Genomic DNA, 57,671 nt, shown 5'->3' with positions numbered 1-57,671 from the left:
GGCGGGAGATGCCGCCGCCGATCCCGAGGGCGCCGCCGGTGACGACCGCGATCTGGTCCTCGAGCCTGCGGGTGGCGCTCATCTGCCGGCCTCTTCCTCGTCGGCCCTGATCGCGGAGACGCGGTGGCGCTCGATCCAGTTGACGGTCACGGCGCGACGTGTGAAGGCCCATCCGTCGTCGGTGCGCGCGTACTCGTCGTCGTAGTGCAGGAACCAGACGAGGTCCGAGGGCCCTTCGCGACCGGGCAGCAGGTGGTGGGCCATGCCGCGGACCCGGCCACGGGCCCCGGTCGGCGTCGGCAGGTAGCGTGCCCCGGCCACGACGTGGGTCGTCGCCAGGGTGCCGGCGAGTGCCCCGAGCGCGGCCACGACAGCGGGACGACCGACGTGGGACGAGCGGGCGCCGAGGTGAGCCGGCGGCTCGGGGACGACGAGGACGCCGTCCGGGACGAAGAGCGCGCCGACCGCGGCTGCGTCACGGTCGTCGGCGGCCGCCGCGTACGTCTCGGAGAGCACGCGCAGCGCGGTGAGGTCGGCCGCGTCGAGGCCGGTCACGACGCGGGAGCGGTCGCCGCGCGCACGACCTCGACGAGTTCGGAGGCGGCACGCTCGCAGTCACCGCGGGTGTAGCCGAGCAGTGCGGTCTCGGCCGGATCCGGTTCGTAGGCGAGGACGGTCCCGCGGCCCTGGACGATCATCGAGTCGGGCATGAAGGGGTGCGGCTCGTCGAGCTCGGCGATGGTGCGGTTGCCCCCGGCCGCGTCGACGAGCAGCTGGAAGAACTGCGCGAACGTGAGGTTGGCGTCACCGATGAGGTACGCCGCGCCCGCCGTGCCGCGGTCGAGCGCGCCGCCGATCGCCTCGGCCAGGGACCGGGCCGACATGTAGTTCGTGCCGCCGGCCGGTGCGTGGTCGGGGATCTGCGGCTCGTTGCCGGCTGCCCAGGACACCATGCGGCGGTAGCGCTTGGCCGTGATGCCGGGGATGGCACCGATGATCGAGGGCGGGTTGAGGGTGCAGACCGTGAAGGAGGCGTCAGCCAGCGCCCGGGCTCCCTCGTCGGCGTGGCGGCGGGCGGCGACGTAGGCGTTCGAGTCGGCCAGGGCGGGTCGCAGGTGGTGGTAGTAGCTGCCGACCTGGACGAAGCGCGAGACACCCGCGCTCTTGGCGAGCGCGGCGAAGGCCGGCACCCCCGCGCTCTGGGTCTCCTTCCAGAACTGGGTTTCGTCCACGTCGCGGGGCAGATGGCGCACGTCCTGCCCCGCGGCGAAGACGACCGCGTCGAAGGGGGCCAGGTCCTTGCGGGTGAAGGTCTGGCGGGTGTAGTCCCCGCGGAGGACGGGCAGATCGGCGACGGGCGAGCCCGCATCGACCGCCCCCCGGGCGGCGACGGTGACGTCGTCTCCCCGGTCCCGCAGGTGGAGGGCAGTGTGGGCCCCGATCATGCCGGTTCCACCGACCACGAGCACCTTCATCGTGAGGTCTCCTTGCGTAGTGAGGCGACTCCCCCGCGCGGATCCGGGAGCCAGCAGGCTGCCGAGCCTACCAATCAAGCGATAGGTTGTTTAGTGCGAGAGTGCGCTTCGGCCTGGCGTCACATCAGGGCAACCTCCGACGCCGCAGTGCGGGCGCCCACGCGACAGCCCACCCGGGCCGCCCACTTCAGCACGGCGTTCCGATCGGCGTACGGGGTCTCGCCCCGGCGGCACCGGAGTGTGCGCGCTGACGCAACAGGTGTGCACTCGCCCGTAAGGACAGCCCCTTGCCGCGGCGAGCATGCTCGTTCCACAACGTCCGCAACAGACGGAGGAACCCATGCGAGATCTACGGAAAATCCGGGTCCTGGCGACGGCCGCCGCGGTCGTCGCGCTGCTCACCGCCGCCGCGTCCCCGGCGCGGGCGGACACCACGCTGGAGGTGAGACCGGGTCTCAGCCCGTTCTTCTCCGACGGCAAGAACGGCAGCGGACCCCGGGAGTACGTGACCCGCAACCTGAGCACGGAGGCCCGCAACCAGTACCTGCGCAGCTGCAGGTTGGGCTACTCCTGCTACGCCGTGGGAGAGGGCGACGGTCAGCACACCTTCTTCGAGCTCTACTACTGCGACGATCGGAACCTCACGAACTTCCTGGGCCGCGGCGCCGCCGTCAACCACCAGAGGGACGGCGCGGTCGCGCACCTCAGCGACAGAGAAAGCGTGACGCAACAGGCGATCAACCCGGACAACATCCCGGTCTCCGTCGACTGGGACCCGATCTGGTACATCCACCCATGCTGATCCGGTGAGCGGGCCTGCGCCGTCGTGATCCGGGGGCGACGGCGCGGGCCCGCGGTCGTACGCGCACCTCTCCCCCCGGGGTGCGCCCACCGGCCGCCGGCCGGCGACTCACCCCGGCACCCCGAGCACGTGCGTGCTGCCGGTGCGCGCCGGCCACGGCAGCGCCGCGCGGTCGAGCTTGCCGTTGCCGGTGGCGGGAAAGCCGTCCACGAACACCACCGCGGCTGGCACCATGTAGTCCGGCAGCGCGGCGGCCACGTGCCGGCGCAGCTCCCGTACGGTCGGGCGGCAGCCGGGTGCCGGCACGACGTAGGCCACCAGCGCGCGGTCGCCGTCGGGGGCCGGCCGGGCCAGCGCCACCACGTCCTTCACGCCGGCGTGCCCGCGCAGGCGGTGCTCGACCTCGGCCAGCTCCACCCGGGCGCCGCGGATCTTGACCTGCCCGTCGACCCGGCCGAGGAAGGTCAGCACCCCGTCAGGGCCGAAGCTCGCCCGGTCGCCGGTGCGGTAGAGCCGGCCCCGCGGGTCGGGCCCGAGCGTGTCCGGGACGAACCGCTGCCGGGTCAGCTCCGGCTGACGGTGGTAGCCGAGGGCGAGGACGTCGCCGCCGATGAGCAGGTCGCCCGGCACGCCCGCCGGGCACGGCCGCAGGTCCTCGTCGACCACCCAGTACTGCGCGTTGTCGATCGGCCGCCCGTACGGGATGCTGCGCCAGGCCGGGTCGACCACGCCGACCTCGAACCAGTTCGACCAGACGGTCGCCTCGGTGGCGCCGCCGAGGCTGACGATCGTCGCCCCGGTGAAGACCGACCGCACCTCGTCGGGCAGCGTCAACGGCGTGTAGTCGCCGCTGAGGTAGACCAGCCGCAGGTCGCCGGTGCCGGCGGCACCCCGGTGCCCGCCGAGCAGCGGCGCGAGGTGGGCCAGCGTGGTCGGCGCGGAGTTCCAGTACGTCACCGGCTCACGCAGCAGCACGTCGAGCAGCAGTTCCGGGTCGCGCCGCTGCGCGTCGTCGGCGAGGTAGACGCCCGCCCCGTACGCGGGCAGGCCGAGCAGGTCGAAGACGGACAGGTCGAAGCCGAGCGAGGTGACCGACAGCCCCAGGTCGTGCGGGCCGAAGCCGTGCGTGCGGCGACACCAGGCGAGGAGGTTGTGCAGCGACCGGTGCGCCACGGCGACGCCGTTGGGCCGGCCGGTGCTGCCGGAGGTGAAGACCACGTAGGCGGTGGAGTCCACGCCGGTGCCGGGTTCCGGAGGGTGCTCCTCGCGGGGGTCCGCGACCGGGGCGTCGGCGCCCACCGGGCGCACCCCCGGCGGCAGCGGCCAGCCGTCCTCGCCCTCGGCGACGACGAGCAGCCCCACACCGGCCTCGGCCAGCAGGGTGTGCGCCCGCTCGGCGGGCAGCGTCGGCTCGACCGGCACGTAGCAGCCGCCCGCCTTCAGCACCCCGTACACGGCGACCGCCAGCAGCGGCCCGCGCGGCACCCGGATGCCCACCGGCGTCTCGGGTCCCACCCCGTGGTCGCGCAGCGCCCACGCCAGCCGGTTGGCGCGCCGGTCCAGCTCGGCGAAGGTCAGCGCGCCGCCGGCCCAGCGCACCGCCACGGCGTCCGGGCGAAGCCGGGCCTGCGCCTCGAACAGCCGGTGCACCGGGCCGTCCGCGGCGTACGCGCGGGCGGTGGCGTTCCACGCCCGCTGCTGCGCGGCCGGGTCGGGCGTCGCCCGCCCGGGTGCGGCCGGATCGGCCGACGGGCGGCGCGGCGCGGTGGTCATCGGGTGCCGGCCAGCACGGCGCTGATCACGTCGGTCAGGTGCACCAGGAGCGGCGGCTTCATGATCCCGATGTGGTCCCCGGGCACCCGGTGCAGCTCGATCCCCCCGCCGATCAGCTCCTCCCACCGTTCGAGGTAGTCGGCGAACGTCTGGCCGCTGGACACCACGTGCTGGCCGTTGGCGAGCGCGTCGCTGGCGATGAGGTGCAGCCTGCCGGCGTAGCGGGGGTTCGGGTATTCGATGAGCGCCTGCAACGACTCCCGCCAGACCCGGACCATCCGCGGCCAGGCGGCGCCGACGCCGCGCTCGGGCAGCGCCATGCCCTCCTTCTCGTCGATGTCGTTGGCCACCCGCTCGTAGAGGTCCATGATCTCGGCGCGCCGCTCGGGTGTGTCCGCCTCCGGCCCGCCCCGGTCGATCTCCAGCACCAGCTTCTCCAGCCGGCGCACGAAGCCCATCTGCTCGTAGAACTTCGGCCGGGTCTGCGCGTCCAGCACCGGGTCGAGGAGCATGAAGGTCACCTCCTCACCGGCGTCCAGCAGCAGGGTGGCCAGCTCCGCCGCGATCGTGCTGCCGCCGCACCAGCTGAACAGCCGGTACGGCCCGTGCGGCTGGGCGGCCCGCAGCTCGTCGAGGTGCCGGCGGGCCATCTCGGCGGCGGTGGGGATCGTGGCGTGGTCGCCGTGCGGCTTCGGCCACTCGAACGCGGCCAGCGGTAGCTGCGGGTCCAGGTACGGCAGGAAGCGCTGGAACCAGTGGGCACTGCCGCCGCCGGGGTGGATGCAGAACAGCGGCGTGGCGCTGCCGCGCCGCAGCCACAGCAGCGCCCGGTTGCGGCTGCCGGGCGCGGCCGGCGCCTCGGGGCCGCCGACCGCGCCGTCGGTGATCGCGGCGGCCAGCCGCGCGACGGTCTGGTGCTCCAGGAAGGCCCGGAACGTCAGCTCCACGCCGTGCGACTCCCGCAGCAGCGAGATGATCCGCATCATCGCCATCGAGTGCCCGCCGAGGTCGAAGAAGTCGTCGTCGATGCCGACCCGGTCCAGCCGCAGCACCTGCGCCCAGGCGTCGGCGATGGTCCGCTCCAGCGGCGTGCGCGGCGCCACCGGCGTGACCTGCGCGGCGGCGGGCTTCGGCTCGGCCGCGATCAGCGCGCGGCGGTCGACCTTGCCCGAGGCGGTGACCGGGAACTGCCCGACGACGTGGCAGCGGGTCGGCACCATGTGCGCCGGCAGCCGGCGGCGTACGTGCTCGCGCAGCTCGGCCGGGGACGGGGCGGCGCCGCAACTGCCGGCGGTGGGCCGGACGAACGCCACGAGCGTCGCCTCCTCGGTGCCCGCCGCGGCGACCGCGACGGCCGCGGCCTCGACGGCCGGGTGCGCCTGCAGCGCGTGCTCGACCTCGCCGAGCTCGATGCGGAAGCCGCGGACGCTGACCTGCTGGTCGCCGCGCCCGTGGAAGCGCAGCGAGCCGTCGTCGGCGCGGGAGACCACGTCGCCGGTGCGGTACATCCGGCTGCCGGGCGGTCCGAACGGGTCCGGGACGAACCGGTCCGCGGTCAGCGCCGGACGGCCGAGGTAGCCGCGGGCCAGGCCCGCCCCGGCGACGTACAGCTCGCCGCGCACCCCGGCGGGCAGCGGTCGCCCGTTGACGTCGAGGACGTGGCACCGCACGTTCGCCAGCGGGGTGCCGATCGACGGCATCCGGTCCGGCGCGCCGGCGGCCACCGGTGCGTACGTGGCGGCGACGCACGCCTCGGTGGGGCCGTAGAGGTTGACGAACGCGGCGTGCCGCGCCCACCGGTCGGCCTGTACGGCGGGGCACGCCTCGCCGCCGACCAGGGTGATCCGCAGCTGCGGGAAGTCCGCCGGATCCAGCCGGCTCAGCATCGACGGCGGCAGGAAGAGGTGGGTCAGGGTGGCCGCCTCGCCGCGCAGGTCGCCCGGGTCGCGGTCGGGCGCGGGCAGCACCAGCTCGGCGCCGGCGGTGAGCGCGGCGACCAGCTCGGACACCGACGCGTCGAAGCCCACCGAGAAGAACTGGAGCATCCGGTCGCCCGGTCGGACGTCGAAGACCTCCTGCTGGGCGTGCCGGAGGTTGAGCAGCGCCCGGTGCGGTACGGCGACCCCCTTGGGCCGCCCGGTCGAGCCGGACGTGAAGGTGACGTACGCCAGGTCCTCCGGCGCCACCGCCACCTCCGGCGCGGTGACCGGCATGTCGAGCTGGGCGGACTCGTCGGTCACGTCGACCGTCGGCACGCCCGCCGGACCGGCCTGGACGAGGCCGGCCGGCAGCCGCCCGGCGGCGAGCAGCACCGCGGCGCCCGTGTCGTCGAGCATGAACCGCAGCCGCTCGACCGGGTACGCCGGATCCAGCGGCAGGAACGCGCCGCCCGCCTTCAGCACGGCCAGCACGCTGACGGCGAGGTCGGGCGTCCGCGGCAGGCAGATGCCGACGACCGTGCCCGGGCCGACGCCGAGCGTGCGCAGCCGGTGCGCCAGCCGGTTCGCGCGTAGCTCCAGCTCGGCGTAGTAGACCTTGACGACGCCCTGCCGCAGCGCGACGGCGGTCAGCGCGGACCGGGCCTGCCGCTCGATCAGCCGGTGCACCGGAAGATCGGTGGGGAAGGCCCGGTCGGTGCGGTTCGCCTCGACGAGGACCCGGTCGCGGTCGGCCGGCGCCAGCGTGACGGTCCGCGGCGACGACGTCGCGGCCAGGGTCAGGTCGGGACTGGCGCCGGGGTCGCGGGCGGCACCGGGGTCGGCCGTGCTGGCGGCCATCGACGCCAGCACCTGCCGGTAGGTCCGGCCGACCAGCTCCAGGTACGGCCGCCCGATCCTGCTGGGCCGACCGAGCAGGCGCAGGTACCCGGGGAACGACACCGCGGAGACCGGCTGCTCGCTCGGGCTGAAGTCGGCCTCCAGGTCGATGCCGGAGCTCCAGTCGAGCATGTGGAAATCCAGGTACGTGAAGCTGACGTCGACCAGCGCCGAGGCGTGCCGGCCGTCGCGCCGCATCGCGGCCATCGGGTAGCGCCGGTGCGGCCACATCCGCGCCTCCCGCGCGAAGACCGCCCGCACCAGTTCCGGCCAGCTCGCGGCGGTCAGGTCGGCGGGGAACGGCACCGTGTTCAGGTACATGCCGATCACCTCGTCGCCGCGCAGCCGCTCCGGCCGGCCGTTGCCGACCAGCCCGGTGAAGAAGCGCTGCCGCCCGGTGACCACGCCCCAGGCCGCGAGGTGGGCGGCGTGCAGCACGCTCTTGAGCGACGCCCCCGCGTCGGCCGCGAGCCGGCGCAGCGCCGGCTCCAGGTCGGCGTACCCGACGACGACCTGGCCCGGCGCGTCGTCGGTGCCGTCCGGCCCCTCGGCCCCGTCCATCCGGCCGCCCCACTCGGCCGGGATCTCCAGCTTGTCGGCGGCCGTGATGGTGGCGGTCCAGAAGTCCCGGTCGGCCGCCGAGCGCAGCGACGCCTGCTCGGCGGCGACGAAGTCGGCGAACCGGACGGCGGGCAGCGGCGCCGGCCGGGGCACGCCACCACGGCGCAGCGTCCGGTAGTGCGCGAGCAGCTCGGCGATCACCGACGTGTGGCTCCAGCCGTCGAGGATCGCGTGACACTCGACGTGGGTGAGCCACCACTCGCGCTCGCCGGTCCGGTGCACCGTGTAGCGCAGCAGCGGCGGCACGGCCAGGTCGAACGGCACGGCGCGCTGGGCGAGCAGGAACTCGTCGAGGACCTGGCGCTGCGCGGCCGGCGGCAAATCCCGCAGGTCGTCCAGGTCCACCGGCAGCTCGGCGGTGCGGTGCACCAACTGCAACGGCCGCGTGTAGCCGGCGAGCGCGAACGAGGTACGCAGGATCTCGTGCCGCCGCACCAGCAGTGCCGCCGCCGCGCGCAGGTCGGCCAGGTCGAACGGCGTCTCGTCCTCGATCCGGTAGCAGCTGACGTTCACGTAGACCGGCCGCTGCGCGGCCAGCATCTCGTACACCATCCCGGCCTGGATCTCGCCCATCGGGTACGCGTCGACCAGGCCCGGCGGCAGCAGCGCGCGGTCGGCGTCGGACAGCAGCGCGAACGGCGCCACGACCGGCTGCTCGGCGGGCCGCTCCCCCACGTCGGCCGGCCCCTCCGGCGCCCGGGTGCCGACCAGTTCGGCCAGCTCGGCCACCGTGGCGTGACCGAACAGGTCGTGCACCGACACCGGCAGACCGGCCGCCCGTAGCGCACCGACGGCACGGATCGCCCGGATCGAGTCGCCGCCGTGCGCGAAGAACGCGTCGTGCCGGCCCACCGCGTCGACGCCGAGCGCGTCGGCCACGGCCCGCGCGATCGTCCGCTCCACCGGGCTCTGCGGCGCTTCCGCCACCGGCCCGGCGCTGCTGGGCGGCGCGGGCAGCGCGCGATGGTCGACCTTGCCGGCGGCGGTCAGCGGCAGCGCGTCGAGCACCACCCAGCGTGCGGGCACCAGCTGCCGGGGCAGCCGGGCCCGGGCGTGCGCCGCGACCCCGTCCCGGTCGAGCGCCGGACCGGCCTGCCCGGCTCCCGAGCCGACGAGGTACGCGACGAGCCGGTCGTCGTGCACGGTGACCACGGCGGCGGCGACGTCCGGATGCGCGGTGAGCACCGCCTCGACCTCGCCCGGCTCGATCCGGTGGCCGTGCAGCTTCACCTGCCGGTCCAGCCGGCCCAGGTACTCGATCGTGCCGTCGGCGCGGTGCCGGGCCAGGTCGCCGGTGCGGTAGAGCCGGCCTCCCGGCTGCGTGCCGAACGGGTCCGGCACGAACCGGTCGGCCGTGTGCGCGGGGCGGCCGAGGTAGCCGCGGGCGAGCTGGACGCCGGCCACCACCAGCTCGCCGGGCACGCCGGCCGGCAGCAGCCGCAGGTCCGGGTCGACGACGTGGGCGCGGGTGTTGGCGACCGGCCGGCCGATCGTGACCGGCGCCCCGGGCAGGCACCGCGCGGCGGTCACGTCGATCGTCGCCTCGGTCGGGCCGTAGAGGTTGTGCAGCTCGCCGCCGAACCGCTCGTGCACGGCCGCCGCCAGCTCGGCCGCCAGCGGCTCGCCGCTGGCGAAGATCCGGCGTACCGAGGGCAGCTCGCCGGTCGGCGTGTCGAGGAAGGCGCGCAGCATCGACGGCACGAAGTGCAGGGTGGTGACGCCGTGCTCGACGATCGTCGCGGCCAGGTACGCCGGGTCGCGGTGCCCGCCGGGGCGGGCGACGACGAGCGTCGCGCCGGTGACCAGCGGCCAGAACAGCTCCCAGACCGAGACGTCGAAGCCGTACGGCGTCTTGTGCAGCACCCGGTCGGTGGCGTCGAGCGGGTACTCGCGCTGCATCCAGGCCAGCCGGTTGACCAACGCGCGGTGGGTGATCACGACGCCCTTGGGCCGGCCGGTCGAGCCGGAGGTGTGCAGCACGTACGCCGGGTGGTCCGGGTCGGGGTCGTCGGGCAGCGGCCCGTGCGGGGCGGCGCCGTCCGCGTCGGGCCGGACCACCGTGCGCGCGGCGGTGCCGACGGCGTCCCGGTCGGTCACCACGACCCGTACCGCGGCGTCGGTGAGCAGCTGCTCCAGCCGCTGCGGCGGGCTCTCGGTGTCCAGCGGCAGGTAGGCGCCGCCGGCGGTGAGCACGGCCAGCAGCGCGGTCACCAGGTCCGGGCCGCGCTCCAGGCACACCCCGACCACCGACTCGGGGCCGACCCCGGCCGCGCGCAGCCGGAGCGCCAGCGCGGTCACGCGGGCGTCGAGTTCGGCGTACGACAGGCTGCGGTCCGCCGCCCGCACGGCCACCGCGTCCGGGGTGGCCGCCGCCTGGGCGCGGAACAGGGCCGGCAGCGTGGTGGCCGGCACGTCGGTCGCGGTGTCGTTCCAGCCGTCGAGCAGCTGCTCGCGCTCGTCCGGCGGGAGCATGTCGATGTCGGCCAGCGGGGCGTCCGGGGCCGCCGCCACGCCGGCCAGCAGCTGCCCGACGTGTGCGGCGAACCGCTCGATCGTGCCGCGGTCGAACAGGCTGGTGGCGTAGACCACGGCGCCGGCGAGCGAACCGTCCGGGCACGGGGACACCGACAGGGTCAGGTCGAACTTGGCGTCGGCGAACGGGATCGGCACCGACAGGACGTCCGACCCGGGCACCTGGAAGCCCTCCGGCCCGGCCTCCTGCCAGACGAACATCGTCGAGAACAGCGCGGTCCGCGCGGGGTCGCGGACCGGCGCCAGCTCCTCTACCAGCTGCTCGAACGGCAGCTCCTGGTGGTCGAAGGCGTCCAACGAGGTACGGCGGACCCGCTCGACCAGCTCGCCGAACGTCGGATCGTCGGCCAGGTCGGCCCGCACCACGACGGTGTCCACGAAGAGCCCGATGAGGCCCTGCACGTCGTCGTGCCCACGCCCGGCGACCGGCGTGCCGACCGTGACGTCGGTCCGGCCGCTCCACCGCCCGAGCACGACCGCGTACGCCGCCAGCAGGACCATGAACGGCGTGGCGTGGTGGCGGCGGGCCAGCTGCCCCAGGGCCGCCGCCACCATGGCCGGCACGGTGAACGGCAAGACGTCGCCGGCGGAGTCCCGTACCGCCGGCCGCGGCCGGTCGGTCGGCAGGTCCACCGGCGTGGCGCCGGCGAGCTGGCGGCGCCAGTACGGCAGGTGGCTCTCGCGCAGCTCGGCGGTCCGCTGCCGCTGCCAGGCCGCCACGTCGGCGTACTGCACCCGCAGCGGGGGAAGGTCGGCCGGGCGGCCGTCGAGCGCGGCGGTGTAGCGGTGGCGCAGCTCGTCCAGCAGCAGGCCCTCCGACCAGAGGTCCATGGCGATGTGGTGGGTGGTGAGCAGCAGCAGGTGCTGGTCGGGCTCCCGCCGCACGAGCAGGGCGCGGAACACCGGCCCGGCGGCCAGGTCGATCGGTTCGCGGTCGACCGAGACGAGCCGGTTCAGCAACCGGCACTGGGTCTCGCTGTCCAGGTGGGTGAGGTCGCGGACCGGCAGCGGGACCGGGGCGGGCGGGTCGATCAGCTGCACCGGCTCGCCGTCGGGGCCGGCCGGGTAGCGGGTGCGCAGCACCTCGTGCCGGGCCACCAGCCCGTCGAGCGCGGCCCGCAGCGCGGGGACGGCCAACCGGCTGCCGGGCCGGTCGGTGATGTGCAGCGCGATCTGCACCAGGTACTCGACGCCGCCGGGGCGCAGCCGGTCGAGGATCCACAGCCGGCGCTGGGCGTGCGACAGCGGTGGCGGGTCCACCCGGGGCACCGGGGGGATGCCCGGCTCGGGGAGCGGTTCGAGGCCGAGCAGCCGGCGCTCCAGCAGCTTCTCGTGCGGGGTGGGCGACTCCAGCATCTCGGTCATCGGGTTCCTTCCCGGGCGGCTCGGGACAGCAGGTCCTGCACCTGGCTGTCGGAGAGTCGACTGACGTCGGCGCGGACCGCGGCGGTGACCACGGCCGCGAGTCCGGCCACCGAGGTGGCCTCGAACAGGACCTGCAGGGGGAGATCGACGGCGAACGCCTGCCGCAGCGCGGTACGCACCCGGGCGACCAGCAGCGAGTGGCCGCCGAGGTCGAAGAAGTCGTCGTCGGCGGCGATGTCGTCGACACCGAGCAGCCTCGACCAGATCCCGGCGACGGCCTGCTCGACCGGGTCGGCCGGCGGCGCCGGGTCGGCCGGCGGCGCCGGGGCTGGTGGCGGCGGATCCGCCGCAGCCGCCGGCACGGCCGGCGCGCCCGGCGCCGGGGCCAGCCGGACCGCCGGGGCCTCCGGTTCGCGGGCCAACCGCTCCAGCAGCGCCACGTAGTCCTCGGCGAGCCGCCGCATCGTCGTCCGGTCGAACAGGCCGCCGGCGTACTCGAGAACGCACCGCAGGTCGCCGGCCGCGGTGCGGCAGACCGTGAACACCAGGTCGAACTTGGCGTCGGTGGCGTTCATGGGCAGCGGTTCCACCGTGGCGCCGCCGAGCGTGCCGGGCGTCTCCGCCGTGTGCAGGACCTGGAACATGATCTCGAACAGCGGGTTGCGGGCGGGGTCGCGGCGGGGCCGGACCGCCGCGACGACGTCCTCGAACGGGACGTCGTTGTGCATGAGCGCGGCCAGTACCGTCGTGCGCACCCGGTCCAGCACCTCGGCGAACGACGGCCGGCCCGCCAGGTCGGTCCGCAGCACCAGGGTGTTGACGAAGAAGCCGATCAGGTCCTCGGTCTCCGGCGCGTCCCGCCCGGCGGCGGGCATCCCGACGGCGATGTCGGTGCGGCCGGTCCGGTGCGCCAGCAGCACCTGGAAGGCGGCCAGCAGGGTCATGAAGGCGCTCGTGCCGTACCGCTCGCCGGCGGCGGCGACCGACCGGGCGACGCGCCGCGGCACGTCCACGGCGAGCATGTCGCCGACGGGGTCGCGGCGGGCGCCGCGCGGGCGGTCGGTGGGCAGCAGGACCGGTTCGAGCCCGGCGAGCTGGTCCCGCCAGTAGCCGATGCCGGCCGCGCCGACGGCCTCGCGCCGGGCCCGCTGCCAGGCCGCGACGTCGGCGTACTGCATAGGTGGTGGCGCCGGCACGGGCCGGCCGGCCGCCAACGCGCGGTACGCGTGGTCCAGGTCGCGCAGCAGCACGTCGCACGACCAGGCGTCGGCGGCGATGTGGTGCAGGGTGAGGCCGACCAGGTGCTCCGTCGGCGCGAGCCGTACCACCACGACCCGCAGCGGGTGCTCCCGGCGCAGGTCGAACGGCCGACCCGCCGTCGTGTCGAGCAGCGCCGCCGCCCGGGTTCCGGCGTCCGGCCCGCCGGTCAGGTCCACGACCGTGACGTCGGCCGGACCGGGCGGGTCGACGACCTGCACCGGCTCGCCGTCGCTGTCCCGGTACCGGGTGCGCAGCACCTCGTGCCGGCCGACGACCGCGGTCACGGCGCCGGCGAACACGGCGGGATCCCACGGCCCGCGCAGGCGCAGCCGCAGCCAGACGAGGTATTCGGTGCCGTCGCCGTGCAGCCCGTCGAGAAACCACAGCCGCTCCTGCCCCGGCGACAGCCGCAGCGCGCCGGTGCGCGGCACCGGCCGGATCCGGGTGCCGCTCGGCGGCGGGGCGTTGGTCTGGGTGGGCATCCGGCTCGGCATCGGCGGTCTCCCCTTCACCGGCGGTCGGCGTCGGATCGAGACTGGTGGACGCAGGCAGGCCGGAACCAGAGAAGGACCGGCAACGCCTCTGCCGGTCCTTCTCTGTCCCGGCCCGAGCCGCGATCGGCACAGTGGCATCGAGTCGGCGGGCGGGACACCGCACGGAGGACCGGGTCCGGACGCCCGGGACGGGACACCGACGACGGCCTCTGCTACGAAAGGTGCGGCGACATGCCCGGGACGATCGCGGTACGGACGATGGCGTCGTTCCTGCCGGAACGGTCGGTCGCGGTGGCGGAGCTGCCGGAGCTGGCGTACCTGGGGCCGGCCGAGCGGGAACTCTGCGCCGGCCTCGGGATCGACCGGGTCCGTACCGACCCGGAGCTGGACGCGTTCGACCTGGCCGCGGGCGCCGCCACCCGGGCGCTGACCGCCGCCGGGCTGGCCCCGGCCCGGATCGGGGCGCTGGTCGTGGTGGAGTCCCGCGCGCCGGCCACGCTGATGAGTTCCGCCGAGACCCGGCTACAGGCGTACCTCGGCGCCGAGCGGGCCCTGACCTTCTCCGTCGGCGGGCTGGGCTGCGTGTCGAGCACGCCGGCGCTGCTGGTGGCGCGCGGCCTGCTGGCCGCCGACCCGGACCTGACGGACGTCCTCGTCGTGCACGGCAGTACGCCGGCCACGCCGCGACGCTACCGGCACCCCGTTACGGTCAGCGGCGACGGGGGCATGGCCGTGGTCGTCTCGCGGGACGGGCCGCTGCGGGTGCGCGACGTGCTTCAGGAGACCGACGGCCGCTACTGGGACCTGTTCCGGGTGGACTACCGCGACCGCCCGTCGGCCCGCTGGACCGAGCAGTGCCGCGACCCTCGGGAGTACTCCTTCCAGCTGGCGCTGGAGAGCCGCAACCGGCTGCGTGCGATGTACCGGCGCCTGCTGGACCGCAACGGGCTGACGCCGTCGGACGTCGCCCGGCACGTGAGCCACAACCTGTCGGCGGGCGCGTTCCGGTTCGTCGAGGAGACGCTCGGGGTGGCGGTCGCCTCGACCTGCCGCGACAACCTGCGCGACCTGGGCCACCTCGGCGCGAACGACGTGCTGCTCAACCTGGCGACCGAGATCGGCACCGGGCGGCTGCGGGGCGGCGAGCGGGCCGTGCTGGTCAGCTCCAGCCCCGTGGCCGCCTGGAGCATGGTGCTGGTCGAGTTCGACGGCGATCCCGCGGCCGTCGCGGGTGACTGAGATGGGAGTGGGGATGGGAGCACCGGACCGGTCCGCGGTGGCGCGGGTGCTGCACGACTTCATCGCCCCGGCGGTGTCCGGACCGATCGGCCCGGACGAGGACTACTTCGCGCTCGGCCTGCTCAACTCGCTGTTCGCGATCGAGCTGGTGGTGTTCGTGGAGCGGCGCTTCGACATCGAGGTCGAGGTGGCCGACCTCGACCTCGACCACTTCCGCACGATCTCCCGACTGACCGACTTCGTGCTGGCCAAGACCGCCGGCCGAGCCGGGATCCCGGCGTGACCGCCACGGTCGCGCCGCCGGCGCTCGACGAGCTCGGGGACGACCTCGCCGCGGCCGCGCGCGACGAGGCGTCCCGCTGGGACCGGGACGGCGCGCTGCCCGCCGGGGTACGCCGCGCCGCGGCCGCCGCCGGGCTGCTCACCGCGGACCTGCCGGTCGACCACGGCGGCCTCGGCGCCACGCCGGCGCAGGTCGGTGAGCTGTGCGCCCGGCTCGGCGGCGTGTGCGGCGCGCTGCGCGCGCTGGTCACCGTGCAGGGCATGGTCGCCGCGGCCGTACTGCGCTGGGGCACCGCCGAGCAGCGGACGCGCTGGCTGCCCGCGTTCGCCCGCGGTGAGCTGCTCGCCGGCTTCGCCGCCACCGAGGCCGGCGCGGGCAGCGACCTGACCGCCGTCGACACCCGCATCCGTGCCGTCGCCGGTGGCCGGCAGCCGACCCTGGAGCTGACCGGCGCCAAGCGCTGGGTGACCTTCGGCCAGGTCGCCGACGTGCTGCTGGTGCTCGGGGTGCTGGACGGCCGGCACACCACCGTGCTCGTCGAGACCGACCGGGCCGGCGTGACGCGGCAGCCGGTCGAGGGCCAGCTCGGCCTGCGGGCCGCCCAGCTGGCCCACATCCAGCTCGACGGCGTACGGGTCCCGGCGGCGAACCGCGTCGCACCGCCCGGGTTCGGCCTGTCGCACGTCGCGGCCACCGCACTCGACCACGGCCGGTTCACGGTCGGCTGGGGCTGCGTGGGTATGGCCGAGGCGTGCCTGCGGGACATGGCCGACCACGTCCTCACCCGCCGGCAGGGCGGCACCCCGCTCGCCGAGCACCAGACCGTGCGGGGGCTGCTGGGCCGGGCCGCGGTGGACACCGCCGCCGCCCGGGAGCTCGCCGCCCGGGCCGCCCGGTGGCGGGCCGCTGGTGCTCCCGACGCGATCGCCGGCACGGTCGCGGCGAAGTACGCGGCGGCGCGCACCGCCGCCCTGGTCGCCGGTGCGGCCGTGCAGGTCCTCGGGGCGGCCGGCTGCGCCCCGGACAGCCGGGCCGGCCGGTTCTACCGGGACGCCAAGGTCATGGAGATCATCGAGGGCTCCGCCCAGGTGGCCGAACTGCACATCGCCGACCACCTGCTGCGGCGCGCCCGAGCGACGCGACCGGGAGGGCGGCCGTGACCAGCATGGTGAAGTGCCTGGTCTGGGACCTCGACGACACGCTGTGGGACGGCGTCGTGCTGGAGGGCGACGAGCCGGTGCCGTTCCCCGCCGCCGTACGCACGCTGCACGCCCTGGACCGGCGCGGCGTCCTGCACGCCGTGGCCAGCCGGGGCGAGCGCGCCGCCGCCACCGCCCACCTGGCCGCGCACGGCCTGCTCGACCTGTTCACCCGGGTCGAGGTGGGCTGGGGCGCCAAGTCCCTCGCGGTCGCCCGGATCGCCGCCGACCTGGGCATCGGCCTGGACACCGTCGCGTTCGTCGACAACGACCCGGTGGAGCGCGCCGAGGTGGCCGCCGCGCTGCCGGTCGTGCGCTGTCACCCGGCCGACGCCGTCGCCGGGCTGCCGGCGCTGCCCGAGTTCACCCCTGACGTCGTCACCGAGGAGTCCCGGCAGCGCCGCCAGCTCTACCGCACCGACGAGCGACGCCGGGCCGCCGAGGCCACGCATGCCGGGCCGCCCGCGGACTTCCTCGCCTCGCTCGGCCTGGTGCTCCAGGTGCGTCGGGCCGGCCCGGCCGACCTCGCCCGGGCACACGAGCTGACCGTACGCACCCACCAGCTGAACACCACCGGCGTCACGTTCAGCCCGGCCGAGCTGCGCGCGCTGTGCGCGTCCCCCCGGCACGAGGTGCTGGTGGCGCGGCTGCGGGACAGGTTCGGCTCCTACGGCACGGTCGGGCTGGCCGTCACCGAGTTGCAGCCGGCCGCGACCGTACTGCGGCTGCTGCTGATGTCGTGCCGGGTGCTGTCCCGCGGTGCCGGCGCGGCCCTGCTGGACCACCTCGTGCACACCGCGCTCGCCGCGGGCCGGCGCCCGGTGGCGGAGTTCGTGCCCACCGCGGTCAACCGGCAGATGCTGGTCACCCTGCGGTTCGCCGGCTTCGCCGTCGAGGACGACGCGGGCGACCGGTGGACGCTCGCGATCGACCCGGCCCGGCCGCCGGCCGCGCGGGCGCACCCGGTGCGGGTGGTGGCGGCGTGAACGAGCGGATCATCGGACGCGGCGCGGCGGAGCCTCAGGCGTGCGCCGAGCGGAACGAGGGGGGCGCATGAGCGGCACCGTCGGGGTCATCGGCGCCGGCACGATGGGCCTCGGCATCGCCCAGTGCCTGGCCGAGGGCGGGTACGACGTGGTCGTGGTCGACCCGGCGGTCGGAACGGCGGCCGGGGCGGCGGCGGCGGTGGGCCGGCTGCGTACCGGACTGCGGCAGGCCCGGCTGCTGGCCCCGCACCGCGCGGGCGACCCGGCGGCCCGGGTGATCGAGCGGATCAGCTGGACCGACCGGACCGCCGGGCTCGACCGGGCCGGGTACGTGATCGAGTGCGCGCCGGAACGCATCCCCCTGAAGGAACGGATCTTCGGCGAGCTGGACGCCGTCTGTCCACCGACGACGGTGCTCGCGTCGGTCACCTCCGCCATCCCGATCGACCGGCTCGCCGCCAGCACCCGCCGGCCGGAGCGGGTGGTCGGGACGCACTTCATGAACCCCGCGCCGCTCAGGGAGAGCGTCGAGGTGGTGCGGGCGCCGCGGACCAGCGCGGACACCCTCCAGCGCACCCTCGACCTGCTCGCCGCGATCGGCAAGACCGGCATCGTGGTCGCCGACGGACCGGGCTTCGTGATCAACCGCGTGCTGATGCTCACCGTGAACGAGGCCGCCGAGGTCGTCGGCCGGGGAACCGCCGACGCCGCGACCGTCGACCGGGTCTTCCAGGACTGCCTCGGCCACTCGACGGGCCCGCTGCGTACCGCCGACCTGATCGGCCTGGACACCGTCGTCGACACGCTCCTGGTGCTGCTCGAATGCACCGGCGACCCCCGCTTCCGGCCCGGACGCACGCTGCGGGACCTGGTCGCCGCGGGCAGGTACGGGCGCAAGAGCGGCAGCGGTTTCCACCAGTACCCGCAGCCGGTCGCGACCGCCGCCACCTGACCACCGCCGAGTCCGCGTCCAGGCACCGCGCCGCTAGACGCCGGCCGGCAGGTCGCCGCAGGTCGTCCCACCTCGCCGACGGGTGCGGATCGACCGTCAGCGCTTCCCCTGCCAGGGTGCGGACGAGGCGAGCCGCTCGCGCATCACGTCGACCGGCAGGGCCGGGTTCCGCGCTGCGGACTCGGCCAGCTCGACGTCGTCGAGCAGGTCGACGATCCGGTCCACCGGCAGTCGGGGGCATGCCGCCATCGCCCGCCGCACCGCGGCGTCGGGGTCGCGGGTGAGCCGGTCGACGAGCGCCGGATCCGCCCACGGGTCGCGGGCGACGAGCCGCCGGACCGCGGGATCCTGGTCGTCGGCGTACCGGGCCAGCGCCGCCGTCGGGAAGTTCGGCAGGGCCGGCAGCCGCCCGCGGTCGCATCGACGGTACTCGTACCCACGTAACACCCGCAGGAGCAGTTCGGGCGGCGCGGCCGGATGGTGATGGGCGAGGAGGGCTCGCACGCCGGGATCGGCATCGTCCGAGAGCGCGGTGACGGTCCCGGCCGGCAACCGCGGGTCGAGCGCGGCCCGCCGGCGCAGCAGCGGGTTGACCGACGTGGCGAGCCGTACCGACGCCGCCAGTGGCGGCAGCGGGTCACGCGACACCGTCCCCCGCACGTGCCAGCACAGGTCGATCCGGCGGTCCCACGGCGCCGTGGTCACGTCGATGTCGATCGCCGCACGCTCCTCCTCGGTGAGCGCGGGATGCACGGAGACGGCGGTCCGTACCGACGCGTCGGGGTCGGCGGCGAGCCGCGCCAACTGGGCGCCGGTCAGGTCGTCACGCTCGGCGAGGCTGCGCCGCACGTCCGGCGACGGGTGGTCGAACAACGCCTCGACCACCTCCGGCGGCAGGGTCGGGTTGGTCGCCATCGCCTCGACGCCCTCCCTCCCGTCCTCCGCGGCGAGCACGTACTCGATCAGTGCGGGCGAGAGCCGCAGCTCGCTCAGCAGCCCTCGGTACGCGTACCCGTTGACGGGTAGGTCCGCCGGCTCCCGCACCCGTTCCCGCTCGGCGTGGAAGTGGGCGGTCGCCGCCCGCACCTCCGGGACGTCGTCGTGTAGCAGGACTTGGCGTAGTTCGTCGCGGGCCGCTTCGTCCAGGCCGCCGAGCAGTCCGACCGCGGCGGCACGTACGAGCGGCTCCGGATGGGTGGCCACGACACGCACCGCACGCCGGTCGCGCCACGCCAGCTCGATCACCTCGCCGCGCAGCTCGGCCGGCGTCAAGATGCCCCGCCGGAACTGCTCGACGAGCCGGTCCAGGCTCGGCACGAACGCGCGATCCGGCAAGGCCACGTCCGGATCCGCACGGACGAGCTCGACCACGCGACGCTCGGGGTCGTCCAGCAGGCCGAGCCGGAGCGCCGGATCGATGTGCGGGTTGGCGGCGAGCGCGCCCCGTACCCGGGCCAGGGGGTGACGCAGCGCCGCTGCGACGACTGCGGGCGGCAGGTCGGCGCGCCGGCGGATCGCTGCGGGAACGGCCTCGGCGTGGTCGTCGAGCAGACGCAGCAGCACATCGAGCGGTGCCGCCGGATTGCCCGCGAGGCCCCGCGCCACCGGATCTCCGGCAGGACCGTCCAACCAGAGGTCGCCTCGGAGGTGGACCACCCTGAAGGTGCCTGTCTGGCCGTCGGTCGTCGCGGTGCCGTCGGTCGTCCGGAGAGTCGTCCAAGGGTCGTCGTCAGTCACAAGCAGCGAGGGTATAGCGGCGAAATCGCAGCTCAACAGGGCTTATCACCCGAATGGCAGCGGTACGGGCCCGACGTAGGCTGTGGACGGTGCCATTCCGCGCACGCCGCCGGCACCACGGCTCCGGCTGCTGTCAGGCCGAGGCCGTCAAGGCCGCTTATGCGACAAGCGCGGCGGTCGTAGCACCCCGTCCCGGCAGAGTCGGCCGTCCGCACAGTTTGATGAGGGCGTACGAGTCCGAGGTACAGAGGTGGATACGTCGCGAGACCTCGGGGCTGAGCGGCAGCAACTCCAGCGGCATCCACTCGGTCCGGGGTGTCCGGGGACCGGCCTCGCCGGGTAGGTTGCAGGCTCCGACATCCGTTCTCGGGCGGGGTGGCTGGTACGTGTCGAGCATCGAAGAGATCACCGGCGAGCTGCACGCTCTGGCAGCGGGCGTCGAGCGGGCCCAGCACCTCGCGGCTGCGGCCGACAGTCAGGCGCAGGAGATCACCGTGCGGGCCGCCGGCGCCGGGTTCACTGCGGTCGCTGCCGGAATCGCCCGAGTACGCACCGCCCTCTCCACCATCCAGGGCGGGTTGGGCAGTCTCGCTACTGCGGTCGGCGAGGCCGTCAAGGCCGCCGCGAGCGTGCCGCGGCAGGCGACTCCGCAGGAGACCATCGCCGGGCTGACGCCGGTCCAGCAGGGCATCGCCAGCGCCCGCGAGATCACCACCGCGACAATGACGCAGGTCGACAACGCACGACAACTCGTCAGCGCGGCCCTGCACGGTGGGCAACCGGGGCCGCTCCTGCAGTCCCTCGACAGCATCAAGCAAGTGTTGGTACTCCTCGTACAGCGCAGCGGCACCGCCCAGCGGGCTGTCGAAGCGGCGACCAACCAGGCTCGGCAGTTGGGATCGTCGGGAAACTGATCGGGGCTGGCGGTCGCCCACCGGCCAGCCCCGCGCCGTTCCCCAACGAATCGTCGCGCGTCGCGCCTGGTCGAGGGCAGGAAAGCCACGACGTGTTCCCACCGTGGAGCAGGCAACCCACAGGGGTCCGGAACAACGCACCGACTGGGCCGCGTACCGGCATCGGGCCCAAAGTGGATGCCAGCACCCGACGAGCGCTGGAGTTGGAGAACGAGTGTGCCGACACCGTGGCCGGCAGGGGCTACCGGATTCACCAGAATCCCACGGCGCAGGAAGCCAGTGGTGCTCGCGTCCACACCGGCGACAGCGGCAACCCAGACAAAGATCCGGACTACCTCCTCGAAGGTTACGTCTTCGACTGCTACTCGCCGGCGGTTCGCACGTCGGTGCGCAACATCTGGAGCCAGGTCCGGGAGAAGGTCGATGACGAGCAGACCCAGCGCGTGATCGTGAACCTCAAAGACTGGAAAGGTGACATGACGGCTCTACGGCGCCAGTTCGACGACTGGCCCATCGACGGGCTGAAGGAACTGGTTGTGGTGAAACCCGACGGTACGATCCGACAGATCATCCGGCGAGATTGAGGAGGGGCAGACATGGCCGTCGAGTTCCGTCTGATCCTGGCCGGTGATCCTTCCGTGCACGCGATCGCCGCCCTGACTGCCACGGACCCCAGCGAGAAACCACAGCCGACGTCCAATCCGCGCCTGTTCACCGCCCGTCTGTACGACCAACGCGGCTACGCCGTCACCATTCGCTCCGGCACGCACGGCTACTACGAGGCCGAGACGGACGGCGACTCCTGCTGGGAGTGGGAGCCGGAGACGTACGTCAACGTCACCTTCTCCATGGGTGCCGACGATCTGGCCGACAAGGGAATCCCCAACATGGTGGCGGCGGTAGCCAGGGTGCTGGCCGGTCGGGACGAGGACGCGGCCCTGATCCAGGACGGCAACTACCTCCTCCTGACCCGCACCGACGGCGTCATCCGGACACACCGCACGAGCTGGTGGGACCACTACCATCTGGAGCACCTCGTCACCGGCTGAGCTCGCGTCGTCGATGATCAACGCGGTGGCCGTCCTCATGCTCGTTCCACCTCCGACACCGAAAACAGGTGGCGCCGCGTGATTCTTGGGACTGCCGCGTCGAGAGCAGGTGGCGCTGGAGTACCAGGGCGCGTCGCAAGGTCCGGGCTGGTAGCCGCGGTGGGCGGCAGACGAGGTTCGGGTCAGGCTGGGGTGAGGAGGCAGAACTCGTTGCCTTCCGGGTCGGCGAGGACGGTCCACGGGACATCGTCTTCCAGGTCGACGGCGGTGGCGCCGAGGGTCCGCAGTCTGGCCGCCTCGGCCGCCAGGTCGTCACCCGGGTACGGGCGGACGTCGAGATGGACGCGGTTCCACACGGTCTTGACGTCGGGTGTGCGAATGAACCGCAGATATGGGCCGACGCCCTTGGCGGAGCGCAGTACCGCCTGGTGGTCGGTCACCTCGTGCAGGTCCCAGTCCATGGCCTCGTCCCAGAAGCGGGCCATGGCTCGCGGATCCGCACAGTCGACCACCACCGCGGCGATCGGTCCGGTGTCCCGGTAGAGCGGTCGGGGGTCCAGCACGCAGAACTCGTTGCCCTCCGGGTCGGCCATGACCGTCCACGGCACGTCGCCCTGGCCCACGTCGGCAGGTGTTGCGCCGAGGTCCCGCAGGCGCGTGACCACCTCCGCCTGATGGGCCGCCGAGGTGGTGGCGAATCTGAACGAGCCGCGTTGCCACACCGGCAATGCTAGTGCCCGTCGAGTCGGCGGCCATCAACGAGTCGCGGTGGCCGACTTCGACCAGACACCAGTCGGACAGCGGCGCGGCCCGGGCACTGAGCCCTCGGCTGCTCACGGTCACCGTCCTCGCACGCTCGGCTGCGGGCAGGCCGTGAGTGCTGACGCACATCTCCCAAGGCGTCCTAGGACATTGGTTCCACAGCGGCCGGTCAGCCGCCGGCCGCCCGCCTGCCTTCCCGGTCCGGTGCGCGCGCTCGCCCCGTGCGGTCGGCCTGTCCGGGTGCCGGGCGCTGCCGCCACTGCTCCATGACCTGCCGGAAGGCCGCACTGACGAGGAGGAGCAGTTCGGCGGACGACTCGAAGCGGGCGCCGGCCGGGGTCGCCACCCCGAGGATCTCGGCTCCGCGCCGCGATGCGGCCGTCAGGGCGTCGTTCATCCGCAGAGACGCGAGGAGCGACCGGAGCCAGATCTCGTCGTCGATGACGTAGCGTTCGCGCCGCGCGCCGGGAGCCCGTTCCCGCCTGAGCATGCCCTGCTGTTCGAGGAAGGCGACGGCGTGCGACACCGACGCCGGGCTGACGCAAAGCCGCTGGACCAGGTCGGCGGCGGTGAGCGCGCCGGAGTCGGTGACGTAGAGGCAGGCCAGCACCCTGGCCTCCATCCGGGGCAGCCCCTGCTGCACGAGGAGAGCGGTGAAGGATTCGGTGAAGTCCTGGACCGCCCGGGGGTCGCGCCCGTGGCCGCTGTCGGGGACCGGCGGCGCCGGAGGCTGAGCCTGCTTGCGCCGGCGCGCACGGTGCCGGGTGGTCTCGTGGGCCCGGTCCGCCCCGTAACCGTCGGGTCCGCCGTTGCGGGTGACCTCCCGCATGACGGTCGAGGCGGGCCGCCCCAGCCGCCGGCCGATCTCTGCGTAGCCGAGTCCCTCGGCCAGCCCCGCGGCGATGTGCTGGCGGTCCTCGTTGGTGAGTCTTCCCCCGGGCATCGGTGTTCGCCTCCTCTCCGCCGACACTCGCGCCTGTCGACGCGTGCGGCGTCCAGGTGCATGCACACCTGGCTGCACAGTATGCATTCACCCGGAGTTCATTGCAATGCGGGCCTCGACCGCTTCATTGCGTTCGATGTCATGCTCATTGCAAGCAGGGTGCCGATATGGCTGATGGCAGGGCATGGCTCGCCGCAGCATTCGTTGACACTCTTCTAAACGCAACGTAGCGTCGCAGACGTTCGGTGATCTCCGAACGCTGACGAGGGTCGGCCGGGCATGCGACACCGGCTCCGGCCACCCGACGGATCCGACGTGCGGCAACTGCCCACGGAACGAAGGAGCACCCATGTCCGCCCCGAACCCGACCACCTCGACCTGGACCGGCATGGTGCCGGTCGACGACACCGCGCTGGCCGTCACCGACACCGGCGGCCCCGGCCGTCCCGTCGTCTATCTGAACGGCGCCTACGCCTCCCAGCGGCACTGGCGGCCCGTGATCGCCGAGCTCGGCGCCGGCTGGCGGCACATCACCTACGACGAGCGGGCCCGCGGCCGGTCGAAGCGGTCGGCGGACTACTCCTTCGAGGCGTGCGTCCGTGACCTCGACGCCGTCCTCGACGCGACCGGGGCGCAGCGGCCGCTGCTGGTGGGCTGGTCCTACGGCGCGGCAGTCGCGGTGCACTGGGCCGACCGGAATCCGGACCGCGTCCGGGGGGTGGTGTGCGCGGACGGCGCCATCCCCTACGGCCTGACCGGCGAGGAGGGCCGCGAGCGGATCCGCGGCCTGTTCCGCCGGATGCGGTTGCTGCTGCCGCTGGCGCGCCCGCTGGGCCTGGCCGCGCGGATGACCGCTGATCAGCACGCCGACGTCAACATCGAGGCCAACGAGATCGTCGCCGCCATCGCGCCGGTCCTGGACCGGGTGACCTGCCCGGTGCGGTACGTCCTGGCCACCGGCGGCAATCTCGGTGCGGGCGAGGAGGAGATGGAACAGGTGCGGACCGCCCTCGATCCGGTGCTCGCCGGCAACCCGAACATCCAGGTCAGCGCGAAGGTCGCGAGCAACCACTCCCACATCCTGCGCAAGGACTTCCGAGCCGTCGCCCAGGCCGTACGCGAGACCGCGGCCGCCCGCGACCAGGAGGTCCGCTGAGCCGATGGACGTACGCCTCAGGAACGGTGGTGGGCGTTGAGCCGGGCGGCCTGGCGCGTCAGGTGGTCGCGTTCGGCGAGGTTGGGCGCCTTCCGGGCCGCCTCGGCGTACAACCGTGCCGCCGTCGCCAGGTCGCCGTCGCGCTCGTGCAGGTACGCCGCCGCCGCCGCGTGGCGGGGCAGCGAGTCGTCCAGCGCCGCGAGCGCCGCCAGGCCGGCGCGCGGTCCGTCGGCCTCGCCGACGGCCACCGCGCGGTTGAGCCGGACGACCGGGCTGCCGGTCAGGCGCGCGAGCTCGTCGTACCATTCGACGATCTGCACCCAGTCGGTCTCCCCGGCGGTGGGCGCGTCGGCGTGGAGCGCCGCGATGGCGGCCTGGGCCTGGAACTCGCCCAGCCGGTCGCGGGCGAGGGCCGCCTGGAGGATCTCGACGCCCTCGGCGATCGACGTGGTGTCCCACCGGCCACGGTCCTGCTCGGCGAGCGGCACCAGACTGCCGTCGGGCGCGGTCCGGGCGGCGCGCCGGGCGTGGTGCAGCAGCATGAGGGCGAGCAGCCCCGCCACCTCGGGGTGGTCGATCGCTGCCGCGAGCTGCCGGGTGAGCCGGATGGCCTCGGCGGCGAGGTCGACATCGCCGGAGTAGCCCTCGTTGAAGACCAGGTAGAGGACGCGCAGTACGGTCGCGACATCGCCGGGCTGGTTGAACCGCACGCCGGAGACGGCGCGCTTGGCCCGGCTGATGCGTTGCGCCATGGTCGCCTCGGGCACCAGGTATGCCTGGGCGATCTGGCGGGTGGTCAGCCCGCCGACGGCACGCAGCGTCAGCGCGACCGCCGACGACGGCGTCAGCGACGGGTGGGCGCACAGGAAGTAGAGCTGGAGCGTGTCGTCCACCGCGGGCGCGGGCCCGGGCGCCGGCTCCTCGTCGACGAGGTCCTCGCGCCGACGCCGGGCGACGTCCGCGCGGGTCGCGTCGAGGAACCGGCGCCAGGCCACGGTGACCAGCCAGCCCTTCGGGTCCCGCGGCGGGTCGGCCGGCCAGGTGCGGACCGCCTCGACCAGCGCGTCCTGTACGGCGTCCTCGGCCGCCGCGAAGTCGGCTCCGCGGCGGACGAGGACCCCGAGCACGCGGGGTGTGAGGCTCCGGAGCAGGGCCTCCTCCATCAGGTCACTCCGTGATGGTGGGCGGCGCGGTCAGGAACGGGCGCAGCTCCAGCCACTCGTGGATCGGCTTCCCGCCCGCCCCGGGGGCGGCCGACAGCTCCCCGGCCAACTCCACGGCGCGCTCGTAGCTGTCGACGTCGATCACCATCCAGCCGGCGATGAGGTCCTTGGTCTCGGCGAACGGGCCGTCGGTGACCGGTGGGCGTCCCTCACCGTCGTACCGGACGAACGTCCCCTCGGGGGCGAGCGCCTGACCGTCGACGAACTCGCCGGTCCCCTCGAGCCGGGTCGCAAAGTCCTGCATGTACTGCATGTGCGCCGAGATCTCCTCCGGCGTCCACTGCTCCATGGGTACGTCGTTGACCGCAGCCGGGGCGCCCCGGTAGTGCTTGAGCAGCAGGTACTTGGCCATCGTGTTTCCTCTCGGTGCTGGTGCGAACCCATTCTGGTCGCGTTCACCACGGGGACGGAGCCGGTCGCGGATTCTCGACATCGCCGTCCGAGTCTTCCTGGGTCTCGCACCCGAGCCGGGGTGAGCCGTCTCTCGGTGTCCGCGTCACAGGTTCGGACATCCCCAGGATCCGGTGTGCGCCGACTCCCGCCCTCCGGGCTGTGCGCATCGACCGAACGGACCGGCATTCCACGCCTGGCAGTTTTCCGTGCCCGCCACGCCGCTGGCACCGGCCATGCCGCCGGGGACACCGGGGCAGGCCATGAGCAATTCGCACATTGTCGCAAGCCAGCGCACCGCGATCCGGTATCCGCTATGACGGGCGTCAACGGCTGATGAGCCCTCCACGAGGCGGTCGACGTCGATAGACATTGACGTCGATATGGCGAATGTCACAGCGTGTTCCGGGTCTCGTCGCCCCTGAGCTAGATTCCGGGGAATTCGCAGCCCCGCACTGCGAGAAACTGCTCGACGCGCCACGGGGAGGTGTCGCCGGTGCGCCGTGTCCCGACTCGGGATCGCTCAGGTACGCACGCTCACCGGTGCGCGATGACGACGCCGGCCGACCAGCGCGAACCGCATTCCCGTCGGTGTCCCCGCCGCCCGCACCGCGCCGGCAGCGTGATTTCCTGCGCCCCGCTTTCCGACCTGCGGGTCGGTGCTCGACCCGGCGAACCGGCCCGGGCGTCGATCCTGTTCACCCGTGGGCAGGCGGCGGCCGAGCCGGAAGACGCGGAATCACCCTGGAGAGGTACCGACCGACATGGCTGGAACCGAGAGCCCGCACCGGACCGACGTGGCGATCATCGGCATGGCCTGCCGATTCCCCGGCGCCGCCGACATCGAGGAGTTCGCCCGGCTCGCCTTCGCGGGCGAGATCGCGACCACCACGCTCGACACGGCGGGCCAGGCCGAACGCGGTGTCGCCGAGTCGCTGCGTAGGCATCCCGAGTACGTGCCGACCGCCGGTCTGCTGGACGGGATCGATCAATTCGACGCCGCGTACTTCGGCATCGCCCCCGCCGACGCGGCGTCCATGGATCCGCAACACCGGGTGTTTCTGCAAGAAGCGGTACGGGCGTTGGACGATGCCGGGTGGTCCGGCGCCGACACCCGGTCCGTCGGGGTCTTCGCCGGGGCGGGCGAGAACCGCTACGCCGCCCGGCGCCCCGTGGGCGCCGCCGAGCCCCGGCTGCCCTGGGACCTGCCCGCCGCGCTGCCCCTGCTCGTCTCCTACCACCTCGACCTACACGGTCCCAGCGTCTACGTCAGCTCCATGTGCTCCACCTCGCTGGCCGCGGTGCACGTGGCCCGGCGCGCCCTGCAGGCCGGCGACTGCGACCTGGCCGTCGCCGGCGCCGTCTCCATCACCTTGCCGGACAGCCACGGCTACCTTCGCCGCAACGGGGGTGTCATGTCCCCCTCCGGGCGGTGCCGGCCCTTCGACGCGGCCGCCGACGGCACGGTGCCCGGCAGCGGGGCCGGCGTGGTCGTCCTCAAGCGCCTCGCCGACGCCCGGCGTGACGGCGACAGGGTCTACGCCGTGATCCGCGGTTCAGCGCTCAACAACGACGGTGGCGACCGGCTCAGCTTCGCCGCGCCCAGCGTGCGGGGGCAGCGTGACGTCATCCTCGCCGCGCTGGCTGACGCGGCGGTCGACGCCGCGTCGGTCTCCTACGTGGAGGCCCACGGCACCGGCACCCCGCTGGGCGATCCGGTGGAAATGGCGGCGCTGGCCGAGGCACGGGCCAGCCTCGGCGCAACGGGTCCGTGCGCTGTCGGAGGCGTGAAGTCGGCCATCGGGCATCTCGACGAGGCGGCCGGCGCCGCCGGGCTCATCCGGGCCGTCCTCGCGGTGCGCGACGGGATCGTCCCCCCGACTCCCGGCCACCGCGACCTCAACCCGGCCATCCGGCTCGAAGACACCGGGCTGTACGTGACTGGCAGCGCCCATCCCTGGCCCGCTGTGCCCGGCCCGCGCCGGGCGGCGGTCACCTCGCTCGGCGTCGGCGGCACCAACGCACATGTCGTCATCGAGGAGGCACCGGAGTTCGGCGAACAGACGCGCGTCGACGAGGACGGCGTCTGGGTACTGCCCGTGTCGGCGCACACCGAGGCCGCCTTCACCGCGCTTCGGACCGCCGTCGCCACGTCGGACGCCACCCCTGCGGCGTTGGCGGTCACCCTCGCCCGCCGCAGGACGTTCCCGCAGTTCCGGCAGGCGGCCGTGCTGGCCACCAGGGACGAGGTCGCGGCCGCCTTCGGCGCGGCTCAGCCCGCGCCGCCCGCCAAGGGCATCGTGTTCGCCCTGCCCGACACGCTGGACCCGGCCGACACGGTGCTCGAGCGTCTCGGGGCCGCCCCGTCGGCTGCTCCCGCTGCGCTGCGGCTGATCGAGGCGCTCGCCCGCCTCGGTGTGCGGGCGGACACCCTGACCGGGGCCGGCGCGGGAGCGTTCCACGCCCTCGCCGCGGCCGGCTCGGTGTCCCCGGCGGTGGCGGCCGAGTGCACTCGCCTGCACGTCGACGGCATGCGCGTGGTCGCCGAGGGCGGCGACCTCACCCGCTGCGACGACATCGCCGAGGCGATCGCGGCAGCTCTCGCCGCCGCCGCGCCGGGCCCGCTGCGCTGCGACGTCGTGCTGCGTCACAGCGGGATCGTGCTCCATGCGGGGAGCACGCCGTCACCCGACGACCTGGCCGAGGAGGCCCGCTGCGGGTTCATGGGGCTGCTCGACGAACCCGACGGTCCGGCGGCGCTGCCGCTGGCCGACGCGCTTGCCAGCTGGGAGTGCCTGCTGCGGATGCTCGCGTCCTGTTGGGAAGCCGGCGCCGACGTCGACTGGGCCGCACTGCGGCCGCGGCCGGAGGGGCCGCGTGCCCACCTGCCGGTGGCGTTCGATCCGCGCAGGCACTGGCTGCTCGACCGGAGCGCCCCGGCGCCGGCGGAGCCCGTGCCCGGGACGACCGACGCGGCGCAGGTGGACCTGGCCGGTGTCGACGTCGCCGCCGAACTGGCGGAGATCTGGTGCGAGGTGCTCGGCGTCGACCGGGTCTCGCCCGATGACCGGTTCTTCGAGCTCGGCGGCCACTCGATCCTCGCCGCCCGGATGCTCGCCCGCATCCTGGACCGCCTCCACGTCCGGTGCACCCTGGTAGACCTGCTCGAGCCCGAGACCCTGGCCGAGATGACCGAGCGGGTGGCCGCCCGGGTGCGGCTGTCGTCGCTGTACAGCCAGATGCGCTCCGACCACGCCCAGGACGACGCCGAGACGGTCGAGCTGTGACGGCGGACCACGCCGACCTCTCGACCGAGGAGGAGGACCTGTCGGCGGTCGCCGTGGTCGGCATGGCCTGCCGCGTACCCGGTGCCGACTCGGTCGAGGAGTTCTGGCGTCTTCTCCGCGACGGTGTCGACCCGGTCGAGGACGTCCCCGCCGACGAGGTCACGGGCGGCGGTCCCGGCCATGTGGCGCGTCGCAAGCGGTTCGCCGATCCGGCGCTGTTCGACGGCGAGTACTTCGGGATGACACCGGCCGAGTGCGCGGCCACCGACCCGCAGCAGCGCTTCCTGCTGGAGACCTCGGTACGCGCGCTCGAGGATGCCGCGATCGACCCCGCACGCTTCAGGGGCGACATCGGCGTCTTCGTCGGCATGAACCACTCCGACTACCTGCTGCACCACGTGTGGCCGGAGGGCTCTTCGGTACGGCGTCTGGGCTGGCACCGGGTCCTCATGGGCAACGACCGGGGGTTCGCCGCGACGCAGGTGTCCTACCGGCTGGGCCTGACCGGGCCGAGCATCGCCGTCGACTGCGCGTGCTCGTCCGGCCTGGCGGCCATCCATCAGGCATGCCGGGCGCTGGTCGACTACGAGGCCGACGCCGCGATCGCGGGCGGGGTGAGCATCAGGCCCACCGACTCCGGCTACACGTACGTCGAGGGCGGCATCGCCTCGCCCGACGGGGTGTGCCGGCCGTTCTCCGCCGACGCGAACGGCACCGTCTTCGGCAGCGGCGTCGTGCTGTTCGTACTCAGGCGGCTCGAGGATGCGCTGTCGGAGGGCGACCGGGTGCTCGCCGTGATCCGCGGCAGTGGGATCAACAACGACGGTGGCGCCAAGACCGGTTACACCGCGCCCAGCGTCGCCGGGCAGGCGGCACTGATCCGCCGGGTGCACCGGCTCGCCGGGATCGACGCGGGCGAGATCGGTTACGTGGAGGCGCACGGCACCGGCACGGCCCTGGGCGACCCGATCGAGATCGCCGGCCTGACCGAGGCGTTCCGCGGCAGCACCGCCGGCACCGGGACCTGCCTGGTCGGTTCGGTGAAGTCGAACATCGGCCACCTCGACTCCGCCTCGGGGGCGGCCGGCCTGGCCAAGGCGCTCCTGGCCGTCCGTCACGGGTTCATCCCGGCATCGCTGCACGCGAAGCGGACCAACCCGCACATCGACTTCGCCACCACCCCGTTCCGCGTCTGCGCGGTCGGCACCCCGTGGCCCGCCGCGCGCCGCATCGCGGCGGTGAGCTCGTTCGGGGTCGGAGGCACCAACGTCCACCTGCTGGTGGAGTCCCCACCGGCCCAGGCCGCGGTGCCACCGGCCACCGCCGCGCCGATCGTGCTGCCCTTCACCGCGCGCCGGAGCGAGGATCTGGACGCGGTCGAGGCGCAGCTGCGTGCCACGCTCGCCGGGGCCGACGCCGAGGCGGCTCGCGACATCGCCCACACCCTGCGGCGCGGCCACCTGCGGCACGGTCTGCGCCGCGTGCTCGTCCGGTACCCGGGCGGCGAGCTGGAGTCCTTCGATGCCGCGACGGGGACGCGCGGAGCGGCGGCGCGGGTGCGCAGCGCTCGCGCGGACGGTGCGGCGTCGGACGCTCTGCTCGAGCGGCTGTCCGTGGCGGCACAGGTGCGTGACCTGGCCGCACTCGGCACGCCCGCCGCGGTCGCCCTGGCGTTCGCACACGTCTGGCGGCAGCACGACCTCGCGATCAGCGCCGTCGTGTCCGACCGGGACACCACGGCGGCTGCGGCGGTGCTGGCCGGGGTGCTGTCGTACCCGGACGGCATCGAGGCCGTCAGCCGCCTGGCCCGCGGTGCCACACCTGCCGCCGCCGCAGCGGGCCTGACCGTCCGCCCCTGCGCCGTCGCCTGGTACGACGCCGACGGCAACCAGTTCCACGCCGAGGGCCAGACGCCCGACCTCGTCGCACTGCTGGCCGGTGCCCCGCCGGCCCCCGGGCGTCGCACCCTGCCGCCACGGGTGGACGCGGTGGTCGATCTCGTGCCCGGCCCCGGTGCCGACCCGCTACCGGAAGCGCTCTTTCCGTACGCCGCATCCGTGCGCGCGGCCGAGCCGGATCCCGACGGCCTGCGGGTCGCCATGGCCGCCGCCTGGGTGGCCGGTGTCCTCGACGAACCCGGCCCGGCCGAGCCCGGCGCGGTCGTCACCGTGCCCGGACATCCGTTCCGCCGCGAGCGGCACTGGATCTCGGCGCCCGGGGCCGGCGGCGCGGTGCCCGCGGCCGAGGCGCCGGCGCCCGACACCGGTGGCCCGGTCCAGCCGGCGGCAGCCGCCGATCCACTCGACATCGCCCTGACGGTCTTCGCCGATGTGCTCGGCCGGCCCGACACCGGAGCCGACGACTCCCTGTTCGCCATCGGCGGTGACTCCCTCGCCGCGCTGCGGGTGGTCGCGCGCACCCGATCGCTCGCGGGCGTGGACGTCCGCGTCGGCTCGTTCATGGCCGCTCCCACGCCCCGTACGCTGGCAGCGCTCGTCCAGACCGCCGCCTCCGTGTCCGACGCGGCCGAGGCGGACACGCCCGCCGCCCCGGGACCGGTTCCGCTGACCGCCCTGCAGCGGCGGTTCCACTTCCTGTCCCAGCTGCCCGGCGCCGCCGAGGCCTACCACGTGCCGGTCCTGGCCGACCTGCGCGGTCCACTGGACGTCGAGGCCCTGCGCGCCGCCGTCGGCGACGTGGTTCGTCGGCACGAGAGCCTGCGCCTGTCCGTGACGGACACTCCGGACGGGCCCGTGCAGCAGGTGGCACCCGCCGGCCCGGTACCGGTGCCGGTGGTCGACTGCGGCAGCGAGCAGGAGTTGCAGGCCGAGATCAGGGCACTGCTCGACGCGCCCATCGCGCTGGACGGGTCGCCCCTGACCGCCCGCGTCCTGCGGATGGCCCCGCAGCGGCACGTACTGGCCGTGGCCGTGCACCACATGTTCGCCGACGCCCGCTCCACCGGCATCTTCCTGCACGACCTGTACGCGTACTACCAGCAGCGCACCGGTGGCGCGCCGGCCGGTCTGGCGCCGATCGACGGGGTCTTCCTCGAGTACGTGCGGGCCGAGAACCGCTGGCTCGGCTCGGCCGAGGCCGCCCGCCAGCTCGCCTACTGGACCGGGGAGCTGCGCGGCGCGCCCGAGGCGCTGGAGTTGCCCGCGGACCGCCCTCGCAGCGCCGAACCGTCGTTCCGGGGCGGCCGGCGCGGGTTCGCGCTCGCCGGTGCCGACGACGGACTGCGCCGGCTGGCCGGCGAGGAGGGCGCCACCCCCTTCGCGGTCATGTTGGCCGCGTTCGGGTTGTTCCTCAGCCGGGTCGGCGCGGTGCGCGAGGTCGTGGTGGGGGTGCCCGTCTCGGGCCGGCACCGGCCACGCACCGAGCACCTCATCGGCAACTTCGTCAACACCCTGCCGCTGCGGCTGCGAGTGGAGCCGGACGACGACTTCCGCTCGCTGGTACGTCGCACGGCGCGCGCCCAGCGCGACGGTCTGAACAACCAGGACATCCCGTTCGAGGTGCTGGTCAGGTCGGTGCGGGGCGCCCGCGAGATGTCCGCCGCGCCGTTGTGCCAGGTGCTGTTCAACATGCTCGACACCGCCTCGTCGCGGCCCGACGGTCCCGCCGGGCTCATCGTGGAAGCGGTGCCGTTCGACACCGGCGGCAGCCCGATGGAGCTCCAGCTGGACTGGTGGCTGACGGACGACGGCGTCAACGCCCGCCTGCTGCACTCCGACATCTTCGCGGAGCAGACCGTCGCCCGCTGGGTGCAGATGCTGCGCACCATCGTCCGGGAGGCACTGGCCAAGCCCGACACCCGGTTGCGCGACCTGCCCGTCGAGCCGCCGTCCGCGCGCGCCTGGTCAGCCGCGGCCCTCACCGGGCCCCGCACCGAGGTGCCTGCGGGGCCCGTTCACGCATGGTTCCTCGACGCCGCGGCGCGACACCCCGACAGCCTGGCAGTGACCGACGGGGCGAGGTCGTTGACCTATCGCGACCTGGCCGAGATCTCCGGCGGCATCGCCCAGGAGCTGCACCGGCGCGGGGTCGACGGGGGCGACGTGGTCGCGATCGCGATGCGCCGCGAGGTGTCGGCGGTCTGCGCCCTGCTCGGTGTGCTGCGCGCAGGTGCGACCCCGGCACCGGTCGACCTCAACCACCCGCCCCGGCGGACCGCGGCGATCCTGGCCGACTGCGGTGCGAGGGTGGTGTGCGTCGACTCCGGCGACACCCTCGACGTCACGGCGAGCCTGAACCGGTACGACCTGTCCGAACCGGCCGCGGTCGGCCGCTGGGCCGGACGCCTGCCCGGTGACGACGTGTCGGGCGACGTCGGCGCCTACCTGACCTACACGAGTGGCACCACCGGACGGCCGAAGGGAATCCACTTCCCGCACGCGGCGCTGGCCAACCTGATCAACTGGGAGACCGGCGGCCTGACCCGGCCCGTGCGTTTTCTCCAACTGGCGTCCTTCGGTTTCGACGCGGCCTTCCACGAGACCTTCGCCGCGCTCTGCGCCGGAGGCTCCCTGCACATCGCGACCGACGAGGTCAAGCACGACCATGACCTGCTGCTGCGCTTCGTCGCCGAACAGCGGGTGAGCAAGGCGATCCTGCCGGTGTCGCTGCTGCACGCGCTGGCGGCCCGCCCCGCGGCCGACCACGCCCTGCTGGCATCACTGCGCGAGATCGCCTCGACCGGGGAGCAGTTGCGCGTCGGCGAGTCCCTCGTCGCGTTCTTCACGGGGCTGCCCGGCTGCGCGCTGATCAACAACTACGGTCCGGCCGAGACCCACGTGGTCACGTCGTACCGTTTCGGCGCGACGCCCGAGGACTGGCCGCGGTACGCGCCGATCGGCCGCCCGATCGACAACGTGGTGCTGCGCGTCGTCGACGAGAACGGCGTGGACGTGCCGCGCGGCAGCGTCGGCGACCTGGTCATCGCCGGGCCGTGTGTGGCTACCGGCTACACCGACGACGCCGGCCCGGCCGGGCACCGGTTCGGCCACGAGGGGCCGGGCGGGGCGCGCAGCTACCGCAGCGGCGACCGGGCCCGACTACTTCCCTCCGGAGACCTGCTGTTCCTGGGCCGGGCCGACCAGCAGGTCAAGATCCGCGGTTTCCGGGTGGAGCTGGGTGAGCTGGAGGTGGTGCTCCGGCGGTCGCCGGAGGTGGCGGACGTCGCCATCGTCGCGCACGGCGACGAGGGCGACCGTGCGCTGCACGCGTACCTGGTCCTCGACGGCCCCACCGAACCGACTGTCGCCCGCCTGCGCGAGCGGCTACGCGAGGAACTGCCGTCGTACATGGTTCCGGCGTCGTTCACGGTCGTGCCCGCGCTGCCGGTCAACGCCAACGGCAAGGTGGACGTGGCCCGGCTGCCCCGACCGGCCGCACGGGTCGGCGTGCCGGCCGATCCCGCTGGCACCGGTCCCGGGCAGCGCGTCCTCGCGCTGTTCCGCGAGGTCCTGGAGCAGCCGGGGCTCGGTGGCGACGACGACTTCTTCGAGGCCGGCGGGCATTCGCTGCTGGCGACCACGCTGGTCCACCGCGTACGCACGGAGTTCCGCATCGCCCTGAGCGTGCCGGAGTTCTTCCGCGCCAGCACCCCGGCCGCCGTCGCGAAGCTGGTCGAGGCGCGCAGCGGTGGCGAGCGGACCCCGCCGACCGGGGTCGAGCTGCCCGCTCCCGTACTGCCGCAGGCGCCCCCGCCCGGACTGGCGTGGCTGCTGACGACGCCGCACCCGACGCACCAGAAGACCTTCGTCTACCAGGCGGACGGCCCGGTGGACCCGGTGCGCCTGCAACGGGCGCTCGACGCCGTGGTGCGCCGGCAGGCGGCGCTGCGACTGCGCCGGGTGGGTCAGCGGCTCGTGCTCGCCACCGATCCGGTCGAACTGCGCCAGGTGGACGGTCTCGACGACCCTCGTGCCCTCCACGACCTGCTCCAGGCCGACCCGCTGGACCTGAGCAGCAGCCACCCGGTCCGGCTGGTGCTGGCGAGGGCGTCGCAGGAGCGCAGCCTGCTCGGGCTCACCCTGCACAAGGCCGTGCTGGACGGGCGTGGCCTGGGCGTGTTCCTGGACGAGCTGGTCATGGCGTACGACGCCCCGGCCGCGCTGGGCCCCGAGGACGACGGTTTCCTGCGTCATCTGACCTGGCGCAACGGGCCGCAGGCGCCGATCGCCCGGGCTCGGGAGGTGCTGGTCCGGGGCGGCTGGACGTCGTCGCCGGGCGGATCGCTCCCGGCAGCCGCGACGGCGGCGGTCACGCGGTCCCGATGGGCGCCCAGCGCGGCGCTGCAGTCGGCGATCCGCCATGTCTGCGGCGAGCTGCGGACCACGCCGTTCACCGTCCACCTGGCCGCGTTCGCCGCCGCGCAGGCCCGCCTGGACGGTGGCGAGGCCGTGCTCGCCGTGCCCATGGACGGCAGGACGGGTCCTGAACTCGACGCCACCGTCGGCGGCTTCGCCAGCATCGTCCCGCTGCGCGTCGCGCTGCGGTCGCAGGTGCCCGCCGGCGAGCTGTTGGTCGACGTTCGCACCCGCGTCGAGGAGTTGTTCGAACTGCGGGCGCTGCCGTTGGCCGACGCGGCCGGTGCCACGACGCCGGGCGGCCACCTCGGACCGCCGGTGGTGTTCAACTACGCCCGCGCCGGGCGTGGTCCTGCCCGCCTCGGCGCGGCCACCCTGGTCCCGGTCGGTCCGGATCTGCTCGAACCCGAACTGCGCCTGCACTTCGCGGTGTACGACTCGGCGGAGTCGTTCCAGGTCGTCGCCCGGCAGGCCGGCGGCCCCGCCGTGCTCGACGCCTACCGCGAGGCGCTGTACGCGATCGTGTTCGACCCCCGCACCCCACTGCCGCAAGGAACCCCCTCATGAAGTTCAGCCTCTTCTTCTTCGCCAGCGGTGACGACGCCGCCGAGCAGCTCCGCCTGCTGCTGGAGGCGGCGAGGTTCGCCGACTCGCACGGATTCGAGGCGGTCTGGACGCCGGAGCGGCACTTCCACGAGTTCGGCGCGCCGTTCGCCAACCCGGCGGTCACCGGCGCCGCGGTCGCTGCGGCCACCCGGTCCGTTCACGTCCGCGCGGGCAGCGTGGTCCTGCCGCTGCACGACCCGCTCCGGGTGGCCGAGGAATGGTCCATGGTGGACCAGCTCTCCGGGGGTCGGGCCGGGCTCGCCTTCGCGTCCGGCTGGAACCCGCGCGACTTCGTGCTCGCGCCGCAGCGCTTCGCGGACCGCCGGGAGAACATGCGCGCCGCCATCGCCGAGTTCACCCGGCTGTGGGCCGGCGGGTCGGTCCCGCGTACCGACCCGGCCGGGCAGGTCGTCGAGGTCCGCAGCTACCCGCGGCCGGTGCAGCCGCTGCCGCCGTTGTGGCTGACCGCCGCCGGATCGCCGTCGACCTTCTCGCTCGCCGGCGAGTTCGGCGTCGGCGTGCTGACCCACCTGCTGGGCCAGTCGTTCGACCGCCTGGAGGCCAACCTCGCCGAGTACGGCGACGCGATGGAGCAGCACGGTCACGACGCCGGCAACGAGCGGGTGGCACTCATGGTGCACACCTTCCTGGCGCCATCGGTCGAGGAGGCGGTCGCCGTGTCACGGTCGCCCATGACGGCGTACATGCGCACCTCGATGGACCTGTTCGCGGTCAACCGGCCGGGGTCGCCCGCTGTCGACGAGTTGTCCCCGGCCGAACTCGACGAACTGCTGGAGCACGCCTTTCAGCAGTTCGTCGGCGAGCGCTGCCTGATCGGCTCGGTCGACAGCTGCGTGCCGCTGGTCGAGCGAGCCGCCGACCTGGGTGTGGACGAGCTCGCGTGCCTCATCGACTTCGGCGTCGGCGCGGATGAGGTGCTGCGTGCTCTGCACCACCTGGCCGAGCTCAAGAACCGCTGCGCCGAGCTGTGACCGGTCGCCTAGGCCGGGGCGCGGAGGTGGACCGTCGCCGCGTCGAGCTGCGCGCTGGTGCCCGCGGGCACCGTAGGGATGCCCGGGGCGATCGCGCGGCCGAGGTTGGTCAGCACACGGCCCGCGCCGACCTCGACGAACGTGCTGACCTCCTGCTCGGCGAGCGCGCGGACGACCTCGTGCCAGCGCACGGGCGCGCAGAGCTGACGTTGCAGTGCCGCGACGGCCGCCCGCCCGTCCATCAACGGCTGTGCGGTGACCGTGGAGACGACCGGAATCCTCGGCGTGGCGAAGGCGACCTCGGCCAGGGCCGACGCGAACTCCTGCTCGATGTCACGCATGAGGCTGCAGTGGAACGGTGCCGAGACCTTGAGCGCGACCACGTCGGCACCAAGTTCACGGGCGGCGGCGCTCGCCGCCGCGACCCCGGTCGTGGTGCCGGAGACGACCGTCTGGCGTTCGGAGTTGTAGTTGGCCACCTCGACGGTGCCGTCGCCCGTCCGCGTCACCCGGGCGCAGATCTCCTCGACGCGGGCGGCGTCGATGCCGAGCACCGCGGCCATCCCGCCGGGGGCCGCCTGCCCGACCCTGGACATCATCTGCCCGCGGCGGTGCACCAGCCGCAGCGCGTCGGTCCATTCCAGCACTCCTGCGGCGACCAGCGCGGTGAACTCGCCGAGGCTGTGTCCGGCCGTGACGGACGGCTCCAGGCCACGCTCGCGCAGCAGTTCGAGGGCGATCAGGCTGGTGAGCAGGATGGCCGGCTGGGCCACCGCCGTGTCGCGCAACTCGTCGGCCGAACCCTGCAGGCACAGTCGGCGCAGCGGCATGCCCAGCAGATCGTCGGCGATGTCGAGGTATGGCGTGCGCGATCGCGCGTCAGCAGCGGCGAGTTGGGCGGCCATCGCGGGCCTCTGCGAACCCTGGCCAGGAAATAGCGCGGCGAACCGATATGCGAGCATGTCTCCAGCTTGGGTCGCCGGCCGGACTGTAGTCAATTGATCAGCGACAATAGCCGAAGACCGGAGGACTCCGTGACCGAGCATGAACCGGCAGACCAGCGCGGCGACACGAGAAAGATCGTCGCAGTGGCCGCGCCGCTGTACCTTTCGATGATCGCGGCGTCCGTCAGCGCGCTGGTGAACACTGCCGCACTGGGCCGGTTCGGCACGGTGGCCCTCGCGGCGTTCGCGCTGACCGGCGCCGTCTACTTCCCGGCGACCGCCGCGGTCACCGGAGCGGTGCGCGGCGTCATGCCGTTCGTGTCGGCGTCGGCCGACGACCGTGACAGCGTGATCAGGGTGGTCCGTGACGGTACCTGGCTCGCCGTCACGATCGGCCTGCTCGGCGCGGCCGCCGTGTCCGGAGCGGGCCTGCTGGCGCGTTCCAGTGGCGTACCGGACGAGACGATCGCCGAGTTGGGCTACTTCCCGCTGCTGATGGCCGGGTCCGTGCTGCTGGGCTCGATCGCCGCGATGGCCTCCTCGAGCCTCGTCGGCCTGGGTCACAGCAAGATCGTGATGCGGGCCGGTCTGGTCGCGGCCGCGTGCACGGCCGTGCTGTCGTTGCTGCTGGTCAACGGAATCGGGCCGCTGCCGGCTCTCGGCCTGGTGGGTTCGGGCCTGGCCATGCTGGTGGCGAACCTGGCCACCTGTGTGATGACCATGCTCGGCCTGTGCGCCAAGCTCGACATCCCGTTGTCGGGCCTCGCCGTGGCCCGGCTGCACCCTGGCCGGGTGCTCGAGTTGGCCAAGGTCGGCATCCCCATGGCCGGCACCGTGCTGGTCAAGTTCGGCGTCCTCGGCGTGCTCGCGTTCGCCGCCGCCCGGATCAGCACGACCGCCGCCGCCGCGCACAGCATCGCCACGGCGCTGGTCGGTCTGACCTTCACTGCTGCCGTCGCGGTCGGTCAGGCGGGCATCCCGCTCGTCAGCAGCCGGGCCGCGACCGCCGACATCCCGGGGGTTCGCCGCAGCGTGCGGGCCGGACTGCTGGTCGCCGCCACCGTGGTCGGGACGCTGTGCGCACTGCTGGTCGTCCTGCGCCCCGTATTCCTCCCGCTGTTCACCGCGGATCCCGACGTCCGCGAGGTGATGGTCGTTCTGCTGCCGGTCGTGGCCCTGGCCATCCTCGGTGACGGTCTCCAGGCCGTCCTCGGCTTCGGCCTCACCGGCCTCAAGCGCACCGTGCCGAGCTTCCTCGTGTTCTCCGTCCTCTACGGCGTGCTCGCCGTGATCGCCCTGCCGGTCGCCTCCGCCACGGGCATCATCGGGCTCTGGACCGCGCTCGTGGTGATCAACGTGCTGGTCGGGATCGGCCAGGGCACCGCATTCCTGCGCGTCAGCGGCGGGCTGCGGAAGCCGGCGCCCGTGTGACGGGCCCGTCGCGCTCCACCGTGTCCGCAGCGGCCCGCTTCGGACACGGATGAGGCACCCGATCGCCTCGGCGGACGGCGACGGGTGCGTCGTCCGCCGATTCGCGCGGCGGCGGGCCCGGCATGCTGCCGGGCCCGCCAAGGCCCGGCGGCCCCGGGTCAGGCCGCGGGAAGCCGGCCCGGTTCGACGGCGGCCGGCGGCTTCAGGCGCTCGCCGCGACGAGGGTGAGGCGGTCGTCCGGGCCCGCGGTGATCGGCGTGGTGTCCCGCGACACCAGGAACTCCGGCCGCGTCGGGGCCGCCGGCGCGTTGTCGACCCTGTTGTACGTGATGAGCAGCAACGCGCGTCGGTCGGGCGAGTCGTTGTTGGACGACGAGTGCAGGATGCTGGGGTGGAACGCGTTGATCGTCCCGGCGGGACCGGTCATGCGCAGGCCGCCCTTGGCCGCCATCAGCTCGGCCGCGCGCTCGTCGCTCACCGTGTAGGTCAGCGTCGTCGACACGTGCTCACGCCAGTGCGTGCCCCGTTGCCCCTCCGCCCGGGGCAGTTCGTAGATGCCGTCGTTGTGCGACCCCGGCACGACCAGCAGCGGCCCGTTGCCGTCGTGCACGTCGTCCAGCGAGATGGCGATGTTCACGGCAGCGGGCCGGGGCATGCCGTCCTCGAGGTGCCAGAACGAGAAGTCCTGGTGCCACGGCCAGGCCGCCCCCTCTTCCGCCTGCTTGAGGTTGACCTTGAACTGGTAGACGTACACCTCGCCGCCGACCAGCGTCTCGGCCAGGCGCACCAACTCCGGCGTCCGCACCAGAGCCGCGCACAGGTCGTCGAATGCGTGGCACCCGTGGACCGCGCGCACCGTGGCGCCGTCGTCCTCGTGCACGACCTCGGGTCGCGCCGAGGCGCACAGCTCGTCGATGCGTTCGCGGACAGCCGAGACGGAGGCGGCGCTCAGCCGCGCTGCCGGCGAGCACCAGCCATGCTCCTCGTAGCGGGAGCGCAGTGCGGCAAGGTCGGTCGGGGAGAACATCATCTCTTTGCGACTCCGCTGGACGTGGGGGACGGTCATCGGTGGGACGGGGAGGCCGGTCGACCGCCGTGCTCGCGCACGAGCGCCAGCCGGTCGACCTTCCCGCTCGGCGTACGGGGGAACTCCGCCGGGAGGTGGACGAACCGCGACGGCAGCATGTAGTCGGGCACCCGGGCCGTGATCGCCCGGCGGAGCGTGTCGAGGTCGAGCTGCTCGCCCGAGGCGGTGCGGTAGAAGGCGGTGAGGCGGGTGTCGCCCACCCCGAGGGTCTCTGCGGTCACCACCGCCCCGACGACGCCGGGCGCCTGGCGCACCACGGCTTCGACCTCGCCCAGCTCGACGCGGTAACCGCGTATCTTCACCATCCCGTCGCGCCGGCCCAGGAACTCGATCCGCCCGTCGTGGAGGAACCGGGCGACGTCGCCGGTCCGGTACAGCCGCCCGATTCCGGGCAGCGGGCTGTCGACGAAGCGCTCCCGGGTCAGCTCGGGCTTGCGCCAGTAGCCGTCGGCCAGCGGCAGCCCGGAGACGCACAGCTCGCCGGCGACACCGACCGGCTGGGGTCGCAGCCGGTCGTCGAGGATGGTGACGCGGGCGCTGTTGATCGGATAGCCGATCGCCGGCAGCAGTGGCCACGTGGCCGGATCACCGTCGATCCGCAGCGATGTCACGCTGTGCGTCTCGCTCGGGCCGTACTGGTTGAACAGTGTCGCGTCGTCGAGTGCGGCGAAGAACTGCCGAATCGCCGGCGTGACGTGGATCTGCTCGCCCGCGCAGACGAACTCCCGAAGGGGCGGCGGCTCCAGCCCGAGTGCGGTCACGTACTGGGCGATGCTCTGCAACGCCGCGAACGGCAGGAACATCCGCCGTACGGCGTGCTTCCCGATCACCGCCAGCAGCAGGTCGTAGTCGGCCCGTTCCTCGGCGTCGACGAGCACCAACGTGCCGCCCGTCGACCAGGTGCTGAAGATCTCCAGGAACGACGCGTCGAAGCTGAGCGCCGAGTACTGCAGGGTCCGGTCACCGGGGCCACAGGCGGAGTCACCGCACTGCCAGGCGACCAGTCCGGCCAGCGGGCCGTGCGGCATCGCCACGCCCTTGGGCAGGCCGGTGGAGCCGGAGGTGTAGATCAGGTAGGCGAGGTCGGCCTCGGTCGCGACGGGCAGCGCGGACCCGGCTCCGTCCGGCAGGTCGTACCATCGATCCGGTTCGAGGACGGTGACGCCGTCGGGCATCGGCACCGCGTCGACCAGCCACGGCTGGGCGAGCAGGCACGCCACGTCGCTGTCGCCCAACATGTACGCCAGGCGCTCGCCTGGGTAGGTCGGGTCCAGCGGCACGTAGGCGGCGCCCGACTTGAGCACCGCCAGCACCGCGACGACCATGTCGACGGACCGCTCCAGGAGGATCCCGATCGGTCGCACCGGTCCCCCGTCGCGCTGCCGGTGCAGCACCTGGGCCAGCCGGTCGGCGGCGGCACCCACCTCGGCGTAGGTGACCTGCCGGTCCCGCCAGATGGCCGCGATCGCGTCGGGGGTGCGTTGCCGCTGCGCCTCGAACGCCTCGTGTGCCAGCGCTGGCCGGGTGGTGGGCGCCGGGGCCTGCGCGAAGACCCGCGTGACGAGGTCGAACTCGTCAGGGGCCAGCAGGTCGAGGTCGCCGATCGACCGACCCGGCTCGGAGAGCGCGCTCGCCAGCAGCGTCCGGAACCGGTCGACCAGGCGCCGCGCGGTCGCCGGGTGGTAGAGCTCGGTGGAGTAGTCGAGCATGCCCAGCACCGGGCCGTCGGATCCACTCAGCCGTAGCAGCAGGTCGAACTTGCTCGTGCCGGTGTGCACCTCCAGCGGCTCGACCCGCAGACCGGGCAGCCGCAGCTGGGTCGACTCGCCGTCGTCGATCCCGATGACCGCCTGGAACAGTGGGAAGCGATCCGGTTCGCCGGCGGTGACGGTCTGGCGGACGATCGTCGTGAGCGGTACGCCGCAATGCCGCTGCGCCGCCAGGCTCTCCTGCTTGACCGCCGCCACCAGGTCGGCGAACGACATCTCCGGCGTCACCGTGAGCCGCAGCGGCAGCAGATCCGCCAGGCACCCCACGACCCGGTCCAGTTCGGCGGCACCGCGGCGGGCCACCGGTGTGCCGACGACGAGGTCCTGCTGCCCGCCGTGGCGGTGCAGCAGGGCGGCGTACGCGGCCGTCAGCACGGTGAACGCGGTGGTGCGCCCGGCGCGCGCGACGGCCCGCACGGCCTGCGCGGTCGCGCCGTCGAGTACGAACTCGACCCGGTCCCCTGCGTGTCCGATCTCGGCCGGGCGCCGCCAGTCGGCCGGGACCGTCGTGAACTGTGGCGGCGACTGCAACCGGTCACGCCAGTAGGCCACGGCTGCGGCGTCGGCTTCCTGCGCCCGCTGCCGCCGCGCGTACTCACCCATGGTCAGCGCGGGCACCGGCGGCAGCGTCGGGTCGGCGTACCAGCGGGCGATGTCGTCGGCCATGACCTGGAGCGACCAACCGTCCATGGCGATGTGGTGCAGCAGGAGGGCGAGCACGTGGTCCTCGCGCCCGAGCCGGAGCAGGAAGGCCCGCATCGGGGCCTGGTCCAGGTCGAGATCGAGTTCGGCCAGCTCACGCAGCCGCCGCTCGACCGCCTCCGGCGGACAGTCTTCGCTCTCGAGCGCCGCTCCCGTGTCCTCGACGATCTGAGCCGGCTGCCCCTCGTGCAGCCCGTACCGGGTGCGCAACCCGGGGTGTGCGGATGTCAGGCGGTCGATCGCCAGGGCGAGCGCGCCGGTGTCGAGCGGGCCGTGGATGCGGTGCGTCCACAGCACGGTGTAGCGGGACCTGCTCTCCGCGAAGGCGTCGCTGAGCCAGATCGCCTCCTGCTCGTGGGTCATGGGGTGGACGGTCAACGCGTGCTCCGGGTTCGGGTCGTCGGGGTACGGGCCGCGTTCGCCAGCGCATCGCGGTCGAGCTTGCCGTTGGGGGTCAGTGGGAACCGGTCCAGGGCCCGCACGATCGTCGGGACGAGCGGCCGGGGCAGCCGGTTCAGCAGGTCGCGGCGCAGCGCCGCGGGTCCGCCCGGATCGTCGCCGGGCACGTAGAACAGCGCCAGGGCCTGGTCGACGACGGTCACCGTGCAGTCCCGTACGCCGGGTGACTGTCGGGCCGCCGCCTCGACCTCCGCGGGTTCGATGCGATGGCCGCCGACCTTCAACTGGCGGTCGCGCCGGCCCCGGAAGCGCAGGAGCCCGGCCGGATCGATCAGGCCGTAGTCGCCGGTGCGGTATGCCCGCACCGTCTCGCCGCCGATCTCCACCGGCACGAACGCGCCGGCGGTCAGCTCCGGCTCGCCCAGGTAGCAGGTGGCCAGGCCGTCGCCTGCGACACAGATCTCGCCGGTTTTCCCGGGCGGGCAGATCCGGCCCTGCCCGTCGAGCACCAGTACGGTCGTCGCCGGCACGGGTGAGCCCAGAGGGATGTCCGCACCGTCGGCGCAGTCTTCGAGCCGCACTCGGTGGGTGGTGGCGTGCATGCAGCTCTCGGTGGGGCCGTACCCGTTGAGCAGCTCGGTGCGCGGGTGGCGGCGCAGGAACCGGGCCGCGTGCGGCGCGGGCAGGCGTTCCCCGCCCACCAGCACCGTTCCCAGCCCGGCGAAGCTGTCGAGGTCCTCGTCGACGAAGAGCGCGAACAGCGAGGTCGTCAGGCGCAGCGTGGTCGCGCCGTGCTGCTCGACCATCCGGCGCAGTTCTCCGGGGGTGAGGTAGTCGCCGTCGACGAGCAGCGACGTGCCGCCGGTCATCAGCTGGCCGAACAGCTCGTAGCTGTACATGTCCCACCACGGCGGCGCCCCCTGGGGCATCGCGTGGCCGGGACCGAAACCTGGCGGCGGGGTGGCACGGAACATCCGCGTCAACGCCCGGTGCGGCAGCACCACGCCCTTGGGCCGGCCAGTGGTGCCCGAGGTGAAGACGACCGTCGCCGCCGCCTCCCCGTCGATCGCCGTCCCGGGCGCGGTGGGCGGGTGGGCCGTGCCGCCCGGTCCAGGGGCCGGGTCGGTGGCCGTCAGCGGCAGGACCGTGCGGCCGCCCCAGTCCTGACCCGGATCGGTGGTGAGCACCAGGGCGGCCCCGACAAGGTCGGTGATGGCGAGCCGGCGCGGCGTCGGCCACCGCGGGTCGATGGTCGTGTACGCCGCGCCGCACCACAGCACGCCGAGTTGGGCGGCGACCAGCTCCGGGCAGCGGTGTGCGCAGAGCGGGACGATCGCACCCGCACCGATCCCGTGTGCACCGAGGCGTGCGGCCACGGCGAGCGCGCGCCGGTGCAGCTCGGCGTACTCGACCGGTGACCCCTGGTGCACGAGGGCGGTGGCGTGCGGAAACTGCTCGGCCGACCGGGCAACCGCCTGGTGGACCAGTGCCTGCCCCGCACCGTCAGCCGGCGTCACCGGCGGACCTCGCCGACACGAGGGCGATGAAGTCGCCGAACACGTCGTTGTCCAGCAGGTCGACCGGGGTCAGCGCGACTCCGGTCGCACTCTCGATCCGCGCGCAGATCCGCAGCGCCTGCAGCGACGTGCCGTCGTGGTCGTAGAAGCTGTCGGCGGGATCGACCTCGTCCAGGCCGAGGACGTCGGCGATGACGTCCGCGACGACCTGCGCGGTGGACCGCGTCACCGGGCGGCCTCCGCACCGATCGCAGCGGCGAGCGCGACGACCGTACGGTTGCGCAGGATCAGCCGCATCGGCAGGCGGTTGCCGACGCGGTCGGTGAGTTCGACCATCACCTGCACGGCGGTCAGCGAGTTGCCTCCGGCGACCTCGAAGAAGGGGTCCTCGTCGCCGAAGTCGGCGTGGCCCAGCACCTTCTCCCACACCGCACGCACCTCGTCGACGAGGTGCTGCGGCGGATTCTGGGTGGCATTGGACATCGTCACTCCGTTCTCCACAGGCCGATGGTCAGTCGCGGCGGGCGGCGCGGTCGAGGCGCTCCGTCAGCGCGGCGGCGAGCGCCGCGACGGTCGGGTACTTGAACAGGTCGGTGACCGGCACCTCGACCGCGAACTCCCGGCGGATCTCGCGGTGCACCTGGATGAGCGTCATCGAGCTGGCGCCCAGCGCGAACAGGGGCACGTCGCGCGGCAGGCGCTCGGGCGCGGCGCCGAGCGCTCGGGCCCAGAGGTCGGCGAGTTTCCGCTCGACCACGCCGCGCGGCTGTGCGTCGGCGCCGACCGGGAGACCCACCTCCGGCACGGGCAGGCGGCGGGGATCGGCCTTGCCGGTGTTCCCGGTCGGGATCCGGTCGATCGCGACCAGGTAGGCGGGGACCAGTTCGGCGGGCAACTCCCCGGCGAGGTGCGCGCGCAGCCGCGCCGCGTCGAGACCGTCGAGGGTGACCGCGTACGCCACGAGCGCGTCGGGCCGTCGGGGATGGACCGCGACGAGGGCGTCGACGATCCCGGGAAAGCGCAGCACGACGCGCCGGACGCCCTCCAGCTCGACGCGCAGTCCGCGGACCTTGACCTGGCCGTCCTCGCGGCCCAGGAAGGCGATGTCGCCGTCGCCGCACCACCGGGCCAGGTCGCCCGTGCGGTACAGGCGGCCGCCGCCCTGGCGGCTGACGGTGTCGGGCACGAACACCTTCGCGGTCAGCTCGTCGCGGTTGACGTAGCCCAGCGCCAGTCCGACGCCCCCGACGTGGAGTTCGCCGGGGAACCCCGGCGGCAGCAGCTGTCCGCCCTGGCCGAGGACGTAGGCCCGCATCCCGGCCACGGGCCGACCGATGGGCGGGTCCGCGTCGGGCTCCAGCGGCCCGTCGGCGAGGACATGGAATGTCGCGTCGATGGTGGTTTCGCTCGGCCCGTAGAGGTTCACCACGCGGGCGCGGGTGGCGGCGGCCGCCGCGGCGGCCGTCTCACGGGTCAGCCGCTCCCCGCCGCAGAAGAGCCAGCGCAGGCGCGGACAGTCCCAGTCGGAGCGTTCCGCGAGCATCGCGCCGAGCAGGGTCGGCACGAACTGCGCCACGCTCACCTCGTGGGTGCGCAGTTCGGTGTGCATCAGGGCCGGGTCGCGGTGGGCGTGGGCGGGAGCGACGACGACAGCGGCGCCGATGACCAGCGGAGTCAGGTACTCCCAGACGGAGGCGTCGAACACCGGTGAGGTCTTGAAGTAGAACCGGTCGGTGCGGTCGAGGCCGAACTCGTGCTGCTTGAAACGCAGGTGGTTGAGGATGGCGCGGTGCGGGACGACCGCCGTCTTCGGCAGTCCCGTGGTGCCCGAGGTGGTGATCAGGTACGCCGGAGCGGCGGGGTCGGCGGCGACGTGCGTGAGCGGCGCCGCCGACCCGGCCGGCGGAGGCGCCTGTGCTGCGACGACCACCGGCAGCCCGGCCGGGGCGTCGGCGGTCGCCGTGACGACGGCGGCGCCGGCCGCGGCGTCGCTCAGCAGGAAGGAGCGTCGGTTGGCCGGTTGTTCCATGTCCACGGGCAGGAAGGCGTGGCCGCACCGCAGGACCGCGAGCACGGCCGCGACGAACGCCGCGGAGCGCGTCATGCACAGCGCCACCACCGAACCGGGCGGTAGGGACAGCGCGCCGATCTCCGCGGCCAGGAGGTTGGACCACCGGTCCAGCTCGGCGTAGCTCACGGTGCGATCGCCGGCGACGAGCGCGAGCGCGTCGGGCCGGTCGGCGGCGCACGCACGGAACGCCTCGACGATGCCGGGGCCGGTGTGGGCCGGCGGCCCCACGGACCAGTCGGTGAGGATGCGCTCCTCGGTCTCGGGGTCCGCCAGCCGCACCGTGAGCGGGGCGCCGGCGTCGGCATCGGCGAGGAGTTGGGCCAGCACTGTCTCGAATCCGCGGGCGATGGCGTCGGCCTCGGTGGCCTGGAACAGGTTCGTGCAGTAGTCGAGCCGCCCGGTGAGCACTCCCCCGCGCAGGTTGATGGACAGCAACAGCTCGGCCTTGCTGCCCCGGGTGGCGAACTCGACCGGCTCGCTGACGACGCCGGGCAGGGCGAGGAGGGGGAAGGACGCGTCGTTGAAGGAGAGCACCGCCGGCAGCGGAGGACGGCCCGGCTGGATCATGCGTCCGCCCGACCCTGCCGCGGCCAGTGCGACGCCCTGGTGCTCCACCCCGTCCATGACCCGGTCCTGCACCAGGCGCACGTACTCTGCGAGGCTGGGGGTGGCCAGGCAGGGCGCGCGAAGTCGAAGCATGTCGGAGAACAGGCCGACGACGTGCCGGTACCGTGGCCGTCGCCAGTCGACGCCGGGAAAGGCGACCACGACGTCATCGCTGCGGGTGTAGTGCTGCAACACCAACGTGTACGCGGCCATGCAGGCGGAGAACGGCGTCACCTCGATGCGGGCGGCCCGGGCGTCCAGGTCGGCGGGCAGCCGCACCGCGATCGACGCGACGCGGGGCTCGACGGCGGCCGACCCGACGGTGCTCGGGGCGATGCCGCAGCCCGGGTCGACCCCGTCCAGGGACTCCTGCCAGAACCGCTGCGCGGCCCGGCCGGCCGGGGAGGCGGCGAAGTCCTGCTGCCACCGCACGTAGGAGAAGTAGTCGGGGCCGTCGGTCTCCGGTTCGGCGACGCCCGCGTACGCACGCGACAACTGGTCCAGGAACACGGGCAGCGACGGCGCGTCCACCGCGAGGTGGTCGAAGACGATCAGCAGCAGTGCCGCCGCCTCGTGCTGACGCAGCAGGTGGGCCCGCAGCCGTACGGAGTCCTCGGCCACGAACGGCACCGCGCACAGTGCCGTCAGGTGCGCGTCGAGGTCGTCCGCCACCACGTCGGTGGTCCGCAGCAGCGACGCGGGTGCCGGCTGGAGCACCTGATAGGTGACGGACTGCTCCTCCTGAAGTTGGACGCGCAGTTGTGGCTGACGCCGGACCACCTCCGTGAGGGCCCGGTCCAGGCGCCCCTCGTCCAGGGCACCCGTCAGCCGGTACGCCACGGCGACGTTGTAACCCGCGCCGTCCGAGACGAACTGCTGTGCGACATGCACGGCGCGCTGCTGGACGCTGAGCGGCACGCGGGCGTGGTCCGGCCGCGATGGCTTCACATGCTCCCCCCGTCATGAGCGGCTCGGATGCGCCCCTCGCCAGCGGTCGTACGGCCCTACCGTCCCATCCATGCCGAAGTGAGCGGCCCGCCCGACCGGCGGTCGTGCGAAGTATTGGGCGATTGAAGCACGTCTTTCAATACAGTGTGAGTTGTTTCACACCGGTTGATCGTCCACGATTCCACCGATAGCTTGGCCGGAAGCGATTCACGTCAAAGTCGCATGCTGAATGACGGAATCGCCGACTGCCCCGGGCGGCAAATCCGCAGCGGCATCGCGCTCTGCCGGAGGGGCGTGCGTCGAATTTTGCGAAGTCAATTGAATAGCAAGCGTATTACCGGTGACGCCTGCGCTACCACGGCCGGTCTTGTTGCGCGCACAACAGGCAAAGGAGACCGAACCTGATGGCACTTATCGACCTGCTGTCCGAACTCGCGGGCCTGGGCATGCGCCTTTCCGCACAGGGTGACAAGCTGCGGATAACCGGCCCGCGCGAGCGGCTCACCGAGCCGCTGCGAGCCCGCCTCGCCGCGCACCGCGACGAGGTGCTGCAGTTCGTTCGCGAGCAGGAGCACGAAGAGCGGCGCCGCAGTGTCCGCATCGTCCCGGTCGACCGCACCCGACCGCTGCCGGCCTCCTACGCGCAGCGGCGCCTCTGGCTGATCGAGCAACTCGCGACCGACGTGCCGATCTACAACATGTACATGGCGCGCACCATCACCGGTCCGCTCGACACCGACGCGATGCGGCTTGCCGTCGAGACCATCACGGCCCGGCACGAGATCCTGCGCAGCGCGCTCGTGGAGGACGGCGACGACCTGTTCCAGGTGCCGGACCCGGCGGGACGCCCCGCGTACACCGAGCACGACCTGCGGGAAGCCGCCGACGAGACGGTCCGGCAACTGCTGTACGACATCGTCGCGACCCGCTTCGACCTGTCGCGGGCCCCGCTCATCCGCTTCGACCTCATCCGCACCGGCGCCACGGACTGGATCCTCGTCATCACCCAGCACCACGTCATCTCCGACGGCTGGTCGGCGGGCATCATCCGCAAGGAGATCTCGGAGCTGTACTCCGCCGCCGTCGAGGGCCGCGAGCCGGACCTGCCCGACCTGCCGGTGCAGTACGCCGACTTCGCCGCGTGGGAGCGGCAGTGGATCACCGGCGAAGTGGCCGCACAGCAGCGCGAGTTCTGGCGCGGCCAGTTGGCGCAGTTGCCGGCGGCGCTGGAGCTGATGCCCGGCCGGCCCCGGGCCGCGGTGCAGAGCTACCGCGGTGACGCGCTGGTGTTCACCTACGACGCGGAGCTGATGAAGCGGCTGCGGGAGCTGTGCGCCGAGTGCGGCACCACCCTCTACGGCGCCCTGGTCGCGGCGTACGGCCTGCTGCTGTCACGGATGACCCGCGCTGACGACCTCGCGATCGGCAGCCCGCTGGCCAGTCGGCCCTACCCCGTGCTGGAGAACACCCTCGGCCTGTTCTTCAACTCGATCACGGTACGGATGCGGCCCGATCCGCAGCAGACGGTCCGCGAGTACCTCGCCGCGGTCCGCCGCAGCGTCTTCGACGCCTTCGCCCACCAGGATCTCCCCTTCGACCAGGTGGTCCAGGCGGTCGCGCCGGATCGCAGCGTCTCGCACTCGCCGCTGTTCCAGGCCATCTTCATCCTGCAGAGCTACCCCGAGACCGGGCTGTCGCTGACGGGCCTGGAGACCGGGCAGGCCGTCGCGCCGGTCTACGCGACGCAGTACGACATCATGTTCAAGTTGCGCGAGGACGGCGATCTGGGCACGGGCTTCCTCGTCTACAACAGCGAGATGTTCGCCAAGTCCGACATGTCGCGCCTGGTGGACTGGTTCGCGCGCGTGGTCCGGCTGATGGCGGCCGACCCCGACGCCAGCCTCGGTGACCTGGTGCTGGCCGGCGCCGAAGACCTCGCCCACGTGGCCCGATGGAACGCCGCCACCGCCCGGGAGCTGCCCGCCCTTCCGGTGCACCGGCAGATCCTGGCCCAGCTGCACGCCGACCCCACCGCACCCGCGGTGACCTTTCGCGGCCACACCCTCACCAGCGCCGCGCTGGCCGAACGGGCCCAGGCCATCACGGCCGGTCTCGTCGCGGCGGGGCTACGCCCCGGCGACCGCGTCGGCGTCCTGGTCCCCCGATCCACCGATCTCGTCGCGACCCTGCTCGGCGTGCTCAGCGCCGGCATGGCGTACGTGCCTCTCGACGGCGCGGCACCGCAGCCTCGGTCGGCGGCCAGCCTGGCCATCGCCGAATGCGCCGCGCTGATCGTCGAACACCCCGCCGTGCCGTCACCGCCGTTCGACGGCCGGGTCCTGCCGCTGACCGAACTCACCGGTCACCCGCCGCTGAGCACTCTTCCCGAGGTCCCGGCGGACAGCACCGCATACGTCATCTTCACCTCGGGCTCGACCGGCGTGCCGAAGGGCGTCCGCATCGCACAGCGCAACCTGACCAACTTCTTCGCGGCGATGGACGAAACGGTCCCGCTTCCGCCACGGCCGGTATGGCTCGCGGTCACCAACGTCACCTTCGACATCGCGGTGCTCGAACTGCTGTGGACCCTCAGCCGCGGTGTCCACGTCGTCCTCGGCGAGAGCATGGAGACGCTGCACCGGTTGGCGGAAGCCGACACCGAGCCGGTCAAGGTCCCCGACCTGATCGAGACCGCCGGGGTCAACGCGCTGCAGGCGACACCCACGTTCGTCCGTACGGTGCTGCGGATGCCCGGCGGACCCCGGGCCCTCGCCCGGCTGCACACCCTGCTGGTCGGCGGTGAGCCGCTGGACCCGGCGCTTGCCACCACGCTGCGCGAGCTCGGCATTCCCAGGGTGCTGAACATGTACGGTCCGACCGAGACCACGGTATGGTCCACCGCCTGGCAGCTCGACTCCGGGCCGCCGCTGGTGGGCAGGCCGGTCGCCAACACCACGGTGCACATCGTCGATGCCTTCCTGCGTCCGGTGCCCGTCGGCATGTTCGGCGAGCTCGTCATCGGCGGCGCGGGGGTCAGCCAGGGCTATGTCGGGGACCCGGAACTGACCGCGCGACGCTTCGTCTCGGCGCCGCACCTCGACGACGGAGCCACCGTCTACCGCACCGGCGACCTCGCGCGGATGACGCCCGACGGCACGATCGAACTGGTCGGTCGCTTCGACAACCAGGTCAAGCTCAACGGCCACCGGATCGAGCTGGAGGAGATCGAGCGGGCGGTGGCCGCTCTGCCCGGTCTGCAGGACTGCGCCGTGGTCGTGCAGACCGACGGCGACCAGAGCCGCCTCGCCGCCCACTGCGTCACCGCCGACGGCGCAGCGGTGGACGAGGAATGGCTGCGGGTCGAGCTGGCGCGCACGCTGCCGCCCCAGATGATCCCCGGCCTGGTCGCCACCATCCCCGCGCTGCCGGTCTCTCCCAACGGGAAACTCGACCGCAAGGCGCTGCCCAGGATCGAGGCACGCGCCGTCGGGTCCGAGCCGGTCACGGCGGACGGCGACCTCGAAGAGGCACTGCTGGCGGCCTGGCGCCGGGTGTTGGGCGACGAGCGCATCGGGGTGACCGACGACTTCTTCCGCTCCGGCGGCAACTCCCTGCTGGTGGTCCGCCTGCTCAGTGAGGTGCGTGCGCAGGCCGCGCCCCAGGCGCGCATCGTCGACCTGTTCCGCTTTCCGACGGTACGCAACTTCGCGGCGCACCTGGCCGGTGGGGCCGCCGATGAGCCCGGCGTGGCAGCGGACCACGACGAGGCGCAGCGCGCCCGCCTGCGCCGGCAGCAGCAGGTGCGCCGCAAACGGCAGGCGCGCACCGGAGGCTAGCGACGCGCCGCACGCTCAGCGGTAGACGACGTTCAAGCGCTCGTTCAGCTCGGCCAGAGACGCCAGGACCGCCTCGTGCGTCGTCGCCGTACCGTGCACCAGACCGATGCTGTTGGCGGTGCCGTCGCGCCAGTCCAGCGCCCGGCCCGGCTTCGAGCGCAACTCGATGCTGCGGATACCGCCGACGTCGCGGGGCCGCACGTCGTTCCAGGACACCAGGGTCTTCGCTTCGACCGGCGGTGCCAGCAGGTAGGCGAACTCCATGCGCTTCCACACCAGGGTGGGCACCGTCACCGGCTCGCCTGTCGCGAGCCGCAGCACGGTCCGCACGAGGTCGAAGCCGGACGCTCGGCGGAGCAGCACCGGAACGTAGCCGCCCATCCGGCCGTTCACTTCGATCACGCTAGGGCCGGCCGGGGTCAGCTTGACCTCGGTGTGCGTCACGCCGTGCCGGACCCCCAGCGCCCGCAGTGCGGCACTGGCGACCTCGGCCACGGCTGCCTGGTCGCGCTCCGACAGCGTGCAGGGAAGCACGTGCCCTGTCTCACGGAACGGCGGCGCGAGCGGGAGCTTGGAGGTCACGCAGACGGTCTGGACGTCCTCGCCCTGCACCACGGATTCGACCGAGACGTAGTCACCCCAGCATTCCCCAGCGACCGACGGGTCTCCGGTCAGCAGCTCTTCCAGGACGAAGTCGCCGGTGCCACGTGCCACGAACTCGGCCACGTAGCCGCGGCACCGCTCCAGCGACTCGATGCGGGCGGTGTCCACACTGCCGGCACCGTTGCGCGGCTTCAGCACCGCCGGCAGTCCGATCTCGGCGAGGGCGACGACCGCATCGTCGACCGTACTCACCAGCCGCGCCTGCGGCGAGGGCACCGCCGCCGCGTTCAGCAGCGTGCGCTGCAGGAACTTGTCGGTCAGGGCGGGCACGGTCGCCGGGCTGTGGAACGACAGCCCGCAGCGCTGGGCGATGCGGGCAGCCAGGTGCAGCCAGGTGTCGTTGAACGCGGCCACCCCGTCCGGGCTCAGGCTCGCAGCCAGGTCGCAGATCTCGTCCTCGGACAGTCCGACAGCATCGACGACGCGAACGTTCTCGGGGATCACCCACATGTCCGAACCTGCCGCGTCCTCGTGCCTCATCCGCAGGAACACGACATCACAGACGTCGCGCGCGGCCGACAGGACGGTCACCGCACTGGCCGAGCCTCTGTCGTAGACGATGAGGCACGTCGGAAGACTCATCTGGCCGGCTCCTCCAACCTTCGGCCCCGGGTTCGACGGGCGCCCCGACCGCAGGCGGGGACGGACGCCGGCGTCGCCTGAACGGCCCGACCTCGACGTTCCGCGCCGCCGCCACCCGGGCGCAGAAAGCGCAACGCCCGATACGCCGAGCCCGAACGGACCGACCACGTGCCCGACCGTCCGCGCTGGGCACGGGGGCGAGACAGGACCTGCCCGATGGTAGCGGTAATCGCGGGGCGGCAGGGGTCCCGAGCCGTCGCCCCTCGGTCAGCGGCCGGCGGTGCGCCGGGTTCCCGACGAATCCGGTTGGCGACAGCCAAAATCCCTTCACCATCACCAGCGATTCTGACACTGTGCGGTCGGTAGGAAACCCTTCGGACTGGGTGGGAGAGCGATGGCGAAGCGTTGGTTGATCACGGGGTGTTCGAGCGGACTCGGTCGGGCCCTCGCGGCCCGGCTCGCCGCCGAGGGGGAACAGGTGGTGGCGACGGCCCGACGGCCGGAGACCCTCGGCGAACTGGTGGCCCAGCATCCGGGCAACGTGGTGGCCGCCGCGCTGGACGTACGGGATCCGGCGCAGTGCGTGGCGGCGGTCGAGCGGGCGGTGGACGCCTTCGGCGGTGTCGACGTCCTGGTCAACAACGCCGCCTACGGCCAGTTCGGCACCCTCGAGGAGGTCACCGACGCGGAACTCGCCGCGCAGTTCGACACCAACGTCTTCGGGCCTTGGCGGCTCACCCGGGCCGTACTGCCGGTGTGGCGGGCGCAGCGCTGCGGGCACGCGGTCTTCGTCAGCTCGGTCACCGGTGTGGTCCCCATCCCCGGGATGGCCGCGTACACGGCGAGCAAGTTCGCGATGGAGGGAGCGGCCGAGTCGCTGGCCGCCGAGGCCGGGCACCTCGGGGTGAAGGTCACCATCCTGCAGCCGGGCGGCTTCGCCACCGGTTACAGCGCCAACCTGGTCATGCCGGAACACCGGATCGCGGACTACACGCCGGTCAGCGACGGCATGCTCGGCGCGCTGCGCAGCATGAACACCTGGATCGAGGTGAACTCCCCCGAACTCTTCGCGGACGTGGTCTGGCGGCTCGGCCAGATGGAGTCGCCGCCGCTACGGCTGCCGGTGGGACCGGACTCGGAGAAGTTCCTGAAGGCCGCCTACGACGCCCGGCGCAATGAGTACGACCAGGTCGTCAAGGCGGGCCATCACATCCTGGCGTGAGCGCCCGGACTCGTGCCGGCGAGCAGTCGCGCCAGGCACCGGCAGTGCGGTGACGTGGCGCAGCGGAGAACGGAGCATCGCAAGTGGTACAGATGCCGGAGTAGCTCGGCTCGCAGGACGGGAACTCGGCGCCACCAGGCAGGGCGAAGACGGACGGTGAAGGGTCAACCATCGGGTAGGTCGAGAAACACCGCCCGGCCCCCCTGCACTACGCACAGCGTGACATCCGGGTAGTGGTCAACCAGCACCGGCCGGGCTTCGTCCGCATCGCCCTCGACACCGACGGTGACGCACCGGCCGATGTCCGGGCCGACACTGTTGATGATGATCCCGCGCCGCTCCCAGTAACGGGTGTCGGCGGCGATGACCGTCTTCCAGTGGTCGAGTTGAGCCTGCGTGTGCACGGCGTCGACCAGGCGCACGCGGGTACGGGGCACGAGAGCCCGCACCGCTTCGGCGAACCCCCGATCGCCGGGTACACCATGCACGAGCAGCACGTTGCCGGGCACATCCAACCCCACCCCGCCGAACGCGTGAGCCCAGCGCTGGCGGGCGATCTCCTCCACCCGCGTGGCCGCGTCCATCAGGTCGCTCTGGTGCGGCCAGTACGACGTGTCGGGTGACGGCGAGGCGGCCACCATCTGCGCTGGGGCCGCGATGCCGGGCAGTGTGGGGGCAGCGGTGGCCGCCAGGACGAGCACGGCCGGCACGGCGTACAGCATGGGGTGTCGCACCTCGGGGCCTCCTCGAAGTGGGATGCTCACCCTGTGAACGAGCCGGGCCCCGCCCCCGACACCACCGCAGCCGTGAACAGCCGCCGACGGGAAACCGTCCGGACTGGGTCAGCCCCAGGCGTGGTCGAGTGCCAGCGCCAGCCGCCTGGCCCACTGCTCGGCGGTGCCCGTGATTCCGGGGCACTCGTCGGTGAAGTTGGTCCAGTCGACCTGCCAGGACAGCACGGTCTCCGCCGTGAAGCCGTCGGCTTCGGCGCCGAGTTCCGGTCGCATGAGCTGACGGACGAGGGCCTGGTCGACGGTGGTGTGTTCGGCGAGCAGGACCGCGTCGTAGAGGTCCTTGCCTTGCGGGTACATGTCGGTGGCAAGCCACAACAGCTTCCACGCCAGCGCCAGCGAGGCGGGCGCGGCCAGTAGCGGCTCGTCGACGTCGGGCAGTATCAACACCTCTGGTGGTAGGGGCAGCCTTTCACCGAAGACAACGTCGACCTGCACGTGGCCGTCCGGTGCCTGCGGTGTGGTGAACGGGATGACGAGGCGGCGCCCGTCGGCGCGTTCGTACGTCCAGATGGCGGACTCGGTGATCCGGTCTGGTCGCAGGCCGGCGCCGGGTGCGGTGCGGACCGCGGTCTTGATGTCGTCGAGCAGCACACGGGCATCGGTGCTGTCGCTGGTGATGGTGTGCGGGGTGACGACGAAGTCGAGGTCGCCCGGCTCGCGGGCGGCGGCGCCGACCCAGGCCGCCATGGTGACACTGCCGCGCAGGACCAGATGCCGACCCCAGGTGGTTGCGGCGACGGCGGCCAGGACGTGACGCATGGCGGCGCGTCGGGCGTTGGTCCACAGCCGGTCGGTGGCCGCCACGAGGAAGTCGGGCTCGCCCGCCCGGTAGGCGTTCGGATACTGTTTGAGGGCGGGATCGAACGCCGCCCGCTGGCGGACGGTCGGACTGGCGGGTAGCGGCCGGTAGGTCGGCGGATAGTCCGGGGAGCCCGCTGGCGCGGACCTCATCCGGTTCTCGTGCTCCAGGTCCCACCCGCTCGCGACCGCAGTGGGCGAGTCGAGCCAGCCCTGGTCGTGGTGGAGGTCGCTGTCGAAGACGACGTACTCCTGCTCCATCGCCACGGGTTCGTGGTCCGCGGCGCGGAGGGTCTCGACGAGTTCGTCCAGCCGCTGCCTGGCCGTGGTGAGCCCGACACCGTGACAGCGCTGGTTGACGAACCGCTCCTGCGCGCCGTCGGTCAACTCCCGGCGGGCGTTGCGCGACAGCCGCGCCCCGTGCGGTGCGACCAGGTCGGTGAGGGCCACCAGATCGGCCACCGCCGTAGCGGGTAGCAGCAGTTTGACGTGATGCTCGAAATACCGGCCAACCGGCTCGGCCGCCGCCTGCTCATCCGACTGCGGTATCCAGACGCACCAGGGTGCCGCCTCGATCTTCGAACGGCAGGGATACACCCCTGCCTCGCGCAGTTCGCGTTGCCAATGCTGCGCCGTCGCGTGCTGTTCGGCCAGGGTGCCTCGACCGGTCAGGGTGAGCATCGGTTGAGAGACGTACGCGCCACGGTCGAGCACGATGTGGACGAACCTCAGACCATGCCGGGCGGCGAAAGCCGACAGCTTCTCGGCCTGGTGAGCATGAGCCGTGATGTGGATCTCAAAGTCCCCCGACACCTCAGACACCGGCGAAGTCTACGGCGCGGCCACCGGGCCGGGAAACGCGATTCTCGCGAACTCCGAGTTCCCTCGGATGAGATCCGTGGGGTGCCATCGTCCCGCCTAGGCACGCATTAGTCACCCGGCCTCAGCCTCCGCCCCGTCCGGGCCACCCGACGCACATGCTCCAGACGGCCAGCCAGCAGGGCCAGTCCGAGCCCGGGGGCAGCGGTGAAGATCAAGAACCCGGGAGCACGCTCAGGGAAGCCGTGAAATCCCGAGTCTTCCGCCTCGTACCAGTCCAGCACCTGCAAGCCGAAGAACCACAACAGAGCAG

Annotated in this window: 37 protein-coding genes and 1 pseudogene (2 of these 38 cut by a window edge); 16 read left to right on the top strand and 22 right to left on the bottom strand. The window is 73.3% G+C overall.

Going from position 1 to position 57,671, the window contains the following annotated elements; translation table 11 throughout:
- The 3 genes in view from DER29_RS31365 to DER29_RS31355 are tightly spaced (each overlapping or abutting the next) and all read right to left on the bottom strand, a layout consistent with a single transcriptional unit that may run on beyond the window.
- A protein-coding gene (locus tag DER29_RS31365; protein WP_121401228.1) for an SDR family NAD(P)-dependent oxidoreductase crosses the window boundary here: on the bottom strand, nucleotides 1-82 show its 5' portion. 749 nt of this gene lie to the left of the window's left edge; the window shows 82 of its 831 coding nt (coding positions 1-82); the start codon lies at nucleotides 80-82; its stop codon lies off the left edge, out of view.
- Nucleotides 79-555 (bottom strand): nuclear transport factor 2 family protein, encoded by a 477-nt coding sequence (locus tag DER29_RS31360; protein ID WP_158619126.1) that lies wholly within the window; start codon nucleotides 553-555, stop codon nucleotides 79-81. The genes DER29_RS31365 and DER29_RS31360 overlap by 4 nt, the downstream gene beginning before the upstream one ends.
- A complete protein-coding gene (locus DER29_RS31355) occupies nucleotides 552-1,475 on the bottom strand; it encodes an NAD(P)-dependent oxidoreductase (RefSeq protein WP_121401226.1) in 924 nt (307 codons plus the stop codon). Before DER29_RS31355 ends, DER29_RS31360 begins: the two co-directional genes overlap by 4 nt.
- A gap of 340 nt (nucleotides 1,476-1,815) precedes the next feature.
- On the opposite strand from DER29_RS31355, the gene DER29_RS31350 reads away from it, so the two are divergent.
- On the top strand, nucleotides 1,816-2,277 hold the full coding sequence (locus DER29_RS31350) for a hypothetical protein (RefSeq protein ID WP_121401225.1): 462 nt from the start codon (nucleotides 1,816-1,818) through the stop codon (nucleotides 2,275-2,277).
- A gap of 108 nt (nucleotides 2,278-2,385) precedes the next feature.
- Here DER29_RS31350 and DER29_RS31345 read toward each other — a convergent pair whose 3' ends face one another.
- From DER29_RS31345 to DER29_RS31335, 3 genes are read right to left on the bottom strand one after another with little or no spacing between them, the layout of a single operon-like run.
- Nucleotides 2,386-4,050 carry an amino acid adenylation domain-containing protein gene (locus tag DER29_RS31345; RefSeq protein WP_121401224.1) on the bottom strand — a complete coding sequence of 555 codons (1,665 nt, stop codon included), beginning with the start codon at nucleotides 4,048-4,050 and terminating at the stop codon, nucleotides 2,386-2,388.
- Nucleotides 4,047-11,384 (bottom strand): non-ribosomal peptide synthetase, encoded by a 7,338-nt coding sequence (locus DER29_RS31340; RefSeq protein ID WP_121401223.1) that lies wholly within the window; start codon nucleotides 11,382-11,384, stop codon nucleotides 4,047-4,049. The genes DER29_RS31345 and DER29_RS31340 overlap by 4 nt, the downstream gene beginning before the upstream one ends.
- On the bottom strand, nucleotides 11,381-13,138 hold the full coding sequence (locus tag DER29_RS31335; protein ID WP_158619125.1) for a condensation domain-containing protein: 1,758 nt from the start codon (nucleotides 13,136-13,138) through the stop codon (nucleotides 11,381-11,383). The genes DER29_RS31340 and DER29_RS31335 overlap by 4 nt, the downstream gene beginning before the upstream one ends.
- Before the next feature lie 231 nt (nucleotides 13,139-13,369).
- Between DER29_RS31335 and DER29_RS31330 the strand changes: the two genes are divergently transcribed.
- The 5 genes from DER29_RS31330 (at nucleotide 13,370) to DER29_RS31310 (ending at nucleotide 17,797) form a co-directional block, all read left to right on the top strand.
- Entirely contained in the window at nucleotides 13,370-14,377 is a 1,008-nt protein-coding gene (locus tag DER29_RS31330) for a ketoacyl-ACP synthase III family protein (RefSeq protein ID WP_199729629.1), read from the top strand.
- Between the two features lie 13 nt (nucleotides 14,378-14,390).
- Entirely contained in the window at nucleotides 14,391-14,660 is a 270-nt protein-coding gene (locus DER29_RS31325; protein ID WP_121401221.1) for an acyl carrier protein, read from the top strand.
- Nucleotides 14,657-15,820, top strand: a complete 1,164-nt coding sequence (locus tag DER29_RS31320; RefSeq protein ID WP_121401220.1) for an acyl-CoA dehydrogenase family protein — start codon at nucleotides 14,657-14,659, stop codon at nucleotides 15,818-15,820. Before DER29_RS31325 ends, DER29_RS31320 begins: the two co-directional genes overlap by 4 nt.
- Before the next feature lie 5 nt (nucleotides 15,821-15,825).
- On the top strand, nucleotides 15,826-16,845 hold the full coding sequence (locus DER29_RS31315; protein ID WP_121401469.1) for an HAD family hydrolase: 1,020 nt from the start codon (nucleotides 15,826-15,828) through the stop codon (nucleotides 16,843-16,845).
- A 67-nt stretch (nucleotides 16,846-16,912) separates the two neighbouring features.
- Nucleotides 16,913-17,797: a 3-hydroxyacyl-CoA dehydrogenase family protein gene (locus DER29_RS31310; RefSeq protein ID WP_121401219.1), complete on the top strand. Its 885-nt coding sequence runs from the start codon at nucleotides 16,913-16,915 to the stop codon at nucleotides 17,795-17,797.
- Nucleotides 17,798-17,893: 96 nt separating this feature from the next.
- On the opposite strand, the gene DER29_RS31305 is transcribed toward DER29_RS31310, so the two are convergent.
- Nucleotides 17,894-19,402, bottom strand: a complete 1,509-nt coding sequence (locus DER29_RS31305; protein ID WP_121401218.1) for a hypothetical protein — start codon at nucleotides 19,400-19,402, stop codon at nucleotides 17,894-17,896.
- A gap of 518 nt (nucleotides 19,403-19,920) precedes the next feature.
- Between DER29_RS31305 and DER29_RS31300 the strand changes: the two genes are divergently transcribed.
- The 3 genes from DER29_RS31300 to DER29_RS31290 all read left to right on the top strand — a co-directional run bounded on the left by DER29_RS31300 (nucleotide 19,921) and on the right by DER29_RS31290 (nucleotide 21,497).
- On the top strand, nucleotides 19,921-20,448 hold the full coding sequence (locus DER29_RS31300; RefSeq protein WP_121401468.1) for a DUF6244 family protein: 528 nt from the start codon (nucleotides 19,921-19,923) through the stop codon (nucleotides 20,446-20,448).
- 173 nt (nucleotides 20,449-20,621) lie between these two features.
- The gene (locus DER29_RS31295; protein ID WP_121401217.1) at nucleotides 20,622-21,032 is read left to right on the top strand and encodes a hypothetical protein; all 411 of its coding nucleotides are present in this window, start codon (nucleotides 20,622-20,624) and stop codon (nucleotides 21,030-21,032) included.
- A gap of 12 nt (nucleotides 21,033-21,044) precedes the next feature.
- Nucleotides 21,045-21,497, top strand: coding sequence for a SitI3 family protein (locus DER29_RS31290; RefSeq protein ID WP_121401216.1), 453 nt, complete (start codon nucleotides 21,045-21,047; stop codon nucleotides 21,495-21,497).
- A gap of 182 nt (nucleotides 21,498-21,679) precedes the next feature.
- Here the strand turns inward: DER29_RS31290 and DER29_RS31285 are convergent.
- Nucleotides 21,680-22,192 (bottom strand): annotated as a pseudogene (locus DER29_RS31285) (VOC family protein); the annotation flags it as partial.
- A gap of 236 nt (nucleotides 22,193-22,428) precedes the next feature.
- Nucleotides 22,429-23,202: a helix-turn-helix domain-containing protein gene (locus DER29_RS31280; protein WP_121401215.1), complete on the bottom strand. Its 774-nt coding sequence runs from the start codon at nucleotides 23,200-23,202 to the stop codon at nucleotides 22,429-22,431.
- Nucleotides 23,203-23,551: 349 nt separating this feature from the next.
- Here DER29_RS31280 and DER29_RS31275 point away from each other — a divergent pair, with 349 nt between their 5' ends.
- A complete protein-coding gene (locus DER29_RS31275) occupies nucleotides 23,552-24,358 on the top strand; it encodes an alpha/beta fold hydrolase (protein ID WP_121401214.1) in 807 nt (268 codons plus the stop codon).
- A gap of 17 nt (nucleotides 24,359-24,375) precedes the next feature.
- On the opposite strand, the gene DER29_RS31270 is transcribed toward DER29_RS31275, so the two are convergent.
- Together DER29_RS31270 and DER29_RS31265 are read right to left on the bottom strand one after the other, a co-directional pair.
- Nucleotides 24,376-25,521, bottom strand: a complete 1,146-nt coding sequence (locus DER29_RS31270; RefSeq protein WP_121401213.1) for an RNA polymerase sigma factor — start codon at nucleotides 25,519-25,521, stop codon at nucleotides 24,376-24,378.
- A gap of 4 nt (nucleotides 25,522-25,525) precedes the next feature.
- Nucleotides 25,526-25,933 (bottom strand): YciI family protein, encoded by a 408-nt coding sequence (locus DER29_RS31265; RefSeq protein ID WP_121401212.1) that lies wholly within the window; start codon nucleotides 25,931-25,933, stop codon nucleotides 25,526-25,528.
- Between the two features lie 802 nt (nucleotides 25,934-26,735).
- Between DER29_RS31265 and DER29_RS31260 the strand changes: the two genes are divergently transcribed.
- Genes DER29_RS31260 through DER29_RS31250 form a run of 3 tightly spaced genes read left to right on the top strand, consistent with a single transcriptional unit; the run spans nucleotide 26,736 to nucleotide 37,170 of the window.
- The gene (locus DER29_RS31260) at nucleotides 26,736-29,258 is read left to right on the top strand and encodes a polyketide synthase (RefSeq protein WP_121401211.1); all 2,523 of its coding nucleotides are present in this window, start codon (nucleotides 26,736-26,738) and stop codon (nucleotides 29,256-29,258) included.
- On the top strand, nucleotides 29,255-36,139 hold the full coding sequence (locus DER29_RS31255) for a non-ribosomal peptide synthetase (RefSeq protein WP_121401210.1): 6,885 nt from the start codon (nucleotides 29,255-29,257) through the stop codon (nucleotides 36,137-36,139). The genes DER29_RS31260 and DER29_RS31255 overlap by 4 nt, the downstream gene beginning before the upstream one ends.
- Entirely contained in the window at nucleotides 36,136-37,170 is a 1,035-nt protein-coding gene (locus DER29_RS31250; RefSeq protein WP_121401209.1) for a MupA/Atu3671 family FMN-dependent luciferase-like monooxygenase, read from the top strand. The genes DER29_RS31255 and DER29_RS31250 overlap by 4 nt, the downstream gene beginning before the upstream one ends.
- 8 nt (nucleotides 37,171-37,178) lie before the next feature.
- On the opposite strand, the gene fabD is transcribed toward DER29_RS31250, so the two are convergent.
- The gene (gene fabD / locus DER29_RS31245; RefSeq protein WP_158619123.1) at nucleotides 37,179-38,132 is read right to left on the bottom strand and encodes an ACP S-malonyltransferase; all 954 of its coding nucleotides are present in this window, start codon (nucleotides 38,130-38,132) and stop codon (nucleotides 37,179-37,181) included.
- A 9-nt stretch (nucleotides 38,133-38,141) separates the two neighbouring features.
- On the opposite strand from fabD, the gene DER29_RS31240 reads away from it, so the two are divergent.
- Complete coding sequence (locus tag DER29_RS31240; RefSeq protein WP_199729627.1) at nucleotides 38,142-39,545, top strand: MATE family efflux transporter; 1,404 nt, start codon at nucleotides 38,142-38,144, stop codon at nucleotides 39,543-39,545.
- Between the two features lie 202 nt (nucleotides 39,546-39,747).
- Here the strand turns inward: DER29_RS31240 and DER29_RS31235 are convergent, their stop codons facing one another.
- The 6 genes from DER29_RS31235 to DER29_RS31210 are packed head-to-tail and all read right to left on the bottom strand — an operon-like array spanning nucleotide 39,748 to nucleotide 48,614.
- The gene (locus DER29_RS31235) at nucleotides 39,748-40,575 is read right to left on the bottom strand and encodes a phytanoyl-CoA dioxygenase family protein (protein WP_121401206.1); all 828 of its coding nucleotides are present in this window, start codon (nucleotides 40,573-40,575) and stop codon (nucleotides 39,748-39,750) included.
- Between the two features lie 32 nt (nucleotides 40,576-40,607).
- Nucleotides 40,608-43,466, bottom strand: coding sequence for an amino acid adenylation domain-containing protein (locus tag DER29_RS31230; RefSeq protein ID WP_121401205.1), 2,859 nt, complete (start codon nucleotides 43,464-43,466; stop codon nucleotides 40,608-40,610).
- An 11-nt stretch (nucleotides 43,467-43,477) separates the two neighbouring features.
- Entirely contained in the window at nucleotides 43,478-45,019 is a 1,542-nt protein-coding gene (locus tag DER29_RS31225; RefSeq protein ID WP_121401204.1) for an amino acid adenylation domain-containing protein, read from the bottom strand.
- Entirely contained in the window at nucleotides 45,006-45,248 is a 243-nt protein-coding gene (locus tag DER29_RS31220; protein WP_121401203.1) for a phosphopantetheine-binding protein, read from the bottom strand. Before DER29_RS31220 ends, DER29_RS31225 begins: the two co-directional genes overlap by 14 nt.
- Nucleotides 45,245-45,502: an acyl carrier protein gene (locus tag DER29_RS31215; protein ID WP_148710155.1), complete on the bottom strand. Its 258-nt coding sequence runs from the start codon at nucleotides 45,500-45,502 to the stop codon at nucleotides 45,245-45,247. Before DER29_RS31215 ends, DER29_RS31220 begins: the two co-directional genes overlap by 4 nt.
- A gap of 28 nt (nucleotides 45,503-45,530) precedes the next feature.
- Nucleotides 45,531-48,614 carry an amino acid adenylation domain-containing protein gene (locus DER29_RS31210; RefSeq protein ID WP_158619122.1) on the bottom strand — a complete coding sequence of 1,028 codons (3,084 nt, stop codon included), beginning with the start codon at nucleotides 48,612-48,614 and terminating at the stop codon, nucleotides 45,531-45,533.
- 434 nt (nucleotides 48,615-49,048) lie between these two features.
- On the opposite strand from DER29_RS31210, the gene DER29_RS31205 reads away from it, so the two are divergent.
- A complete protein-coding gene (locus tag DER29_RS31205; protein ID WP_121401200.1) occupies nucleotides 49,049-52,480 on the top strand; it encodes a non-ribosomal peptide synthetase in 3,432 nt (1,143 codons plus the stop codon).
- 15 nt (nucleotides 52,481-52,495) lie between these two features.
- Here DER29_RS31205 and DER29_RS31200 read toward each other — a convergent pair whose 3' ends face one another.
- Entirely contained in the window at nucleotides 52,496-53,674 is a 1,179-nt protein-coding gene (locus tag DER29_RS31200; protein ID WP_158619121.1) for an acetyl-CoA carboxylase biotin carboxylase subunit family protein, read from the bottom strand.
- Nucleotides 53,675-54,119: 445 nt separating this feature from the next.
- Here DER29_RS31200 and DER29_RS31195 point away from each other — a divergent pair, with 445 nt between their 5' ends.
- Complete coding sequence (locus DER29_RS31195; protein ID WP_121401198.1) at nucleotides 54,120-54,947, top strand: SDR family oxidoreductase; 828 nt, start codon at nucleotides 54,120-54,122, stop codon at nucleotides 54,945-54,947.
- Nucleotides 54,948-55,111: 164 nt separating this feature from the next.
- On the opposite strand, the gene DER29_RS31190 is transcribed toward DER29_RS31195, so the two are convergent.
- The 3 genes from DER29_RS31190 to DER29_RS31180 all read right to left on the bottom strand — a co-directional run.
- Complete coding sequence (locus DER29_RS31190) at nucleotides 55,112-55,669, bottom strand: hypothetical protein (RefSeq protein WP_121401197.1); 558 nt, start codon at nucleotides 55,667-55,669, stop codon at nucleotides 55,112-55,114.
- A 120-nt stretch (nucleotides 55,670-55,789) separates the two neighbouring features.
- Complete coding sequence (locus DER29_RS31185; RefSeq protein ID WP_121401196.1) at nucleotides 55,790-57,361, bottom strand: nucleotidyl transferase AbiEii/AbiGii toxin family protein; 1,572 nt, start codon at nucleotides 57,359-57,361, stop codon at nucleotides 55,790-55,792.
- Nucleotides 57,362-57,468: 107 nt separating this feature from the next.
- Nucleotides 57,469-57,671, bottom strand: the 3' portion of a protein-coding gene (locus DER29_RS31180; protein ID WP_121401195.1) for a hypothetical protein. Its footprint extends 112 nt past the window's final position; the window shows 203 of its 315 coding nt (coding positions 113-315); its start codon lies beyond the right edge, outside the window; the stop codon is at nucleotides 57,469-57,471.

Origin of the sequence: Micromonospora sp. M71_S20 (assembly GCF_003664255.1) — a bacterium.
Classification (GTDB): Bacteria; Actinomycetota; Actinomycetes; order Mycobacteriales; family Micromonosporaceae; genus Micromonospora.
This window is presented reverse-complemented; position numbering and strand designations above follow the sequence as displayed.

Bases quoted from the DNA above. Each gene is read 5' to 3' on its own strand.
- DER29_RS31355 (WP_121401226.1), bottom strand. From the start codon at position 1,475: ATGAAGGTGCTCGTGGTCGGTGGAACCGGCATGATCGGGGCCCACACT.
- DER29_RS31350 (WP_121401225.1), top strand. From the start codon at position 1,816: ATGCGAGATCTACGGAAAATCCGGGTCCTGGCGACGGCCGCCGCGGTC.
- DER29_RS31345 (WP_121401224.1), bottom strand. From the start codon at position 4,050: ATGACCACCGCGCCGCGCCGCCCGTCGGCCGATCCGGCCGCACCCGGG.
- DER29_RS31340 (WP_121401223.1), bottom strand. From the start codon at position 11,384: ATGACCGAGATGCTGGAGTCGCCCACCCCGCACGAGAAGCTGCTGGAG.
- DER29_RS31335 (WP_158619125.1), bottom strand. From the start codon at position 13,138: ATGCCGAGCCGGATGCCCACCCAGACCAACGCCCCGCCGCCGAGCGGC.
- DER29_RS31330 (WP_199729629.1), top strand. From the start codon at position 13,370: ATGCCCGGGACGATCGCGGTACGGACGATGGCGTCGTTCCTGCCGGAA.
- DER29_RS31325 (WP_121401221.1), top strand. From the start codon at position 14,391: ATGGGAGCACCGGACCGGTCCGCGGTGGCGCGGGTGCTGCACGACTTC.
- DER29_RS31315 (WP_121401469.1), top strand. From the start codon at position 15,826: ATGGTGAAGTGCCTGGTCTGGGACCTCGACGACACGCTGTGGGACGGC.
- DER29_RS31310 (WP_121401219.1), top strand. From the start codon at position 16,913: ATGAGCGGCACCGTCGGGGTCATCGGCGCCGGCACGATGGGCCTCGGC.
- DER29_RS31290 (WP_121401216.1), top strand. From the start codon at position 21,045: ATGGCCGTCGAGTTCCGTCTGATCCTGGCCGGTGATCCTTCCGTGCAC.
- DER29_RS31280 (WP_121401215.1), bottom strand. From the start codon at position 23,202: ATGCCCGGGGGAAGACTCACCAACGAGGACCGCCAGCACATCGCCGCG.
- DER29_RS31275 (WP_121401214.1), top strand. From the start codon at position 23,552: ATGTCCGCCCCGAACCCGACCACCTCGACCTGGACCGGCATGGTGCCG.
- DER29_RS31270 (WP_121401213.1), bottom strand. From the start codon at position 25,521: ATGGAGGAGGCCCTGCTCCGGAGCCTCACACCCCGCGTGCTCGGGGTC.
- DER29_RS31265 (WP_121401212.1), bottom strand. From the start codon at position 25,933: ATGGCCAAGTACCTGCTGCTCAAGCACTACCGGGGCGCCCCGGCTGCG.
- DER29_RS31260 (WP_121401211.1), top strand. From the start codon at position 26,736: ATGGCTGGAACCGAGAGCCCGCACCGGACCGACGTGGCGATCATCGGC.
- DER29_RS31250 (WP_121401209.1), top strand. From the start codon at position 36,136: ATGAAGTTCAGCCTCTTCTTCTTCGCCAGCGGTGACGACGCCGCCGAG.
- fabD (WP_158619123.1), bottom strand. From the start codon at position 38,132: ATGCTCGCATATCGGTTCGCCGCGCTATTTCCTGGCCAGGGTTCGCAG.
- DER29_RS31235 (WP_121401206.1), bottom strand. From the start codon at position 40,575: ATGATGTTCTCCCCGACCGACCTTGCCGCACTGCGCTCCCGCTACGAG.
- DER29_RS31230 (WP_121401205.1), bottom strand. From the start codon at position 43,466: ATGACCCACGAGCAGGAGGCGATCTGGCTCAGCGACGCCTTCGCGGAG.
- DER29_RS31215 (WP_148710155.1), bottom strand. From the start codon at position 45,502: ATGTCCAATGCCACCCAGAATCCGCCGCAGCACCTCGTCGACGAGGTG.
- DER29_RS31205 (WP_121401200.1), top strand. From the start codon at position 49,049: ATGGCACTTATCGACCTGCTGTCCGAACTCGCGGGCCTGGGCATGCGC.
- DER29_RS31195 (WP_121401198.1), top strand. From the start codon at position 54,120: ATGGCGAAGCGTTGGTTGATCACGGGGTGTTCGAGCGGACTCGGTCGG.
- DER29_RS31190 (WP_121401197.1), bottom strand. From the start codon at position 55,669: ATGCTGTACGCCGTGCCGGCCGTGCTCGTCCTGGCGGCCACCGCTGCC.